This is a genomic window from Paenibacillus tepidiphilus, from assembly GCF_008635795.1.
In the GTDB taxonomy this organism is placed as follows: domain Bacteria; phylum Bacillota; class Bacilli; order Paenibacillales; family Paenibacillaceae; genus Paenibacillus_AQ; species Paenibacillus_AQ tepidiphilus.
Window position 1 is genome coordinate 115,344 of the sequence record NZ_VWRQ01000015.1, and the last position, 57,671, is coordinate 173,014.

The 57,671-nt window shown below is 55.3% G+C and carries 48 protein-coding genes and 1 riboswitch (2 of these 49 cut by a window edge); of the genes, 19 read left to right on the forward strand and 29 right to left on the reverse strand.

All coding sequences use genetic code 11. From position 1 onward, the window contains the following. Positions 1-1,173 carry the 5' portion of a DHA2 family efflux MFS transporter permease subunit gene (locus F1379_RS19175; RefSeq protein WP_150272776.1) on the reverse strand. It extends 309 nt beyond the left edge of the window, so 1,173 of the gene's 1,482 nt are visible here — the first part of the coding sequence; it begins with the start codon at positions 1,171-1,173; its stop codon lies off the left edge, out of view. Positions 1,174-1,339: 166 nt separating this feature from the next. Here F1379_RS19175 and F1379_RS19180 point away from each other — a divergent pair, with 166 nt between their 5' ends. Beyond that, positions 1,340-1,894 (forward strand): TetR/AcrR family transcriptional regulator, encoded by a 555-nt coding sequence (locus F1379_RS19180; protein ID WP_150272778.1) that lies wholly within the window; start codon positions 1,340-1,342, stop codon positions 1,892-1,894. Positions 1,895-1,959: 65 nt separating this feature from the next. On the opposite strand, the gene F1379_RS19185 is transcribed toward F1379_RS19180, so the two are convergent. Continuing rightward, positions 1,960-2,424, reverse strand: a complete 465-nt coding sequence (locus F1379_RS19185; protein ID WP_150272780.1) for a phage tail protein — start codon at positions 2,422-2,424, stop codon at positions 1,960-1,962. Positions 2,425-2,442: 18 nt separating this feature from the next. Continuing rightward, complete coding sequence (locus F1379_RS19190; RefSeq protein ID WP_150272782.1) at positions 2,443-2,922, reverse strand: GyrI-like domain-containing protein; 480 nt, start codon at positions 2,920-2,922, stop codon at positions 2,443-2,445. Positions 2,923-3,032: 110 nt separating this feature from the next. Between F1379_RS19190 and F1379_RS19195 the strand changes: the two genes are divergently transcribed. Next, positions 3,033-3,995 (forward strand): helix-turn-helix transcriptional regulator, encoded by a 963-nt coding sequence (locus tag F1379_RS19195; RefSeq protein ID WP_150272785.1) that lies wholly within the window; start codon positions 3,033-3,035, stop codon positions 3,993-3,995. Positions 3,996-4,518: 523 nt separating this feature from the next. Here the strand turns inward: F1379_RS19195 and F1379_RS19200 are convergent. The 6 genes from F1379_RS19200 to F1379_RS19225 form a co-directional block, all read right to left on the reverse strand. Then, on the reverse strand, positions 4,519-7,149 hold the full coding sequence (locus F1379_RS19200) for a family 16 glycosylhydrolase (RefSeq protein ID WP_150272787.1): 2,631 nt from the start codon (positions 7,147-7,149) through the stop codon (positions 4,519-4,521). 219 nt (positions 7,150-7,368) lie between these two features. Beyond that, positions 7,369-8,904, reverse strand: a complete 1,536-nt coding sequence (locus tag F1379_RS19205; protein ID WP_150272789.1) for a response regulator — start codon at positions 8,902-8,904, stop codon at positions 7,369-7,371. Positions 8,905-8,907: 3 nt separating this feature from the next. Next, a complete protein-coding gene (locus tag F1379_RS19210; protein WP_162551214.1) occupies positions 8,908-10,746 on the reverse strand; it encodes a sensor histidine kinase in 1,839 nt (612 codons plus the stop codon). Between the two features lie 151 nt (positions 10,747-10,897). Then, entirely contained in the window at positions 10,898-12,565 is a 1,668-nt protein-coding gene (locus F1379_RS19215; protein ID WP_150272793.1) for an extracellular solute-binding protein, read from the reverse strand. Between the two features lie 52 nt (positions 12,566-12,617). Further along, positions 12,618-13,442 (reverse strand): carbohydrate ABC transporter permease, encoded by an 825-nt coding sequence (locus F1379_RS19220; RefSeq protein ID WP_150272912.1) that lies wholly within the window; start codon positions 13,440-13,442, stop codon positions 12,618-12,620. A 75-nt stretch (positions 13,443-13,517) separates the two neighbouring features. Then, a complete protein-coding gene (locus F1379_RS19225; protein WP_150272795.1) occupies positions 13,518-14,438 on the reverse strand; it encodes an ABC transporter permease in 921 nt (306 codons plus the stop codon). Positions 14,439-14,588: 150 nt separating this feature from the next. Between F1379_RS19225 and F1379_RS19230 the strand changes: the two genes are divergently transcribed. The 3 genes from F1379_RS19230 to F1379_RS19240 all read left to right on the forward strand — a co-directional run bounded on the left by F1379_RS19230 (position 14,589) and on the right by F1379_RS19240 (position 16,606). Further along, positions 14,589-15,332: a glycoside hydrolase family 16 protein gene (locus F1379_RS19230; RefSeq protein WP_162551215.1), complete on the forward strand. Its 744-nt coding sequence runs from the start codon at positions 14,589-14,591 to the stop codon at positions 15,330-15,332. Positions 15,333-15,426: 94 nt separating this feature from the next. Continuing rightward, complete coding sequence (locus tag F1379_RS19235) at positions 15,427-16,134, forward strand: hypothetical protein (protein WP_150272799.1); 708 nt, start codon at positions 15,427-15,429, stop codon at positions 16,132-16,134. A 73-nt stretch (positions 16,135-16,207) separates the two neighbouring features. Then, positions 16,208-16,606: a DUF1398 family protein gene (locus F1379_RS19240; protein ID WP_150272801.1), complete on the forward strand. Its 399-nt coding sequence runs from the start codon at positions 16,208-16,210 to the stop codon at positions 16,604-16,606. 89 nt (positions 16,607-16,695) lie between these two features. Here the strand turns inward: F1379_RS19240 and F1379_RS19245 are convergent, their stop codons facing one another. Beyond that, a complete protein-coding gene (locus F1379_RS19245) occupies positions 16,696-17,205 on the reverse strand; it encodes a DUF2812 domain-containing protein (RefSeq protein WP_150272803.1) in 510 nt (169 codons plus the stop codon). Then, complete coding sequence (locus F1379_RS19250) at positions 17,198-17,536, reverse strand: PadR family transcriptional regulator (protein ID WP_150272805.1); 339 nt, start codon at positions 17,534-17,536, stop codon at positions 17,198-17,200. The genes F1379_RS19245 and F1379_RS19250 overlap by 8 nt, the downstream gene beginning before the upstream one ends. A gap of 189 nt (positions 17,537-17,725) precedes the next feature. On the opposite strand from F1379_RS19250, the gene F1379_RS19255 reads away from it, so the two are divergent. The 3 genes from F1379_RS19255 (at position 17,726) to F1379_RS19265 (ending at position 21,825) form a co-directional block, all read left to right on the forward strand. Continuing rightward, on the forward strand, positions 17,726-19,861 hold the full coding sequence (locus tag F1379_RS19255) for a winged helix-turn-helix domain-containing protein (RefSeq protein ID WP_150272807.1): 2,136 nt from the start codon (positions 17,726-17,728) through the stop codon (positions 19,859-19,861). Between the two features lie 64 nt (positions 19,862-19,925). Next, the gene (locus tag F1379_RS19260; RefSeq protein WP_150272809.1) at positions 19,926-20,576 is read left to right on the forward strand and encodes a DUF4386 domain-containing protein; all 651 of its coding nucleotides are present in this window, start codon (positions 19,926-19,928) and stop codon (positions 20,574-20,576) included. 109 nt (positions 20,577-20,685) lie between these two features. Then, entirely contained in the window at positions 20,686-21,825 is a 1,140-nt protein-coding gene (locus F1379_RS19265) for a 5-methyltetrahydropteroyltriglutamate--homocysteine S-methyltransferase (RefSeq protein WP_150272811.1), read from the forward strand. Positions 21,826-21,923: 98 nt separating this feature from the next. Here the strand turns inward: F1379_RS19265 and F1379_RS19270 are convergent, their stop codons facing one another. Together F1379_RS19270 and F1379_RS30550 are read right to left on the reverse strand one after the other, a co-directional pair. After that, entirely contained in the window at positions 21,924-22,610 is a 687-nt protein-coding gene (locus tag F1379_RS19270; protein ID WP_239004737.1) for a methyltransferase domain-containing protein, read from the reverse strand. Positions 22,611-22,628: 18 nt separating this feature from the next. Then, positions 22,629-22,757: a hypothetical protein gene (locus F1379_RS30550; RefSeq protein ID WP_275262584.1), complete on the reverse strand. Its 129-nt coding sequence runs from the start codon at positions 22,755-22,757 to the stop codon at positions 22,629-22,631. 267 nt (positions 22,758-23,024) lie between these two features. Between F1379_RS30550 and F1379_RS19275 the strand changes: the two genes are divergently transcribed. Both F1379_RS19275 and F1379_RS30355 read left to right on the forward strand, forming a co-directional pair. After that, positions 23,025-23,729 carry a hypothetical protein gene (locus F1379_RS19275; protein WP_150272813.1) on the forward strand — a complete coding sequence of 235 codons (705 nt, stop codon included), beginning with the start codon at positions 23,025-23,027 and terminating at the stop codon, positions 23,727-23,729. Between the two features lie 14 nt (positions 23,730-23,743). After that, positions 23,744-24,442 carry a CD3324 family protein gene (locus tag F1379_RS30355; RefSeq protein ID WP_239004738.1) on the forward strand — a complete coding sequence of 233 codons (699 nt, stop codon included), beginning with the start codon at positions 23,744-23,746 and terminating at the stop codon, positions 24,440-24,442. 81 nt (positions 24,443-24,523) lie between these two features. On the opposite strand, the gene F1379_RS19285 is transcribed toward F1379_RS30355, so the two are convergent. The 6 genes from F1379_RS19285 to F1379_RS19310 form a co-directional block, all read right to left on the reverse strand. Beyond that, positions 24,524-25,768, reverse strand: a complete 1,245-nt coding sequence (locus F1379_RS19285; RefSeq protein WP_150272815.1) for an ABC transporter permease — start codon at positions 25,766-25,768, stop codon at positions 24,524-24,526. Beyond that, positions 25,765-26,673 carry an ABC transporter ATP-binding protein gene (locus F1379_RS19290; protein WP_150272817.1) on the reverse strand — a complete coding sequence of 303 codons (909 nt, stop codon included), beginning with the start codon at positions 26,671-26,673 and terminating at the stop codon, positions 25,765-25,767. Before F1379_RS19290 ends, F1379_RS19285 begins: the two co-directional genes overlap by 4 nt. Positions 26,674-27,116: 443 nt before the next feature. Further along, the gene (locus tag F1379_RS19295) at positions 27,117-27,923 is read right to left on the reverse strand and encodes a hypothetical protein (protein WP_150272819.1); all 807 of its coding nucleotides are present in this window, start codon (positions 27,921-27,923) and stop codon (positions 27,117-27,119) included. Then, positions 27,862-28,455: an RNA polymerase sigma factor gene (locus tag F1379_RS19300; RefSeq protein WP_162551217.1), complete on the reverse strand. Its 594-nt coding sequence runs from the start codon at positions 28,453-28,455 to the stop codon at positions 27,862-27,864. The genes F1379_RS19295 and F1379_RS19300 overlap by 62 nt, the downstream gene beginning before the upstream one ends. Positions 28,456-28,964: 509 nt before the next feature. After that, positions 28,965-30,218 (reverse strand): mechanosensitive ion channel family protein, encoded by a 1,254-nt coding sequence (locus tag F1379_RS19305; RefSeq protein ID WP_150272823.1) that lies wholly within the window; start codon positions 30,216-30,218, stop codon positions 28,965-28,967. 201 nt (positions 30,219-30,419) lie between these two features. Continuing rightward, positions 30,420-31,505: a GntR family transcriptional regulator gene (locus tag F1379_RS19310; RefSeq protein ID WP_150272825.1), complete on the reverse strand. Its 1,086-nt coding sequence runs from the start codon at positions 31,503-31,505 to the stop codon at positions 30,420-30,422. Between the two features lie 300 nt (positions 31,506-31,805). Here F1379_RS19310 and F1379_RS19315 point away from each other — a divergent pair, with 300 nt between their 5' ends. The 5 genes from F1379_RS19315 (at position 31,806) to F1379_RS19335 (ending at position 39,765) form a co-directional block, all read left to right on the forward strand. After that, the gene (locus F1379_RS19315; protein WP_150272827.1) at positions 31,806-33,419 is read left to right on the forward strand and encodes a xylulokinase; all 1,614 of its coding nucleotides are present in this window, start codon (positions 31,806-31,808) and stop codon (positions 33,417-33,419) included. Between the two features lies 1 nt (position 33,420). Further along, positions 33,421-34,116 carry an L-ribulose-5-phosphate 4-epimerase gene (locus F1379_RS19320; RefSeq protein WP_150272829.1) on the forward strand — a complete coding sequence of 232 codons (696 nt, stop codon included), beginning with the start codon at positions 33,421-33,423 and terminating at the stop codon, positions 34,114-34,116. A gap of 965 nt (positions 34,117-35,081) precedes the next feature. Continuing rightward, the gene (gene araA, locus F1379_RS19325) at positions 35,082-36,506 is read left to right on the forward strand and encodes an L-arabinose isomerase (RefSeq protein WP_150272831.1); all 1,425 of its coding nucleotides are present in this window, start codon (positions 35,082-35,084) and stop codon (positions 36,504-36,506) included. Between the two features lie 543 nt (positions 36,507-37,049). Further along, positions 37,050-38,507 carry a ribosomal protection-like ABC-F family protein gene (abc-f, locus tag F1379_RS19330; protein WP_150272833.1) on the forward strand — a complete coding sequence of 486 codons (1,458 nt, stop codon included), beginning with the start codon at positions 37,050-37,052 and terminating at the stop codon, positions 38,505-38,507. 46 nt (positions 38,508-38,553) lie between these two features. Further along, a complete protein-coding gene (locus tag F1379_RS19335; protein WP_150272835.1) occupies positions 38,554-39,765 on the forward strand; it encodes an MFS transporter in 1,212 nt (403 codons plus the stop codon). Between the two features lie 116 nt (positions 39,766-39,881). On the opposite strand, the gene F1379_RS19340 is transcribed toward F1379_RS19335, so the two are convergent. After that, the gene (locus F1379_RS19340; protein WP_162551218.1) at positions 39,882-43,637 is read right to left on the reverse strand and encodes a glycoside hydrolase family 9 protein; all 3,756 of its coding nucleotides are present in this window, start codon (positions 43,635-43,637) and stop codon (positions 39,882-39,884) included. A gap of 323 nt (positions 43,638-43,960) precedes the next feature. Further along, positions 43,961-44,041: riboswitch (glycine riboswitch) on the forward strand. A gap of 137 nt (positions 44,042-44,178) precedes the next feature. On the opposite strand from F1379_RS19340, the gene F1379_RS19345 reads away from it, so the two are divergent. After that, positions 44,179-45,561: an amino acid permease gene (locus F1379_RS19345; protein WP_150272839.1), complete on the forward strand. Its 1,383-nt coding sequence runs from the start codon at positions 44,179-44,181 to the stop codon at positions 45,559-45,561. Positions 45,562-45,631: 70 nt separating this feature from the next. Here F1379_RS19345 and F1379_RS19350 read toward each other — a convergent pair whose 3' ends face one another. Genes F1379_RS19350 through F1379_RS19365 form a run of 4 tightly spaced genes read right to left on the reverse strand, consistent with a single transcriptional unit; the run spans position 45,632 to position 49,590 of the window. Further along, complete coding sequence (locus F1379_RS19350; RefSeq protein WP_150272841.1) at positions 45,632-46,435, reverse strand: ABC transporter ATP-binding protein; 804 nt, start codon at positions 46,433-46,435, stop codon at positions 45,632-45,634. Beyond that, positions 46,435-47,466: a FecCD family ABC transporter permease gene (locus F1379_RS19355; protein WP_150272843.1), complete on the reverse strand. Its 1,032-nt coding sequence runs from the start codon at positions 47,464-47,466 to the stop codon at positions 46,435-46,437. Before F1379_RS19355 ends, F1379_RS19350 begins: the two co-directional genes overlap by 1 nt. Then, positions 47,463-48,503: a FecCD family ABC transporter permease gene (locus F1379_RS19360; RefSeq protein ID WP_150272845.1), complete on the reverse strand. Its 1,041-nt coding sequence runs from the start codon at positions 48,501-48,503 to the stop codon at positions 47,463-47,465. Before F1379_RS19360 ends, F1379_RS19355 begins: the two co-directional genes overlap by 4 nt. Continuing rightward, positions 48,496-49,590: an iron-siderophore ABC transporter substrate-binding protein gene (locus F1379_RS19365; protein ID WP_150272847.1), complete on the reverse strand. Its 1,095-nt coding sequence runs from the start codon at positions 49,588-49,590 to the stop codon at positions 48,496-48,498. Before F1379_RS19365 ends, F1379_RS19360 begins: the two co-directional genes overlap by 8 nt. A 262-nt stretch (positions 49,591-49,852) precedes the next feature. Between F1379_RS19365 and F1379_RS19370 the strand changes: the two genes are divergently transcribed. The 3 genes from F1379_RS19370 to F1379_RS19380 all read left to right on the forward strand — a co-directional run bounded on the left by F1379_RS19370 (position 49,853) and on the right by F1379_RS19380 (position 53,129). Next, positions 49,853-50,578 (forward strand): 3-ketoacyl-ACP reductase, encoded by a 726-nt coding sequence (locus F1379_RS19370; protein ID WP_150272849.1) that lies wholly within the window; start codon positions 49,853-49,855, stop codon positions 50,576-50,578. 565 nt (positions 50,579-51,143) lie between these two features. Continuing rightward, the gene (locus F1379_RS19375) at positions 51,144-52,478 is read left to right on the forward strand and encodes an AAA family ATPase (RefSeq protein ID WP_150272851.1); all 1,335 of its coding nucleotides are present in this window, start codon (positions 51,144-51,146) and stop codon (positions 52,476-52,478) included. 180 nt (positions 52,479-52,658) lie between these two features. Then, positions 52,659-53,129: an RloB domain-containing protein gene (locus F1379_RS19380; protein ID WP_239004741.1), complete on the forward strand. Its 471-nt coding sequence runs from the start codon at positions 52,659-52,661 to the stop codon at positions 53,127-53,129. Positions 53,130-53,196: 67 nt separating this feature from the next. Here F1379_RS19380 and F1379_RS19385 read toward each other — a convergent pair whose 3' ends face one another. The 5 genes from F1379_RS19385 to F1379_RS19405 form a co-directional block, all read right to left on the reverse strand. Then, positions 53,197-54,582: a HAMP domain-containing sensor histidine kinase gene (locus F1379_RS19385; RefSeq protein WP_239004739.1), complete on the reverse strand. Its 1,386-nt coding sequence runs from the start codon at positions 54,580-54,582 to the stop codon at positions 53,197-53,199. Further along, complete coding sequence (locus F1379_RS19390; RefSeq protein WP_150272853.1) at positions 54,570-55,232, reverse strand: response regulator transcription factor; 663 nt, start codon at positions 55,230-55,232, stop codon at positions 54,570-54,572. The genes F1379_RS19385 and F1379_RS19390 overlap by 13 nt, the downstream gene beginning before the upstream one ends. A 54-nt stretch (positions 55,233-55,286) precedes the next feature. After that, complete coding sequence (locus F1379_RS19395; protein ID WP_150272855.1) at positions 55,287-56,195, reverse strand: copper amine oxidase N-terminal domain-containing protein; 909 nt, start codon at positions 56,193-56,195, stop codon at positions 55,287-55,289. Between the two features lie 108 nt (positions 56,196-56,303). Further along, positions 56,304-57,062, reverse strand: coding sequence for a lantibiotic immunity ABC transporter MutG family permease subunit (locus F1379_RS19400; protein WP_150272857.1), 759 nt, complete (start codon positions 57,060-57,062; stop codon positions 56,304-56,306). A gap of 1 nt (position 57,063) precedes the next feature. After that, on the reverse strand, positions 57,064-57,671 hold the 3' portion of the coding sequence (locus F1379_RS19405) for a lantibiotic immunity ABC transporter MutE/EpiE family permease subunit (RefSeq protein ID WP_150272859.1). The gene runs 121 nt beyond the window's last position; 608 of the gene's 729 nt are visible here — the last part of the coding sequence; its start codon lies off the right edge, out of view — the gene reads right to left on this strand; the stop codon is at positions 57,064-57,066.

The following is a 57,671-nucleotide window of genomic DNA, read 5'->3' on the forward strand; positions in this document are numbered from 1 at the left end:
TCCCAGCTCCCTGGGCAGCGCATTGAGTCCGGCCGTATTCAGCGGCATGGTAATGAAGCTAAGGCCGATGCGCAGAGCAATGGTCCGAATCATCAGATACGTATAGGTTGTCGTTTCCGTCAGGTCAGTTACCGCCCACATGGCCGGAATGATCAGCAGCAGGCCGATGAGGAACAGCGGCTTCGCCCCGAAGCGGTCATACATTTTGCCGGTGACAGGCGACATGAACGCATTGACCAGCGCGCCCGGCAGCAGCAGCAGGCCGGCATCGAAGGCGGTGAAGCCGCGCCCCGTCTGCAGATAAATCGGCAGCAGGATCATATCCGCGTACATCATCATGGTGACGAGTACATTGATCAGCGAGGTGACCGTAAAGATTTTGTTGCGGAAGACGGACAGGTTCAGCAGCGGGTCGGCGGACTTGATCTGCCGGACACAGAACAGGGCCGTGACCACAATCCCGAACCCCAGACAGAGGATGACTACTGCATCGTCCCAGCCCTTGCTGCCTGCACTGCTGAAGCCGTACAGAATCAGGCCGAAGCCTGCGGTTGATAACAGCACACTCCACACATCCAGCTTCGGCTTAGCCGTCTCCGACACATTGACCAGATATTTAAACGCAAGGCCGATGACAATGGCAACCAGCGGAATGAGTCCGATGAACAGCCAGCGCCAGGAGTGGTACTCGACGATAAATCCCGAGAGAGTCGGCCCGATGGCCGGGGCAAAGATCATCGCCAGTCCCAGCAGTCCCATCGCGCTGCCGCGTTTCTCTACAGGGAAGATGGCCAGCACCACGCTCATCATCAGCGGCATGACGATTCCCGCTCCGGCAGCCTGGATCATACGGCCGAGCAGGAGCACCATAAAGCTTGGCGCCGCCGCACAAATGGCCGAACCGGCCAGCAGGAATGCCATGGCGCTGATAAACAGCTGGCGGGTAGTAAAGCGTCTCATTAAATAGGCGGTGACTGGGATCAAAATCCCGTTCACCAGCATAAATCCTGTGGAAATCCACTGTACGGTGGCGGCCGTGACCTCAAATACATCCATCAGGTTGCTTAACGCGACATTCAGCAGCGTCTGATTCAGCGTGGACAGGAAACAGCCCAGAATCAGGATGGTCAGCAGAATTCCTTTGTTTATTTTCTCCGTATGCTCTTCGTGCATTATGCAGTCCTCTTTTCATTGCTTTCTCGACAGTGTGTCAATAAAATGTATGATATCAGTGTTGCGGCGTGATTCCTATTTGCAATTCTGGCGAAAATGTTGACTATGCGACAGAATAGGAGCAATCCGTTGCTGAAATACCAAATAAACGACACCGGAGGATGAAATGCCTGAGCATAAGAACGCAGATCCGCGGGCCATCCGCTCCAAAAAGATGCTGAAGCAGGCGGTGTTCTCCCTACTGGCCGACAATCCGGAGATTTCGCAGCTGACCGTCCGGAAAATTGCCAGCCGTGCAGAGCTGAACCGGGCCACATTCTATTTGCATTATGAGGATATTCACGATTTGTTGCGCCAGATCGTACATGAAATTTTTGCGGACTTATCCGTGAACATTGAACCTCTGTTACAGCTAAAGAGCGGCAACGAACAGGAGCAGCTGGTCACGTTACTGAATTATTTTTATGAGCACAGGAAGGTATTTGCGGTGCTGGTGGAGCACCCCGGCTTCAAGAAGCACTTGTCCAATCTGCTGAAGGATACGATAGAAAGACGCAGGGAAGCGAAGTACGGCAATTCCGCAAGGAAGGCCGCTTCGGTGGATATTGTGGCAGCGTCGCTGCTGGGGATTATGATGTGGTGGATTAAGGATGGCCGGGAGTACAGCGCTGAATATATTGCGGGTCAGATTACGTTAATGTACAAGAGGGAGTATGTATAACCGGCTTTAGCGGGGGCAGCGTGTGTACGGGGCAGAAGAGGACGGGGGCTCGCCGCCCCCGCCGCTTAATATTCTTTCTTGATGACAAAAAATGAGCCGCGGATGGTTCCGGCCAGCTTCGACTTTTGGCGGGCAAACTTAAACTTCCCCTCTAACTCCTGCGGGATTTCCATCCCCTCCGAGAGCTTGAAGCCGACGGCCCGTTTCTTCGGGTCATCCAGCGTGTACAAGACATTGACCTCCAGACCGTCCTCATAGAACACGTATGCCCAGCGGATATTCTCCACCTGAAAGCTCGACGTTTCCAAAGGCTTGGCCGCAAATTCGAGATTGCGTTCTTCCTTCAACACCCGGTTCACGTAATCCAGGGTCTCCTGGCTTTCACTTGCCGGCACCACCGTAAATTCATGCTTGTATTTATTCATGAAGTAACGGGCTTCATTGGCGCGCAGACCGGCCAGCGCTTCAGCGACAGGCGAGGACTCCAGGCCTGCTGTAGTCACATTCTTGAAATCAACGATACTGGACAATTCCGTCCCTCCCCAAGGTTATTTCCTCACAACAGGAATCCACATTTCTCCAAAAAATACGCCGTCCCGCTGTCCCATCTCAACCGCTGCATTCGGTCCTCCGACATAGGCGAAATCCGTAGCTCCCGCCAGGACTTGTCCAAAGGCGATGCCGGTAAGCGTATTGCTCAGCTCCTGAGAGGTCTTTCCTTCCCCTGGAACCACGAGGTAATCTCCCTTGGGAAAATGGATCACCCGGGTTGCTTCGGGAATTGTCTCTTCTGTCAGGACCCCTGCGTAATGCATCATCTTGTTGTTTACGGCTTCATTTACAGTGAACACATAGTCGTTAGCAGCAAGCGCCTTTAGGGTGCCCAGTCTTCCGTCTTCGCTGATGGCCCGCCAGAAGGCTTCCTTCTCCTGATTGATGCCGGCATAGTCCGTGTAATTGCTCTTCAGCTCAGTTCCAATGCCTAATACGGTGAATCCGTCTTTCTCTTCCAGAGTATAGTTGGCCATAGTCAGAACCTTCTTTCCTTGGTGGATGGATCAAATGAAAGGTGATTTCACTTGATGAGATTATAATAACCTTATAACGTGTCAAAAAATGAAACCATTTAGGAGACCCGATGAAAAAAACGGAACGGATCAACACCCTGATGCGGTATATCAATAACCGTGCCAGCTTTACCATATCGGAGCTCATGCGCGAATTTAACATTTCCCGTTCAACGGCGATCCGGGATATCCGGGAAATCGAAGCCATGGGGATGCCGCTTGTCGCTGAAGTCGGCAGGGATGGGGGCTATTTTGTCATGAGCAATTCCGTTCTGCCCTCGGTCCGGTTCACCGACAATGAGATTAAAGCTTTGTTTATCGCCTTTATGGCCACCCGGAACCAGCAGCTTCCCTATCTACAAAGCCGTCAGTCCTTAGCCGAGAAACTGCTCGGCCTGATTTCGGAGAATCAGCAGGAGGACCTTGTCCATCTGAATCAAATCCTGCTCTTTCAAGGGACCAATCCCCATAATCCCGACCTGCTTGAGCTGTCGGACCTGCCCCATCCGATGCTGGAGCAGCTTATCCGGCTCCTTCTGTCGGACAGCTATCTGCTCGCTACCATGAGCGAAGGGAAGGGGATGCAGTCTTATCCCATATACCTCCTGCACCTTTATCATGACAAGGGCCTCTGGCTGATTGAGGGCTTTGATCTGAAGGAGGAGAAGCGGCGGATTCTCCCGGTCGACAATCTCACCCTTGTGGAGCCGTATGCTCCGAAGAAGCGGCTGAGCCGCAAGAAGATCCTGGAGAAGCTAAGTAAAGAGGAAGAGGCCGTTAACCTTGTCCTTGAGCTTGGCCCGAAGGCGATTGCCCAATTTAAGAAATACCATCCCCTGAAGGTATCGCTATCTTATATGGACCCTTATCAGACCACCGCCCGTCTACAGGCATTTATCAACGTGAATTCTCCCGGGGAAGTAACCGAAATGGTCCATTGGCTGCTGTTCCTGGGCGGGGATATGAAGGTAAGGGAAGCACCGGATGAGGTGTGGGCAGGTATACGGGAGCGGTTAGATTTATTGTGTCCATAAGCGAAGGGGGCTAAAACCGCTATGAATATATGAGCCGGCGTACTGCTGCACTACCTTCCGGGAGACGGTCAACCAGCCCAATGTCCAAACTCTCGCCGTCAAACTCAATCGTTTATTGCAATTAATTGGATTTTCGCACACTAATTTCTCCTTTTTCACGGATTTCAGCCAATCTAGTTCGATTATCGCTACTTAATTTGGGCATTATTGGTGTAGTGGTTAATTCACGTCCATATTAAGTGGCGATTATCCATCTAGAGTTGCAATCTACCTGTATATACGCGAATTTAAGTGGCGATTTTCCAACTACAGTCTGCGGACAGGGAGTGCCTTTCGTAGATCATAACTATATAGAGCTGGCTGCCAGCGGATTTTACAGCAAGTAGCGGTATTCATCCGACAATCGGGGAACGGCCAGAAATTAATAAGGTACAACCAACTAATGTTCAATAAAAAAAACCAAGCGACGCTCAGCGCATCGCTTGGTTCTTCGCATTTCCGCCCGGATTCGCTTAAATAGCGGCTACTCCGGCACGCCCTGTGTTACCCCATGCAGATAGGTCTGCCATGGCGTATCGAGCGCCCCCTGGCCGGGGTTGTAGGTGAAGAAGTATTCCACCTTATCCCCTTGCTTCAGGTTCAGGACGGGATAGGTGAAGTTGCCATTGCCGGTATTGGTCATGGCGACATTGAGCTGCCCGCCGTTGTTGATCTTGTAGTGCAGGTCGGCGAAGGTGGCGCCGTTGACGTAGAAGAGCAGGTTGTCGCCGGTCTTCTTCAGACCGCGCACGCTGTCGCCGATGACGACGGTGACGGGCGGCGGCGTCACGACGGTGATGGTGCTGGCGGCGGTCTTGCCGCCGTCGGCCGTGGTGGCCGTTACAGTAACGGTGCCCGGCGCAATCCCGGTTACGCTGCCGCTGGCATTAACCGAGGCTACGCCCGGGTTCGAAACCGACCAGGTAACGGCCTTGTTAGTGGCGTTCGCCGGTGCTACGCTGGCGGTTAGCTGGACGCTCTTGCCGACTTCCACCTGCGAAGCGGAAGGGGCCACGGTAACGCCGGTCACGGCAATGCTGCCCGGGTTGCCGGGATTTCCGCCGGTGCCCTCCTTGTACACCCGCACATAATCGACTTGCATCGTGGCCGGGATATCCGACGCCGCCGGTGTGCGGCCGCCGTCGAAGTGGCCGCCGACGGCCAGGTTCATGATCAGATAAAACGGCTCATCGAACGGAGCGTTCGGATTGTTCGGCGCAGCTACGGAATACCACTGTCCGCGGCTGACCTTGAAGAAGAACTTGCCGTCCACATACCACTTGATGTTGTCGTCTTCCCATACCATGGAGTACACATGGTAGTCATTCGCGAACGTCTGCCCCTGCGGGAAGTGGTATTCCCCGGCGATATAGCGGTTCACCGGCCATTGGCCGCCGAAGTGGACGGCGCCGCTGGTCGTGCCGGGAAGCCGGCCCTTGGCTTCCATAATGTCGATCTCGCCGGAAGCGGCCCAGGCTCCGTATACGGCATCCTCCGGCAGCATCCAGAGCGCAGGCCAGATGCCGTCGCCGGTCGGCAGCTTGGCGCGGATGTCCACGCGGCCGTACTCAAGGGACATATGGCCCTTGGTGTTGATTTTGCCGGAGGAATACTCGGCGTAGCGGTTCGGGTCCTGCGGGAACGAGCGGTGATCGTTCAGCGCGCGGATGTTCAGCTGCCCGCCGCTTACGAACACATTCTGCGTGCTGTTCGTGTAATGCTGCAGCTCCGCATTGCCCCAGCCCCAGCTGTTGGGGTCCTGGCTGATATAGTACCCCGTCTCATAATTCCATTTGCTTGTATCCAGGGCCGTGCCGCTGAATTCATCCTGCCAGAGCAGATTCATGCCGGCAATGGCCGGATCGCCCGGCGTGCCGATGGCGATATCCTCCTGATCCGCTTCGTCCGGACGCGGCGCATTCGGATTGCCGATGAAATTGTAGTACACATAATTGCTGCCGACATTGCCGCCGGTCTGTCCGTTCAACGGATAGCCGATGCGGATTTCCATGTTCTCCTGAATCGGCTGGAACCACAGGCCGTAGATATAGTCGGCCCAATAGCCCCACTGGTTGGCGGAGGACATATTATTATAGCCGTTGCCGGAGTAGACGAATCCGCTCTGGCTGGAATTGCTGAGCTCGACCCATTGCCCGTTCTTCTTGATCTGGTACACGAAGCTGCCCAGCTCGCTGCCGATGGCCGCAACTCCGTCGATCTTGGGCAGCGGAATGCCGATGGCCCCGCTGTTGTCCGCCGTGTAGGTGGTGCCGTCGTAAGCGGAGAGCACGAACGAATTACGGACGGGCTTGTTGAAGTTAATCGTGTAGATCAGGCTGGCCGAAGAGGTCTTGGAGGCCAGCTTGACGTTGATGGATTCGGTTACCGTAAACCAGTAGCCGCCTCCGCCGTCCGTGAACTGGCCGAAGTTGCTGTCATAAATCCAGCCGCTGGCCGCATTGTTGTCGATGTCGATCCATTGGCTGCTGTTCACCGGCTTGACGTACACCTTCAGATCCTGGGCCACCGCATCATAGATGAGGGCCGGGTTATTGTTGAAGACGGGATACGTGAAGCCTGCACCGCCGGTGAAGCCTGCCGTAAGCACCGGACCTTGGGTCGGTGTCATCGACGTAATGGTTGCCGTATTGACGTTCTGGAACACCAGCGTGTAATTCAGCGTGACTCCGCTGTTGGCTTTGGAGTGCAGCTGAATTTCTGTGGTGGCCCCAAGTGTGAACCAGTAGCCGTTCGCGCCGCCGTCGCTCCAGTGCCCCCAGTTCTGGTTATAGACGAAGCCGCCTGCGCTGTCGATGTCCACCCAGCTGCCGTTCTTCTTCACCTTGACGCCCACATCGCCGGATACGTCGCTCCAGCTGGCTGCACCGCCGTTGAAGACCGGCATCACGAAGCCGTAGCTTGCCTGGCCCACCCCGGATTTGGTGATGACCGGCCCATCGGCTGCCGAGAAATAAGCCATCGAGGTCACGGTGGTACCCGCCGCCTGTGCCCGGGAAGCCGGCAACAAGAAGATGGAGACCACCAATGCCAGCGTGAGGAACAGGCTCCAGGCTCTGCGCGTTAAACTGCTGTCCGCCCTGTACACTTTAATCATACTTGCCCTCCTTAAATCGATTTGGCCTTACAGAAACCGCTTACATAACGAATGCATCTTTATTCTAGCAAATGGAATAATTGGGCAAAAGGTACAGAATTATAGTTAGAGACCCATTATTTTAGCTTTCGGTGCAAGGTCCTGCAGTGCGCAACAAAAAACACCTCACGCTCCGCCTCGCGGCAGTGCATAAGGTGTCTGCGGTTTGAATGCAGCAGCTTATTTCCGCTGCATCCTCTGTCTGTATTCCGTGGGCTGCATGCCCATCACTTCCCGGAAGGCCCGGGTGAAGCTTTTGTAGCTCTCATACCCGACCAGCGGCGCGATCTCCACGATCTTGTATTCCGTCTCGGCCAGCAGCCGCCGGGCCTTATCCAGCCGCACGTCACGCAAATATTCGGCGAAGCCTTTACCGACATTCTTCTTGAACAGATTGGAGAAATAAGCGTAGTTCAGCGACACATGGTTGGAGACCATGGCGAGATCCAGCGGCTTATGGTAGTTCTCATGGATGAAGCGGATCGCTTCGTTCAGGTCCTGCGAATTGCGGTAGCTGCATTTGAACTCGTAATAGAACTGGTTCAGCCGCAGCATCTGCTGCTGCAGCGCCTGGATATAGTCGCGGATACCCGGATAGTCGTACAGGCTGCGCAGCGAATCAATATCGAGCGCCTCCTCCCCCATATAAGGACGGATCACCCATTCGTACTCCTCCAGCATCTGCACCACGGCCCGGCATAACCGCTCGGTATATTGAATGTGGTAACGCTGCAGCACATCCTTATGAAAAAGCCGTGAAATTCCCTCGGCGATCTGTCCGCCGTTGTCAGACCCGACGAAGCGGAACAGGGCGTACAGCTCCTCGTGGGGCAGCTGCCACTGCTGCGTAAGCCCTGCCGTATGCTCCGGCAGCAGACAGCGCTGCTCGGGGAACAGGTAGCTGTGCCGGTACAGCTCCTGCACCTGGGCGTAGGCGGCGGGCAGCGCCCGCAGGCCTTGCTGCGGGCCCGTCATGACCGCAGCCGCGCCAAGCTGCGCAGCCTTGAGCGCGGCAGGCAGCCTGGCCGGGTCAGCGGAGGCATCGACGGCCAGAATCAGCTGCGGGCGGTGCTGCAGGCAGATGCAGCCCTCGCTGCCGTACACGCGGTAGGCGAGGGATTCGATGCTGTGGGCGCTGCTGGCGCCCGGCTGGTGAATCCGCCGCTCCTCGCGCAGCAGGCACAGCCGGTAGCTGCTCCACAGCTCCGCATGCTGCCGCTCGGTCCCGGCGATCCACGCCTCATCGCTGGCCGAGCCCTGCATGTACAGGCTCAGCTCCTTGCGGTCCGTCTCCTGCATGAGCCGGGACATCTGCTCCATGTCGCGGGAGAGCGCCTGCCGGGTGCTGATTTCCTGCCACACATGCTCCACCGAGGCTTGCAGATCGTCGCGGTTCACCGGCTTCAGCAGATAGCCCTTTGCCCCCAGCTCGATGGCCTTCTGGGCGTAGGCGAAATCACCGTAACCGCTGATGATGAGATAGTCGGCCGGAATACGCTCCTCCCGCGCCTGCGCGATGAGCGTCAGGCCGTCCATATCGGGCATGCGGATGTCGGTAATGACCAGCTGGATGCTGTTGCGGCGCAGCTGCTCCAGCGCCTCAACTCCGTTCGCGGCGCAGTAAATATGATCCGGCTGGAGCGGGAACTGGGACACCATGGCCTGCAGGCCGTCGCGGATATGCTTCTGGTCGTCCACTATCAGCATATTGATCATCGGTTACCATCCCCCCAGATTTACTTGTTCCCAAGGCAAACGTATCATAACGCAGGTATAAGCGCCCTGCACGCTGTCGATCGAGAGCCCGCAGCCCTTGCCGTAATGCAGCTGCAGCCGCTTATGTACATTCGCAAGGCCCAGGCCGTTGCGGCTGGCCACAATCGGGCGTTCCGTATCATCCGCCAGCGCCTGCTGCAGCCGGGCAAGCGTCTCTATATCCATGCCGGCTCCGTTATCGCGAATCTCAATCTGCAGCATCAGATGGTTCTCCACGGTGACGTTAATTTCAATGGCCACGCTGCCTCCCGGCGGCGCCGCGTGATGCACGGCGTTCTCAACAATCGGCTGCATGCACATCTTCGGAATGGGGTACCGCAGCACCTCGGGCGGCAGCTCCGCCCGCAGCTCGAAGCTGCTGCCCTCCATGAAGTTAATGAAGCGGATGTAGCTCTCTATATTGGCCAGCTCATCGCCGAGACTGACGGTGTCGCCGCGCCACTGCATGCTGTAGCGAAGCAGCGAGCCGAGCGAGACCAGCGCGCCGGCGATGGCCGGCTGGCGTTCCACTTCCGCCCGCATCCGGATCGACTCCAGGGCATTGTACAGGAAGTGGGAATTGATCTGCGAATGCAGGGAATGGAGCTGCGCATTCTTGGCGATCAGCTGCTTATCCACGACCTGCGTCATCAGACGCTGAATTTCATCCAGCATGCTGTTGTAGCTGACGGCGACATAGTCGATCTCGTCGCCGGGATCATTCTCGCCGAGACCGGTATGGATCTTGGCGTCCAGCTGGCCCCGGCGCACCTTGCGCATGGAGACCAGCACCATCTCCAGCCGGCGGAAGATGCGCCGGGTCATATACGAGACGAGCAGCAGCATCATCAGCAGGACGCAGGCCGCAATGGCCACCACCAGCAGGTACCAGCTCCGCGGACCCTTCATCAGATCCTGATGCGAGGCGATGTTGATGACATAGGCGTCGAGAGGTGCGATGTACCGGTAGAGGGCATAGTAGGTCTGATCACCGGCCCGGACCTTGACCGGGCTCCGCTGCTGCAGGACGTCGAGCTGTCCGTGAACGCGGCTAAGGATGTCCTCCAGCTCCTCCCCTGCGTCCACAGCGAAAGCGTGTGAGGCGTTATAGACATGGCGGGCAGAATCGCTCCCGTCCATCACTACGGAGAAGAAATGACGCTCCGTCTCTTCCAGAAGCGGGCTGAAGAAGGAGCTGTGTTCGGCCCGGAGCTCCATAAGGGTCGGTTGTTTCTGCTGCTGGCCTTGAAGGCGTACCAGCCTGTAATAAGATAACGTATGCTCCCCGTCCTGGAGCGAGAATAAGCGGTAGGCGGCGCCGCCCTCTTCCCGCAGCGTCATCCAGTAATCCTGCGGCCAGAAACGGTCGTAATGATAGATTTCCGGCCAAATCTCGTGCAGGCCGGGGTTATCGACATAGAAGCTGAGCTGGCTGACCAGGTCATAGCTTTGAATGATATTATGCATTTGCTCATACTGATTCTGCTTGAATTTGACGAGCCGCAGGCCATCGGCCTGCATATCGGAGTGGATGAAATCGACGAACGCCTTCTGGGTCAGCGCTGTCGAGGAAGCGTTCTCAAGAACGGCCAGACGGCTGCGCAGCTGCTCCTCCAGACGCGAGACGTGGCTGCTGCCGGTGGCCATGGCGTCCTTGTACAGCTGGGATTCCTGCGTGCGGATGAACAGGAAGGCTACCACAATGGCCGGAATGGCAATCAGCAGGCTGAAGGCCAGGAATAATTTTTGCGAGATGCGTGAATTACGGTATAGCTTGCTTATTCTCGTCCACACAGCACTCATTGCCATACCCCCCACCTTGTAATATACCATGTATTACATATGTGCAGGCAGGTAAACCGGGGCGCCGCATCCATTGGCTGCACACACCCCGTTAAGCAGGCAAGACCGGCCGCCCTCAGGCAGCCGGCACTTGTACTCAGGGCACCGCCCGTCAGTCCGCCATTTTCGCCTTCCGCGCATCCAGCTCGGCCTGGCGGTATTCCACCACCTGCTGGAAGCCGTAGCTGTCGCGGCGTTCGAGGAAGCTTGCGAAGATCTTGTCAAAGGCCGCCTCGTCCTTGGCCGTAATCAGCTCAGGCATGACTTCCTCCCAGTTCTGCGAGATCCGCGACCAGGCTACGGCGACCTCGGAATCGCCCAGCGGGTCCAGCCCCTTGTAAATGCCGCTGTCAATGTCGGCCTGGGCATTGGCGAAGTCCTCCATCTGCTTGATGACCGGCGCTTTCTCCGGCCGCCACTGGTTCACGATAACCGGATTGCGCATCATCCAGTAGGTGTCGAGCACCCCGTACTCCTTCTCCAGCTTCTCGATATCGCTGTCGATCAGGCTCACCATATCGGCCTTCAGCTGCGGCTTGCCGTCCACGGTCTCCCAGGTTTCGCCTTCCTTGCCGAGGAACAGGTCACGTTGTCCTTCTTCGCTGGCGAGATAGGTCAGGAAGCGGATCGCCCGCTCCGGATTCTTGGTCGATTTGCTGATCATAGTGACCATCCAGCCGTCCATATTGCCGGGGAACAGCTTGGCGCTGTCGCCGCTGCTGTTCTGCGGTCCGTCTACAGCGATGTAATAGGAATCCGGGTTGGCACTGGCTGCCAGCATCGGGTTGACGGCCGTCATGCCGCTCCATTCGCGGACCATCATGAAGTAACGGGCGTTATTCGTCTTCTCTTCGACCTGTGTATCGGAATCGACAAGGAAGTCGACGTTGATCAGCCCGCGCTCATAGGCGGTGCGGAAGGTCTTCAGCCAAGTCACATATTCAGGATCGGTCACGCGGTCATACACCTTGCCGTCCTTCTCATGCGGAACGGCCAGCAGATTCTGCAGGTATTCGGTCATGCCGTAAGGCACATTGCCTTGGGCGAAGAACGGGCTTATCGGCTGTCCTTTGTACTCGGAGTATTGATCCTTCAGCAGCTGCAGCGCACTCAGGAAGCCCTCCGGTGTGCTGAGATCGGGGCTGCCCATTTCCTCATAAAGGTCTTTACGCACCAGGAAGGTCTGGTTGGCGGCCGTCATGCCGGTCTCGTGCATCAGGTTCGGACTGTAGGAGTCGTTCGGAACGCCGTAGGTATTGCCGTTCTCCTGGCGGTACCATTTCAGGGTGCCGTCGCCCGCCACCTTGTAGAAGTAGGGATCATACTGGTCAGCCAGCTCGTTCAGGGCATAGACATGGTCGCCTTCCCACAGCTTTTTGACAGCGGTCTCCCAGGAACCCATCGAGATGAGGTCAGGCAGCTGGCCGGAGGTCATCATCAGGGTGATATGCTCGTTCGCTTCGCCGGAGGGCACCTCGAGCTTGACGTTGACGCCGGTCTTCTCCGTAATGTACTTGGAGGTCAGGCTGTCGCCCCAGGTATGGGCGTACCAGTTGGCGCCGACGAACCAGGTCAGATCGACCGGACTCGTATCCAGCTTCCAGGCGGCCTCCTCGGGATTCAGGGTGGCTTCGTTCTGCGGCTCTGTGGCAGAATCGGTCGGCTGCGCAGTGGGTGCGCTTTCATTATTGCCGGAGTTGCTGCTGCAGGCGGCCAGGGACAGGGAGAGCATAATGGCCAACACTGCGGTCAGACTTTTTTTCAAAGAATAACGCTTCATTTAAGGATCATCCTTTCGTTATAGATGCTGTGTGCGGACAGACAATTTCGGGCTACCCCTTGATGGCACCGATCATAACCCCTTTGACCAGGTAACGCTGAATGAAGGGGTAGAAGAGCAGAATCGGCAGCGTAGCCACCATCATGGAAGCAAATTTAATCGAGTTTCCGGGCAGTCTGGCCCCGAACTGGGCCATTGCCTGCTGCTGCATGAAGGACATGGAGTTCTCGGCGATGATTTTGTAGAGAATGGTCTGAAGCGGCAAAATCTCCTGCGAGCGGATATAAATGACGCCCTGGTAATAATCGTTCCAATGATAAACTGCCGAGAACAATGTAATCGTGGCGATAACCGCCATACTGTTGGGCAGCACAATCCGGAATAGCACCCCGTAATCCGACGCCCCGTCCACCTTGGCCGATTCCTCAAGACTGTCGGGAATGGTGCGGAAGAAGCTCATGAAGATGACCATATTAAAGAAGCTGTACATCCCCGGAATGACGAACACCCAGAAGTTGTCGTAAAGGCCAAGCTTCGTCATTAGAATAAACGTAGGAATGAGTCCGCCGGAGAACAGCATGGTAACCAGCGCGATCTTCATATACAGCTTGCGGCCGATCAGCGTCGTCTTGCTCATGCCGTAGGCCACGATGGCGGTGAATAATACATGTGCGGCCGACCCGATCACGGTACGCAGGATGGTAACCACGAACCCGTTCATCATCGTCTTGTCATTGAACACAACGCTATAGCTGTCCAGCGACAGCTGCTTCGGGAACCAGTTGACGGTGCCCAGCATCGCCTGCTCCGGCGCGTTCAGCGAGTTGATCAGCACGAACCACATCGGGTACAGCGTCAGAAAGCATACCGCCAGCATCAGGAGAGTATTGCAGACCTCAAATACGCCGATGCGCTTTAATGTTGAACGTCTTCCCACAGGTCTCCCTCCTTTCTAGTAGATACTGTCACCCGTTAATTTTTTGGAGGTGTGGTTCGCGATGAACAGCAGCCCCAGCGCCACAATCGAGCGGGCGAAGAGCACGGCCGTGGAGAAGGAATGGCGCCCCGACACAAGTCCCATGTTGTAGATGTAGAGATCCAGGCTCTCCGCCATCTTCATGTTCATATTGTTCTTCAGCATGAAGATCTGCTCGAAGTTACTGCCGAGAATGCCGCTGACGGCGAGAATGAACAGAATGGCGATGGTCGGACGGATGCTCTGCACGGTAATATGCCACATGCGCTGCCAGCGGCCCGCCCCGTCCAGCTCGGCGGCCTCATACAGGCCCGGGTCGATGCCGGAGATGGCTGCGATGTAGATGATGGCGCTCCAGCCCGTTTCCTTCAGCGTATCGGTGAAGAAGGTAATCCACCAGAAGTATTTAGGGTCGCTGTTAAAAAGAATCTCACGGTCCTGCACTCCCAGCGCCATCATCAGCTGGTTCACCACGCCGCCTTCCCCCAGCCAGTTGAGCGCGATTCCCCCGAAGATCGTCCAGGCGATAAAATGCGGCAGATACGAAATGGTCTGCACCGTCCGCTTGAAGCGCAGGCTGCGGATTTCGTTCAGCAGCAGGGCGAAGATAATCGGAATGGGAAAGCCCAGCACCAGCTTGATGCTGCTCATCCCCAGCGTATTGCGGATGGACCGCCAGAACCGGTCGTCGGTGACAAAGTCCTGGAAGTGCTTCAGCCCGACAAACGGCGATTCCAGCATGGGCTTCGCAATACTGTAATCCATAAAGGCAATAATGAGCCAGAACATCGGAAGATAACAGAAGATCAGCATCCAGACGATGCCGGGAATGACCATACTTTGCAGCTGCCACTGTTTAAAAAACGCTTTCATTTGTTGCGTTCGCAATTGAAACATGTCTCGTGTCCCCCCTTTCCTCTTCATCGTAAGAAAAAAGGACCCGGAAAAAAAGGCCACCGTTTTTGGCGCTATCCCAATTTTTTGGATTCCGTTAACGGGGGCCGGAAATGCATTATGCTGTGGTTACATGAGAGGAGTGTGTTACAGATGAGCAAGCTGGTGTGGGAGCAGGATTTCCTGCGGGAAGGGCGGAATTTGCGGCACTGGAACATCCGCCGGGGCAATGATCTGCTCGATCTGAACGACAACCCCGTCTATCCGGGCTGGGGCAACGGTGAGCGGCAGTACTATACGGATCGGGAGAGCAACCTGTATTTTGATGACAATGGCCTGAATCTGCGGGCATGCCGGGAAAAGGTGGAGCAGGAAGGGCGAAGCTTCGCCTACACTTCGGCCCGTCTGGATACGAGGAATCATTTCTCGTTCTGCTACGGCAGGCTGGTCGTGCGGGCGAAGCTCCCTGTAGGCCAGGGTCTGTGGCCGGCCGTCTGGCTGCTGCCGCAGGATATGGCCTACGGGCCCTGGCCTGCGTCCGGCGAGCTCGACATGCTGGAAGCAAAGGGCCGGCTGCCCCGGCAGATTGCCGGAACGCTGCACTATGGACCGGACATAGAGCACAAAGTGGTGGAAGAGTTCACTTATGAGCTGGAGAACGGAACCATTAACGAGTTCCGCGACTATACGCTGGAGTGGAGCGAGGCGTCGATCCGCTGGCTGGCCAGCGGCCACTGCTACGCCGAGCGCCGGCTGGAGCCGGGCGTGATGCCGTTCGACCAGAGATTTTATCTGCTGCTGAATCTGGCTGTGGGCGGGTGGTACGACAATGTGGAGGTCGATGATGCCGCACTGCCTGCGGTGATGACGGTGGCGGGGATTTGGCTGTATCAGTAGGGTGGCTGTGAAGCGATATCATTTCCCGATACCTCCATCTCACGTAGACTCTTGCGTGAAGCCAGGCCGTTATTCAGGGATGGAGGATGCAGAAATGGTAAAAGCAATGCTGACCTTTGATCAGAAGAAATCGAATGTGGATCTTTGGATCATTATTACAGCAACATTTGTCGCTCTCGGAATCTATTCAGGCTTTCAAGGTGAACTGAATACCTTTGCCAAAGATCAGGACGCTTCCGTTCTACTGCGGACCTTGGTAAGCGCTTTAACACAATTCGCAGTGGCAGGTCTCGGCATTACCCTTGTGGCGATCATCAGGAAAGAAAGCTTCATCAGCTTTGGCTTAAGGAGTAAAGGGATTGTGGCATCTGTTCTGCTCAGCCTGTTGTGCTTTGTTCCGTATATAGCGTTTACAGTAGCGACTGAGGAAGGCGTTACCTATCAACCGTTCCAGTCGGTCTGGATTACCGAGGATATACTGGCAGACGGGTTCCTGGTGAATGTACTAGGTATGGTGTTAGTTGCAGGAGCGTGGGGTTTCTTCGAAGGGTTCAACTATGTAGTCATCAGCGATAAAATCAACCGGAGATATCCGAGTCCTAACCGCTGGCTGAACTGGGGAGCCATCATCTGTGCGGTCATGTGCATCCTTATCCATGGAATGATTGGTGTTACAGCCAAAGGAGCCCTTGAAATGATCACCGTCTTGCTAGGTATTTATGGAATGCTCCTGGTGAAAGATTATACGAGGAATGCATGGGGAAGTGTGTTTCTCTTTGTGTTCGTGTGGAATGCACTATAATCTTCAGCGCGTCGGGAGTTGACGTTAAGTACGCTTCCGGTCGGATCATTATTTCAGGAAGGAGCGCTGGCTGATGAATATCGAAGAGGTCAAACGGATCAGTGAGGTGTCTAAACGGGAACGGTGGCCGTATCCAAGAACGTTTCAGGCACTGCTCGGAGCAGGTGTAACTTCCTACCGGACAAGCATAGCCGATAACGGCACCATATTCAGCGGAGAAGGCGGCGAGTACGAGGAACCCAATGATGAGACGGCTCCAAGCCTTGAGGTTGCAGAGAATTATGAAGCGGATGCCGTGAAGCGTGGGCTGGCGCATCATCAGCAGCACCGGACGCCGTTTGCCGATTTCCTGAAGGATATGGCCGCTGCGGGTGTGCAGTATTACGAGGTCGATATGCTGAAGCGCACCATTGACTACACCAGCGGGAGACCCGGAGAATCGGTTGTGGAGACGGTGCCTGCTGTGGACTAGATTTGCTTGAGAAGCCAAGGCGCACTCACCGGAGTGCTGCCCTTGGCTTCTTTTGCATAGATGGCAGTGATCAGCAGCAGTTAACCTTGCTAACTTCGCTTTTTGCGCAAAGAAAGGCTGAAGCCAATGAACGGGAAGAAGGTGAATACAAAGCACACCAGCATGAACAGCCCCAGGAAGAAAAATAGCTCTCCGGCTCCCTCCACTTGGTTCCTCAAAATGAAGCAGATGATCGCTAAACACAAGGGAACAAGAGACCATTTGCCATACTGTTGTCTGTTCTTGCTAAGCTGCTCCGCCTCTGACTCCGAATCACTGAATATGGGAGAGGTGCCTGCCTCCGCCCGGAAAATCTGCAGTCCGTCAAATGCAATAACAGGTGTCCAGCCGCTGGCTTCAAATAGAGAGAACATTTCTGGATTGACCTGCTCTTCCATGTTCAAGGCGTAATCATAATCATGGGGACCGCCTTGCTCGAAACGGTAGAGCATGCCCTTCATCCCGGTGACATGCCAGCCCCGTTGGCTCATTCTCTTCAGCAAATGCATATCCTTCTCAGGTGACATCGCCCATCCGTTGCTCATCCGGTATTTAGCCATACAGTTTCCCTCCTGAATGAAATGCTTTCTTGGCAATTTCCACGATATTGATTCTCCGCTCAAAATTCTCTTGAAGTATGATGCTTCCGTCAGCTGTAATCTGATACAGAATCTTCGAGTCTTCCTCGCCGGTTCCAGCGATCCATCCGGCCTGCTTCAGTTTCTTGAGTGTGGTATACATGGTCGCCGGACCGATCTCGACGCTGCCCGCAGTCATTTCCTGAATGACCTGCATGATTCGGTAGCCATGAATCGGCTCAAGCGTTGCCAGCAGAATCAGAAAGATGCTGTCTGTAAGCTCACCGGATTCGTAGGGGCTCGTTCTGGCCATAATGCCGCCTCCTATATCAATGATGGATATATGGTGATTATATCCATCATTGATATAGGTGTCAAGTGCAGATACACGGGTAATTGATCCGTTTAGTTACAGCTGTATTACACCGCGAGTATTTCCAATACTGCTCAATCCGTTTATGATGCAAGGTATAGATGCCATTAACCTTAGGGGGCTACAGCAATGTCTACGCCTGTCATGGCCACCAAGCTTTACATTCCCTCCCCCCGCCCGGATGCGGTGCTGCGCCGGCGGTTGACCGACAAGCTCAGCAAGGGGCTATACCGCCGGCTGACCCTGATATCCGCACCCGCAGGTTACGGGAAAACGGCCCTCGCCTGCGAATGGCTCGCCGGATGCGGGCGGCCTGCAGCCTGGCTGTCGCTTGAGGAAGGAGACGGCGAACTTGCCCGTTTTCTAACGGGACTCATCTCGTCGCTGCAGACGCTTGAAGAGAAGATCGGCCAAGGTCTGCTCGCCGTGCTCGGGGCACCTCAGCCGCCACCGGCCGAGGCGCTGCTGGCGGGGCTTGTGAATGAGCTTGCGGGCGCTGCGGAGCCGTTTATCCTTGTGCTCGACGATTATCATGCAGCCGGGTCAGGCCCGGTCAGCCATGCCCTGTCCTACCTGCTGGAGCATCTTCCCCCGCAAATGCATGTGGTGATCACGACCCGCGAGGACCCGGAGCTTCCGCTGGCCCGGCTGCGTGCCCGCGACCAGTTGACCGAGCTGCGGGCAGCCGATTTGCGATTTACCCCCGCGGAAGCGGAGGATTTCCTCAACCGCAGCAGGGGCCTAAGCCTGACCGCAGAGCAAGTCGCCTCGCTGGAGTCGCGCACCGAGGGCTGGATTGCCGGGCTGCAGCTGGCTGCAGTCTCTATGGAGGGGGACCCGGACGCGGAACGGGTGATCCGTTCCTTCACCGGCAGCCATCATTACGTGCTGGATTACCTGGTAGAAGAGCTTCTGCAGCGCCAGCCGGCTGCAGTTCAAAGGTTCTTGCTGCGCACCTCGGTCCTCGGCCGTTTATGCGGCGCGCTCTGCGATGAGCTTCTGCCCGGCGCGGAAGTCCCCGGCCAGGAAATCTTAAGCGAGCTGGACCGCAGGAATCTGTTTATCGTGCCGCTGGATAACGAACGGCAGTGGTACCGTTATCATCATTTGTTCGCCGATGTACTCCGTAAGAAGCTTCAGGACAGCCCGGAAGGGGGCACTATTCCCGAGCTGCATAGACGGGCCAGCGTCTGGTATGAACAGCAAGGCCTCGACATTGAAGCGTTTCATCATGCCGCCCGATCCCATGACATCGGACGCGCCGCATCCTTGCTTGAGGGCAGGGGGATGCCGCTGCATCTCCGCGGGGCGGCGGGAAGCGCCCTGGAATGGCTGGAGTCCCTGCCTGCTGCGGAGCTGGATGCCCGGCCCGCCTTGTGGGTAATGTATGGTTCAGCTTTGCTGATGGCGGGCAGGCCGACGGGCGCCGAACAGAAGCTGCGGTCAGCAGAAGCAGCCTTGGCCGGGGCAGAAGAGGATGCCGGTGGCAGGGAGCTGCACGGGCTGATTGCAGCCACCCGGGCCACACTGTCCTCACTGGCGTTGACCGGCAGCCTGGCCAGCGCCGAGCAACAATTACAGACCGCAGAGGCAACCCTGCAAAGTGCGGAGCAGGCTGACAGAACCGGCACCCTTGTTGAACTGATTGCCCCGGCAAACGCAGCAGCGGACAGCAGCATGACGGCAATTGACGAGGTGATTGTCCAGTCCCGCCGTGCGCTTGCATATCTGCGTCCGGACAATCTTCCTGTCCGGACGGCTGCCGCCTGGATGCTGGGCGTGGCCTGTCAGCGCCGTATGCTTTATTCTGCTGCCCGTGAGGCCTATAACGAAGTGATTGCGAACTGCAGGATGCTCGGCCATCAGCTGATGGCGGTCATGGCCATGACCGGCCTTGGCCAGATCGAGGAAGCGGAGAATCAGCGCAGCCTGGCAGCCGGGTACTACCGGGAGGCGCTGCGTCTGGGCGGCAGTCTGCCGCTTCCGTCTCTGGGTGAAGCGCAGCTGGGTCTGGAGCGTGTAAGCAGGCCGGAAGAGGAGAGCCGGCTGGTTGAGCCGCTTAGCCCTAGGGAGCTTGAAGTGCTCGCCCTGATTGCCCAGGGGCTGTCGAACCGGGAGATCGGCGAGCGGCTGTATTTGGCCCTGGACACGGTCAAGGGGCATAACCGCAGGATTTTTGAGAAATTGCAGGTGCAAAGACGGACGGAAGCGGTTGCCCGGGCTGCCGAGTGGAACCTGATTCCGGATACCCGCAAACCACACTAAAGTGTCTACAGCCCCCAATCCTCCCCAGGCTATACTGCTAGTAAATTAGCCGGGGGTGGTTCGCATGAAGAGAGTGTCCAGAGTGGTTGGCTTGCTGTTTCTTGCGTCAACAGGTGTGTATTTGCTGGGGAGCGGGCTTCTGGAGCCGGTGCTGGACCGGCCGGAGCTGCTCGGGAGTCTGTACCCGGAACGGGCCGCTGTCATTACGGGGTTCTTTCTGGAGCTCATTAACGCTGTAGCGGTGCTGGCGATTGGTATGCTGCTGTACCCGATCCTGAACAAGCATAACGAGGCGCTGGCACTGGGGTACTTCGGTTCAAGGTTGATAGAATCCGTACTGCTCATCTTAAGTGCAGCCGCACCTCTAATCCTTATCCAACTCAGTAAAGACTCTATCACAGGAGGGGCTGCCGGGGGAACGGACTATACGGCAGCTGCCAATATGTTGACGGAAGGATATTCGCTGCTCTTTCAGATCGCCATGATCGTACTGGGCTTGGGCAGCTTGCTGCTGTGCACGGTTCTCTATCGGTCACGGCTGGTTCCGCGGTTCTTGTCCATTCTGGGGTACGCCGGTTATGCGGCTCTTCTGGCGAGCGGCTGCCTGGCGCTGCTTGGGCTGGAGAGCGGCCCTGTTCTGTATGTTCCGGGAGCCATCTTCGAAATTGCCTTTCCCTTGTGGCTTATATTTAAAGGCTTCAAGCAGCGGGCGTAGTCCTGCTATAGCCCAGCCCTATAACTTGCCATAGGGCATTGATAGAACGGTCCTCCCTCCACGTTGTGCTATAGTAAATCTAACATTTAACCGACGAGGAGATTGCCCGATGACCACTCAAACCGAACCTAAACAGCGGACCGTTACACCATTCCGATACGATATTGTTGGCAGCTTCCTGCGCCCGGCGGCGCTCAAGGAAGCAAGACTGAAATTCAAGAGCGGTGAGCTCAGCGCCGGGCAGCTGGAGGAAGTGGAGAACGCCGAGATCGTGAAGCTTGTGCAGAAACAGAAGGAAGTGGGCCTTAAGGCCGTAACGGACGGCGAATTCCGCCGCTCCTGGTGGCATCTGGACTTCTTCTGGGGCTTCGACGGCGTGGAGCGGACGATCATTGACCAGGGCTACCAGTTCAATGGTGCCGAGTCGAGACCGGAAACGGCCCGCCTGAGCGGCAAAATCAGCTACACCGGCCATCCCTTCGTCGCGCATTATACCTTCCTGAAAAGCATCGCCGGCGACGATGTCGTTGCCCGCCAATCGGTTCCTGCAGCCGCGCAGCTCCTGTTCGAGCTGGACCGCGTGGAGAACCAGGAGAGCACCCGGACACTCTATCCGAACCGGGAAGAGCTGCTTGCGGATATTGCCAAAGCGTACAAAGCGGCGGCGCTTGATCTCTATGCAGCGGGCTGCCGCAGCCTCCAATTTGACGATTGCACGTGGGGAGCGCTGTGCGACGAGCAGTACATCGCCATCATGGAGCAGGTCGGAGTGAACGTAGCCGAGTATGCCAAAGAGCTGGCGGGGCTGAACGCCGCTGTAGTATCCGGCCTGCCGGAAGATCTCGTTGTTACGACACATGTGTGCCGGGGCAACTATGTATCGACGTTTGCAGGAGTGGGCGGAGGCTATGAGCCTATCGTGCAGACGCTGCTGGGCATCGACAACTACTCCGGCTTCTATCTGGAGTTCGATACCGACCGGGCCGGCGACTTCAAGCCGCTGCGTTATCTGAAGGACAACCAGCAGGTAGTGCTGGGTCTCTTCTCCTCCAAGTTCGGGGAGCTGGAGAACAAGGAGGACATCCTTAAGCGGATCGAGGAAGCGCAGCAATACGTCGATCTGGACCGGATCTGCCTGAGCCCGCAGTGCGGCTTCGCTTCCACGGAGGAAGGTAACCACCTGAGCGAGGAGCAGCAGTGGCGCAAGCTGGCGTTCATCAAGGAGATTGCCGAGGAAATCTGGAAGTAATGCAGTAGTAACCGGCAGTATAACAGCAGCAACAGCAGCCGTACGGAGGAATAATCCGTACGGCTGTTTTGTCTATTGGATGGATCGGGGCCGCAGGCTTAACTCGCAGGCTTGGTTCCGCACGCCATGAAGAACAGCATCATCGCATGGGCATCGGGCGAAGCGTTAAAATGCTCATAGGCCGTGTTGAGTGCGTCATACTCAGCCTGAGTTATAATGCCTTGCTTGTAAAACGCCGTGAACCGGTTAATATCGAGCTGCCGCTTGAAGCCCTCCAGGCCGTGCAGGTCGCTATGCTGGATAACGGCTTCCATATCGACCTCTGTGAACCCGGAATCGGAGAACAGCCGCGGCAGGCTTCTGCCGATATAGCGGTTGCCGCCGCACGCAGCCTGCTGGCGGGCGAGTTTGTTCAAGATCGACGGCAGGATGTCGAGATCGGGATATAACGCCCCGAACATGCCGTCATCAATATCAATGATCACCAGCTTGCCGCCCGGCTTCAGTACGCGTCTGATTTCCGCAGCCGCCTGCAGCGGGTGATGCAAATGCAGGAAGATCAGCCGGGCCACCACAAAGTCATATGTATTGTCCGGCAGACCCGTCTCATACACAGAGGCCTGTGTGAACTGCAGTCTTGCTCCAGGCACATCCCCCAGCCTGCGCTTGGCCGTTTCCAGCAGGCTTTCATCAATATCCAGCGCCGTGATTTTACTGTTCGGCAGGTGATTCAGCAGCTGCCCGGTAACGAACCCCGGTCCCGCTCCCACCTCCAGGATGTTCATTCCGTCTGATAATCCGAATCATTGCAGCGTGCGGTATTCTTTGTCCCAGCCCATCAGCGCCTGTTCCTGCAAGCGCAGCAGCTCTGCCTCGGCCCCGACACGATCACTGACGTTCTGAAAATTGTACGTGGAGTTGCGTGCACCCATAGATATTCCTCCCGGTTTGTGAATGAACAATGGAATGAATGCGCTCCTGGCGGTTGTACACGGATGAATTTGATAATTTTACCACACAGGCGGCAGGGATGGGGGTGATTTTAAAGTGATTTTAGAGTGACGTTATAGTGCTTTTTACAGTATGTATTGTCCTTTTAAACCGTTCATTGCCTATTCTCCGCATAAGGCATAATGATATCCTTGCTCTATAAACAGTACGTACTGCTAATCTTTCAATTCAGAATGGAGAGACCGGGAATGGGCAAGGACCATAGGATTAAGGCGATGCTGTCGGATAAAGTAAATATGACACCGGACGGCTTTGTCGCTGACGAATTAAGCGCGGAGCAGTTCGCGGCGTGTTATGAACTGTTTTTTGACAATGTTCTGGAGATTGCTTCATCCGAGATTGCGGATGTGGAGGGGTATGGCGAGTTCGATGAAAATTGCATGCCGCCGTATGCGACCTGCAGGGAGTATTTAATCGGTACTTTTGCCGACGATCAGGAAGGGTATTGGTACAATTGGCGGGAAATGTTCGATACGACGGTTCTGGACCGCGAATTCTTCGAGCAGTATTTTAAGGAGATGACGGACCGAATCCACTATTGTGAAGGGCTGCGTTACCTGGTCTACAACAATACGTTCTTCGTGAATATGATTACCGATGGCAAGACGGCGGTCGGGTTTCCGGACTGGAGCAGAGCGGGGATCGCCGATTTCCTGCTGGATTTTGTCTGTATGGACCTCAATAAGCCGTACCTGAGAATCCCGGAGCTGCTGTTCGGATACTGCAAGAAGAGGGGGATCGTCATCCCGGATTTCCAGGAAAGATTCCTGTGTATGGCGTATTATAAAGGCATTGATACCTTGCGCTGGCATGCCTCGATTGATGACAATTGTTCCTGTGAGTCCATTATGCAATCCATCCGTGAACTGAAGGACCGTCTGTATTCCTTATAAATGGTGATGAAGAGATGAAATATGAGAATGCTGGTGAGGTATTGCCGGAGGAGCTGCTGCGGGAGCTGCAGAAATTCGCGGCCGGAAAGCTGCTCTACATTCCTTTGGGGGAAGACAAGAAAGCGTGGGGCGAGACCTCCGGCTACCGGAATCAGCTGCATAAGCGCAATCATATGATCCGCAATAAGTATGCGCATGGAGTAACGGTGTCGGAGCTGGCCGATGAGTACTTTCTGTCTCTGGATTCCATCAAAAAAATCATCTACACGAAGAAGAACGGCGGACATCTGGCCTATGCTCCGACTGTGGAATCGGCTGTCCGCTATGCCAATGCCGGGATGATGGAAGAATGGATCGAAGCCTATCTGCTGTTTACCCGCAAAATGGCCCTGCCCCTGCAGAAATCGGCAGAAGAGGATTATTACTATGTCGGTGTGGTGAAGCTTCCGCTGCGGCTCATTCAGCGTGAGGGCACGGAGTCCGGGGAGCAGGAAGCGGACGTTGCTGGAGAAGGTGCGGGCGCTGACCTGCCGCTGCTTGTGCACTATGAGGAACGGAAATTCCACTGCACGGTGCACTCGGAGCTGTTGGCCGTCTTAAGGCAACGCAAGATTAACGCTTATCCCGCAATCCTCATGATGAAGGGCAAGGACGACTACCAGAGGTTCAAGAAATACTATGGCAGTGTGCTTTACTATGTGGGCAGTGAATGAATCCTTCCTGAGGAAAAGATGACAAACGGCCATCCCGACCGGGATGGCTTTAGCTTTGCCTGCTATTTAGCTGTTAGGCATTTAGCTGACCTCATGCCTATGGAAGCCCCGCCAGGCGAAGGGGAGAAGCAGGACAGTTATGCAGAGAGCGGTCCAGCCAATGGCAGCAGGCATCGTCAGTCTCAGGCCGAGGACATGCAGCAGATCATAGTCATTGAACGTGTCAAAAACCTGCGTCTGCCTGCCCGGCAGAAGGGCCAGCAGCTGATTGAACAGCGGACTCTTGCCCTGCGGAATGAAGAGAGGAGCAAAGAGCAGCACGACACTCCAGACAATGACGGAGAACGGCGTGCGCATCCGCGAAGAGAGCAGCAGGGTGAAGCTTACGATGGCCAGGCAGGCCAGCCAGCCGATCAGCGTGGTCAGGAGAAACGCGCCGAGCACGGTAATAGGATAGGGGGAATGAAGGTATCGCGTGTCCAGGGTCTGGAAGGACGAATTCCATCCTGAAGTCCCGTAGACGCTTAAAGATAAGCCCAGTGTTACAAGCCAGCCCAGCAGGAACATGCCGCTGGAGAACAGGAACGCGGCGCCGATCTTCGCCCGGATGAGCTTGCCCCGGCCATGCCGGGTGGAGAGGACGATGGCATCGGACCCGCTCTGGTATTCGCCGGAGAAGACCGGGGCGGTGCAGATGCTGAGCACGAAGCAGGCGATCAGAAAAAACATGCTGGAGTTCACCAGGGGATAGTACCAGCCTTTGGTATAATCAAATTTCAGCGGAACGGCGATCTTCTCGTTCATCTGCCGGAAGGTTGCTTTGTCGACATCGGAGTACGCGTTGCCTTCGGGGTTCTGTTCCAGATAGCTCTCAATATACGCTGTCCGCTGCTCGTAGAAGGTGGCCGCTTTCTCGGGAGTAAGGGTGTCGACTACGAAATAATCGTATTCAGTGGCTGGAGAGAAGCCGGTGCGGAGGAAACCTAGTACCGGCCATTCGGGGTAGGCTTTGTAAAAGTCCTCGTTTGACATATAGGAGATGCCCCCATCGGTAACCTTGGTTGAATGGCTCAGTATCTGCTGATAGCGCGAGACGACCTGGGAGAAAACCTCAGGGGTCAGCTCCCCCTTAAAGCTGGCGGCATAGCGCTTCTCGGCAGCAATCGAAGCTAATCCTTTAACCTCCCCGTTCGCATCGTATGATTTTTCCGAAAAGATGGGCACCACGGTACTGAGTACCGACACAATGAGGATGCCGAGCAGCCCGAAGAGGGTAGACTTGCGGCGGATGAGCTTGCGCAGCTCATAACCGGTCAATGTATTCAAGCTTCTTCCTCCTTTCGCATCGGGTCCAGCGGGTCCTGCTCCTCATGGAAGTGGTACAGATACAGATCCTCCAGGGTCGGCGCTGCGGGTACCGCGCCTGCGGCGGGCGGAGCAGCGGAGGCGGAGATGACGCGCAGCTCGACTTCGCTGCCTTCATGCTTCAGGCTGCTGATCAGAAAGGCATTGCTGAAGCGCTCGGCTTCCCGCTCGGGCAGGCGGCATAGCCAGACATGCCCCTCCATGCTGGCAGTAAGATGCTGGGCGGTTCCGCTCATAAGAATGCGCCCCTTCTTCATGATAAGAATCTGATGCGCGATATGCTCGACATCGGGCACGATGTGGGTGGACAGCAGCACGATCTTGTTCTTGGCTAGATCGGCGATCATATTGCGGAAGCGGATCCGCTCCTTCGGGTCGAGCCCGGCGGTCGGCTCGTCGAGGACGAGGATGCCGGGATCGTTCAGCAGCGCCTGCGCGATGCCGAGCCGCTGCTTCATCCCGCCGGAGAAGGTGCGGATCTTCTTGCGGGAGGCGTCAGCCAGCGAGACCCGTTCGAGCAGCTCTGTTGTGCGGCGCTTGGCGGCGCTTGGAGTGAGCCCCTTCAGCGTTGCGATGTAGTGCATAAATTCGCGGGCTGTGAAGTCCGGGTAATAGCCGAAGTCCTGCGGCAAATAGCCGAGCAGATCGCGGTACTTCTCGCCGAGGACAGCGATAGGCTGTCCGTCCAGCGCAATGTGGCCGGAGGTGGGCGAGAGAACGCCGCAGATCATGCGCATCAGTGTCGTCTTGCCGGCGCCGTTGGCGCCGAGCAGACCGTAGACGCCCGGATACAAATGCGCCGAAATATTGTCTACGGCCGATGCCTTGCCGTAACGCTTGCTTACGGCTTGGAGCGTCAGTTCCATAATGGGGCAGTCCCCTTTCTAGGGTAAGCTGAACAGAAAGTCAGCACATAAGAATGTGATATGTAGTACCTTTACCAATGATGAACGAATGGAAACCCCAGCTCGCAGACTCTAGTTGGAAAATCGCCACTTAATTTCACCAATAGGGTGGATGATCACTGATCTAGTTGGATATCCGCCACTTAATATGGGTGAAAATTAAGGATTCCCTCGACATTGTCCCAATTAAGTGGCGAAAGTCGAACTAGATGGCTGAACTCTGTAAAAACGGCAGAATTAGTGTGCGAAAATCAAATTAGTACATTGACCAAGTCAAATAAAAGGACAATATGTGCAGTCATCTCGAGCCGTTACTCGCAAGTTAGACGGGGTATAGCTACAATTTGATGCGGTCAAGGTACTTGTGCACTGGCCAAGTCCAATTTAAGGACGATATGCGCAGGCTACAAGGCTTCTGCGCCTTCCGCCCGGCGGAGGCTGCGGAGCATCCGGCGGAGCTGGGCTGCAGCCGAGAGACCGGACAGCAGGAGCACGCACAGCCAGACGGCCTGGGCCGGCTCGCCGTAGATAAGCTCATTCAGGCCGCCTCCGGCCGGTGTGCGGAAGGCGCCGGCAATCTGCAGGCCCAGCAGCAGTGCGGTGAAGATGGAGCAGGCGGAGCCTTTGTCCCGGACACGCGGCTGGTTGAACAGCCACAGGCAGCCTGCCGCCGAGACGGCCAGCGGGGTGAAGAGGTAGAGCAGCAGCTGGCCCAGCTGCTGGCCCCACGCCAGGCTGAGACAACCGGCCAAGCCGGCGACCCCGATGAAATCGGCGGCCGCGAAGAGGCAGAGCCGGGACAGAAAGAGCCGTTCGAGCGAGTAGAAGGTGCTCATCTCCAGCTCGACCATCCGGCAGGCGTATGAACGGGCAAGCATGCGCATACCCATCAAGGCGAGCAGAGGGGAGACCGTGGACAGGACAGCAAGCAGCTGCCAGCTGTCAGCGAACGCGCCCGGCGGAATCCGGACAGCTAGCAGTAGGGCACCAAGCAGCAATGCGGCATGGCCGAGCCATACCTTCCAGCCGATGTAGCGCAGCTGCCGGATGAGGAAGCTGCGGCTACTGATTCTCCCGGCCAGCTCTTCGCGCCGTGTCCGTTCCAGAATCAGAGCCGCAGTCTCGAAGGTCTGCTGCCTGCGTCTCCCGTCAGGCTTCGGAGCAGGCGGAGCCTGCAGCTGCTTGGCGAATTCTTTCCGGTTCATCTTCATCGGGGTCCCCCTCTCGCATTCTCTTCTTCATTGCGGCCAGTCCCCGCTCCACCCGTATCCGGGCCATATAGAGGGGGACGCCGGTGATCGCGGCGATCTCCCGGTAGCGGAGCCCGTAGCTGTAGCGGAGGATAACAGCCTCCTGCAGCTCCGGCGGCAGCTCGCTGAGCACCTGCTGCAGCTCTCTCGACTGAAAATGCGCCCCGGCCTCATCCTCGGCGGAGAGCGATAAGCCGAGCTTGGTCTCGGGCACCTGCTCCATGGAATCAGCCGGCTGCTCCCGCAGCGCGTCGCTGCACAGCCTGCGGGCGACCGTATACAGGTAAGCCCGGCATTTACCCTTATGGGTGTAGCCGGGAAGCGACCGGCAGAAACGGTAAAAGGTTTCCTGCGTGAGGTCTTCCGCCAGGTCGGCACGCCGGGTCTTCCAGTAGCAATAGCGTCTGATACTGTCATAGTGGCGTTCAATCAGCCGGTTCAGCGCATCAGTATCCCCGCAGCGTATGCGTTCGAACAGTTCGGCGTCGTCCATGGCTCCCTCTCCTTTCATATGGATTAACTGGCCGGGGGCCGCTTTTGTAAGCCAATAATATGGCGAATTCGTGAACATATAAATTGAACTAATGATTTTTATATTTTGGGCTTTGCCGTGACTCCAGAGAATGTTTGGACTTCCGGCCGCTGCCCGTCTGCAGATTTCTTGATTTATACCGTTCTTAACGGTTGAAATCCGCAGACAGCTTAGGCTTTCGATGCGAGCTTTCCTACGGAAAGCTTTCGGGCGGTCGCTACCGCTCCTCCAGTTCCAAAATTCCCCTCCGCCACTTTCCCTTTGTCTAGTCTTTAGTTCAATTTATATAGAGAATTTTTGAATAGAGAGCGGGCAGCAACTATAAAACAGCTCCAACTCATTGTACTAGGCCCGGCTGTTTTTTTCGGCGAGAAATGAGACAGGGAGGAAGGATGCCTTATGCCCACGCACAACAAACAGCCCCTTCCCCGCCGGGGAAAGGGCTGTCCTCACCACATGTACACCAAATGCTATAACGCTACTTGGGAAGGTGTCTTCAAGAGGCTCTGCATATCGCTGCCGCTCGGCTTCTGGAATACCCGCAGTCCAAATTCGGGGACGACCGAGAGAATATGATCGAAGATATCGGCTTGAACCCGCTCGTATTCGGACCACCGGACATCGCTGGTAAACGCATAAATTTCCAGAGGCAGTCCGGTTTCTCCGGGGGCCAGCTGTCTGACCATGATACTCATGTCCCGGTGGATATGCGGATGACTGCAGAGGTACTGCTGAATATAGATCCGGAAGACGCCGATGTTCGTCAGGGCTCTGCCGTTGATTTTATCCGAGCTGTCGAGTTGTTTATCTCTGTTGAAGCGTTCGATTTCAATCCGTTTGCTCTGAATATACTCCGACAAATAGTGGATGCTGCTGAACTTCTGGATCATTTCCTCCGTACAGAAGCCGATGCTGCCGGTATCGATACAGATCGAGCGCTTAATCCGCCGGCCGCCGGAATTCTGCATCCCCCGCCAATTTTTGAAGGAGTCTGAAATCAGGGCATAGCTGGGAATGGTTGTGATGGTCTTGTCCCAGTTCTGGACCTTCACGGTATTCAGCGAGATATCAATAATGTCCCCGTCCGCCCCGTATTTGGGCATCTCAATCCAGTCACCGACCCGCACCATATCATTGGATGCCAGTTGAATACCCGCTACAAGCCCCAGTAAGGAGTCCCTGAAGACAAGCATAATGACTGCCGACAGCGCTCCGATACCGCTCAGCAGCAGCAGGGGGCTCTTCTCGATCAGATTGGCAATGACCAGGATGGCGCCGATGGCAAAAGCGAAGATTTTGATAACCTGAATATAGCCCCTGATCGGCTTGGATTTGGAGACCTCGAAGGTCCGGTAAATGTCGTTCACCGCACTTAGGAGTGCGTCCACAACCAGGAGCGTTACGATAATGATATAGGTAATGACCGCCTTGATGATCAGCTCCCGGTAGTCGGGAAAGGCGGGGGCGAAGTAATAGATGATCATGGCCGGAACGAGATGGGACAGCTTGTGAAAAACCTTGCGCTCCAGCATAATGTTGTCCCACTTATACTTGTTGTTGCTGTAGATGGATTTGGCGATTAGCTTCAGGATGACTCTCCGGGTGATGTAATGGGCCAAAATGCAGAGGGCTGCGATGCCCAGAAGCATAATGAAACCGGTGAGAAACGACGCTGCTGTCTGACTGGCTCCCAAACTTAGAAGCTGCTGCTGAATAAATTCCATAATCTCCTCCGCTCTTCTTGAAATTCCGGGTGGGCATTAGCCCTTATTCTACCCTCCCGGGTATGCAGGTTTCAAATGTACGCTTACGGGAACAATTGGTAAAAACACTTCGTTGCTGTCCGGTTCCAAAGTGATGGCGGCCTGTAACGCAAGAAAGGCACCCGGCCGGGTGCCTTATCCTATTTATAAACGCAGCTTAATTTAGTTCCGCTCCTTCACCGTCTCGCCCTCAATCAGCACCGGCTGGTAATACACGTTGTCCTTCAAATCCTTCTTCCCCTGCAGCTTTCGGATGACCCAGTCGGCGGCGTCGCGGCCCATTTGCTCCTGCGGATGGGTTAACGTCGTCAGCTTGATGCTGGCATTCTTGGCGATGTAGGAATTATCCTGGCCGATAATCGACAGGTCCTCCGGGACGGACAGCTCTAATTGTCTGCACACATTCACCACTTCCAGCCCGACTTCATCGTTGTAGCAGACAATGGCCGTCAGCGTATCTCTGTTATCGGTCAGGTATTGCCGGAGGTTCACGGACAAGTCCTGCTTCGTCTCGGTATCGAAGGAGAGCACCTGCTCCGGGTGGAACCGCAGCTTGGCTTCGCCCAGCGCTTTGATATACCCCTTCATACGGTACTTGCCCTGCAAGTCATCCATCTTGGCGATGATCCCGATCTGGGTATGGCCTTTGGCGATCAGCTCCCGGGTCGCGAGATAGCTGGACTGCACGTCGTCGAGACAAAGGTAGGGCACCTCCAGCTCCTCATAATAGGCGTTGATCATGATGAACGGGACATTTCTCTCCTTGAACGACAGGTAGTAAGCGATGTTCGGGTTGTACAGGTTGCTCTTTGTTGGCTCGATGATCAGTCCGTCCACTCCGTAGGACAGCATCATCTCCAGCGCTTTCTTTTCCTGGGCGACATCATTATTGGTACTGGCGAGCAGCAGCGAATAGTTATCCTCGTTCAGCCGGCCTTCAATTCCCCGGATAATGGACGGAAAAATATAATCCGACAGGTACGTCGTAATCACGCCGATGGTCCGCCCCTTGGCATTGCCGCCGGATTTCGCGCGGTATTGGTTGCTGACATAGGTGCCTGAGCCTTTCTCGCTGCGCAGGAACCCGTCATTGGACAGCTCCAGGATGGCCTTGCGGACGGTCTGCCGGCTGACGCCGTACCGTTCCTGCAGCGCCGATTCCGTAGGAATTTGTTCCCCCACGCTGTACATGCCCGACAGGATATCGCTTTTAAGCTCTTCCAGGATGACCTGGTATTTGGGTTTCATCTATTTTCACTTCTTTCGCAGTTGTTCGTGTATGGATTTACATTTCGTTAATAGTTGTATGTACATATTTTAACACGGTTACTTGCTTATTATAAGGCATGCATCTAGATGGATAAACAGTATCTTTGAAAATAAAAGCGAAATCTGGACATTGATCATCATATTTGTATGTATATCTTTAGTTGTGTATTGACAAATGTACGAACAAAAAATATACTAGGGCTGTTAATAAGGGAAAGCGCCTTCTTCATCCGGAAACGGATGTAAAAACAGTTGTCACAGAGGGGAGTAACGTGGGCAATGGATCAGAACATTAAGCAAGCGATTGCCAAGGGAGAAACTGCACTCGGCATCGAATTTGGATCCACACGTATTAAGGCGGTGCTGATTGATTCTCGGTTTGAGACCATCGCATCGGGCAGCTATGAGTGGGAGAATCTTCTCGTAGACGGATATTGGACGTACAACCTGGCGGATATTCACAAGGGCCTGCAGACGGCTTACCGTGAGATGAAGCAGGAGGTTGCAGACAAATACGGAGTCACCCTGCAAACGGTCGGTTCGATCGGCTTCTCGGCGATGATGCATGGATATATGGCTTTTGACAGCCAGGGAGAACTGCTGGTTCCGTTCCGCACCTGGCGTAACGCCACAACCGGCGCGGCAGCGAAGGCACTGACAGAGCTGTTCCAGTTCAACATTCCGGAGCGCTGGAGCATTGCGCATCTGTATCAGGCTATTCTAAACGAAGAGCAGCATGTGCCGCAGCTTGAGTTCGTTACAACTCTGGCAGGCTATATTCACTGGCTGTTGACCGGCAACAAGGCGCTCGGCATCGGCGACGCCTCCGGGATGTTCCCGATTGATGAGGCTGCGCAGAATTACAATGCGGCCATGCTGCAGCAGTTCGATGAGCTTGTGGCAGGCAAGGGCTACCCGTGGAAGCTGGAGGACCTTCTGCCGAAGGTCTACAGTGCAGGCGAGCAGGCGGGTGCATTGACCGAAGCCGGAGCGCAGCTGCTTGACCCTTCCGGGGACCTGCAGGCAGGTATACCGCTCTGTCCTCCTGAGGGCGACGCCGGAACAGGCATGGTAGCGACGAACAGCGTGCGTAAACGGACCGGTAACATTTCCGTGGGCACCTCGGTGTTCGCGATGATCGTTCTGGAAAAAGACCTGTCCGCCGTCTATCCGGAGATCGACATGGTCACGACGCCGGACGGCAGCCCGGTCGGCATGGTGCATGCCAACAACTGCTCCAGCGATATCAACGCCTGGATGGGCCTGTTCCGCGAGTTCTATGAGGCTATGGGACAGAAGGCCGATTCGGCTGAGCTGTTCAGCGTCATGTTCAACAAGGCGCTGGAGGCAGACGCCGACGGCGGCGGCCTGCTCAGCTACGGCTACTTCTCGGGCGAGAACATCACCGGCATTGAGAAGGGCCGTCCGCTGTTCGTCCGTTCGCCGGAGAGCCGGTTCACGCTGGCCAACTTCATGCGGACCCATCTGTTCTCCGCTTTTGGCGCACTCAAGGTGGGTATGGACATCCTGACCCAGAAGGAAGACGTGGCAATCGACAGTATTCTGGCACACGGCGGCCTGTTCAAGACCCCTGTCGTCGGACAGAAGATGGTAGCCGCTGCGCTTAACGTACCGATCTCCGTCATGTCCACCGCCGGTGAAGGCGGGGCATGGGGCATGGCCATCCTGGCTGCCTACATGACGAACAAAGACGCCCAGGAACAGCTGGACAACTACCTGGAGAACAAGGTGTTCAAGGATACCGAAGGACAAGAGATTCGTCCGGACGCCGCCGATGTGGCCGGCTTTGGACTCTTTATGGAACGGTATATCAAGGGCCTGGCGATTGAGCAGGCTGCTGTAGATCATCTGGCAGAGAACTGGAGGGAATAGCATGTTAGAGAGACTGAAGGAAGAGGTCTATGAGGCCAATCTGGACCTGCCGAAGCATGGACTGGTGAAATACACCTGGGGCAATGTCAGCGCGGTGGACCGTGAGAGCGGACTGTTCGTCATCAAGCCGAGCGGCGTCAGCTATGACAAGATGAAGCCAAGCGACATGGTTGTTGTCGATTTCGACGGTAACGTGGTAGAAGGCGAAATGCGTCCTTCCTCCGACACGCCGACCCATGCTGTGCTTTACAAGCACTACAAGGAAATCGGCGGCATCGTGCACACCCACTCCACGTGGGCGACGATCTGGGCGCAAGCCGGACTGGACGTGCCGGTGATGGGTACGACCCATGCCGACACCTTCTACGGCTCCGTACCGTGCGCCCGCTTCCTGACCCAGGAAGAGATCGACCGCGGCTACGAACATGAGACCGGACGCGTTATCATCGAGACCTTCGAGCAGCGCGGCCTTGACGTCATGGCCGTTCCCGGTGTCCTGCTGAAGGGCCATGCACCGTTCACCTGGGGCAAGGATGCCCATTCCGCAGTGATGAACAGCGTCGTGCTGGAGGAAGTGTCCAAGATGAACCTGTTCGCCCGCGAGCTGAACCATTTCGCCGAGGAGCTCCCGCAGCGCATTCTGGATAAGCACTACCTGCGCAAGCACGGCAAGGATGCCTACTACGGGCAGAAGTAAGAATTGAACTTGAGTATTAATTGAGCGGCAAGGAGCGGCGGAGGGGAAGTTTGGAACTGGAGGAGCGTAGCGCCCGCCTGAAAGCTTTCCGCAGGAAAGCTCGCTTCGGAAGCATCGGCTGTCTGCGAATTTTTACCGCTAAGAGCGGTTCAAATAAAAAAATTTGCAGACAACAGCGGCCGGAAGTCCAAACATTCACCGCAGCTGCGGCTAATTTGCGCTCTCTTAGGAACTATATAAGTTGAACTTAAGATTAGCCTGAATAATTCCGGAAAGTGAATTAAAGTTATGGACTTCCGTACGCTGCCCATTCCCGTTCTCCAGATGAATACCGCTAGGTGCTGTTGAGTTCGCTGGCAGCAGGCTCTGTCCGGCTCTGTTTAGGTATGATGAACGAAAAGCAACCCCTAATCAACAAGGATAAATGTATTTCGTACAACTATTTGTTAGGTATGCACCCATTTTTGAAGGATAGATGTATTTTGTGCAACTAAAATCAGCATATGGGGATCAAACTGCCTTAAAGCAAGAAAATAGATGTACGAAATGCAACTATAGCCGGGAAACGGCCAGTTTAGATGGATATAGTTGTACAAACTGCAATTAGCAGCTTAGCAGCGGTTAGTGAGGTCATTAAGAGCAATAGCTGCTGTCGCCTTTAGTCATGGGTGCTCTTGGCCTTCCTCGTCTATCTTATTGATTTGACCTATGTGGAGGATAATCATGATCTACATTTCAGCAGCTTAAAACGATGACAGCCTGTGTTTCGCCTATCAGCTTTATTGCGGAAAGCCATCAGGCGGAGGCGGGAGCCGCGACAGGCGGTATAAATCAAGAAATCTACGGACGGGAAGCGACCGGAAGCCAAATGTTTTCTTGCGTCACGGCTAATCCCAACACAAAAATCTTTAGTTCAATCTATATAGTTGAATTATTATCAAATTAATGAAAAGAGGATGACCACCATGTCAACAGCAATCGCCAAAGAGTTCTGGTTCGTCGTAGGATCGCAGCATCTGTACGGGGAAGAAGCGCTCGCCGAAGTTAAAGCACACGCCCAGGAAATGACCGATGCCCTCAACAAGAGCGGCGTTCTGCCTTACCCGCTGGTCCTGCAAGACCTGGCTGTCAGCGCAGACAAAATCACTTCCATCATGAAGGAAGTCAACTACCGCGATGAGGTTGCCGGCGTGATCACCTGGATGCACACCTTCTCCCCGGCCAAAATGTGGATCCGCGGCACGAAGCTGCTGCAGAAGCCGCTCCTGCATCTGGCTACGCAGTACAATGAGAGCATTCCATGGGCGACCATCGACATGGACTTCATGAACCTGAATCAGGCCGCCCATGGCGACCGTGAATATGGCTTCATCAATGCCCGTCTGCAGAAGCAGAACAAAGTCGTTGTCGGCTACTGGGAACGCCCTGAAGTGCAGAAGCAAATTGCTGACTGGATGGACGTGGCGGTTGCCTTCAACGAAAGCTTCAACATCAAGGTTGCCCGCTTCGGCGACAACATGCGCAATGTCGGCGTAACCGAAGGCGACAAGGTTGAAGCCCAGATTCAGTTCGGCTGGACGGTAGACTACTTCGGCATCGGCGACCTTGTAGAAGTGGTTAATGCTGTATCGGCAGAAGAAATCGATGCCCTGTTCGCGGAATACGCAGAGCTGTATGACTTCGACTATGGCGACTACAGCAAGGAAGCCTGGGAAGCCAGCGTTAAGGTACAGGCCAGCTACGAAATCGCCCTCAAACGATTCCTCGACAAGGGCGGCTACAATGCCTTTACATCGAACTTCGAAGACCTGCACGGCATGAAGCAGCTTCCGGGTCTGGCTGTACAGCGCCTGATGGCCCAAGGCTACGGCTTCGCCGGCGAAGGCGACTGGAAGACCGCTGCCCTCGACCGTCTGCTGAAGGTGATGAGCCACAACCAGAACACCGGCTTTATGGAAGACTACACCTACGAAATGGCTGCCGGACAGGAAGCCATTCTGCAATCGCATATGCTTGAAGTAGATCCAAGCCTGGCCAGCAACAAGCCGAAGGTCCTTGTATCGCCGCTGGGTATTGGCGACCGCGAAGACCCGGCCCGCCTCGTATTCGACGGCAAAGCCGGCGAAGGCGTGGTGGTATCGATGGCCGACTTCGGCACGCACTACAAGCTGCTGATCAACGAAGTTGAAGCCTTCGAACCGAACGTTCCGGCGCCTAAGCTGCCGGTAGCCCGCGTGCTGTGGAAGGTGAAGCCGAACTTCCAGGACGGCGTGAAAGCCTGGATCGAGAACGGCGGCGGCCACCATACCGTGGTGTCCCTGAACCTGACAACAGACCAGATCGTGGCATATGCCAAGCTGGTGAACCTGGAGTACGTTGTAATCAAGTAATGTGATTTCACGGAGCGGATGGGCTGTTGCCTATTCGCTCTTTCTTTTGCATATAAGGCAAGCGGAAAACGGGAAGATCGGGGAATTGACAGTTCCCGGATGCGATGGTAAGCTACGGCTATCTAATGTGAAGGAGGGTGGCAGTCAATGGTGTATTTCATGCGTTTACGCTAAGCAGTCAGAGAAGCGGATGTTACCACTCGATTTTTCGATCGATTTTTCGATTGATTCTTCAAATATGGTGGGCTTTTTTGAGTTGCTTATGTTTACGTATGAGAGCATGGACTGCGATCCGGACGGCTGATCTAGCTACGCCCTGTTTCGCTGTGTTCGAGCACGTCAATATAAGCAGACCCTGGCCCCCTGTGGACGCGGTCTGCTTTTTTGTTGCTGCTGCAAATGTGCAAATGAACAGGAAAGGAGCCACGAAGATGACGATGCGAGGTATGCACTGGTACTTCTTCATATAATCCCCCTTCGCAAATCGCAGGTTAGCCTGCGATTCCCCAAGACGGAAACTGCGATTTCGGAGGAGGAATATGTATGTTATTGATAAAGGCAGAAGAGATTGTTGTGGAATATATGGGCCGGGATGTGCTCGATATCGACCGGCTGGAGCTGTACGCTTACGATCGGATCGGTCTGGTTGGCGCGAACGGGGCCGGCAAGAGCACCTTGCTCAAGACGCTGCTGGGCCGCATTCCGCTGCAGTATGGCAAGATCGAAAGGCAAGGGACGTTTGCGTATATCCCGCAACTGGAGGAAGCGGCTGTCCGGGAGGTGCAGGATTACGCCCTCATGGGCAAGCTGGGGATTAGCCGGGTCCAGGCGGAGATCATGAGCGGCGGAGAAGAGACACGGCTGAAGATCGCCCAGGCGCTGGAGGATAACGTGCACGGCATCATGGCGGATGAACCGACCAGCCATCTGGACCGTGCAGGCATTGATTTTCTGGTCAGCCGGCTGAAGCTTTACACGGGAGCGCTGCTGATCATCAGCCATGACCGCGATTTGCTGGACCGGGTCGCCGATAAAATCTGGGAGCTGAAGGACGGACGGATCACCGAATATTGGGGCGGGTATTCCGACTATCTGGCACAGAAGGAAGCCGAGCGGAACAGACAATTGGCCCAGTATCAACAGGCTGAGGCGGAGCGGGAGCGGCTAGAGCAGGCCATCTCAGAGAAGAAAGTGCAGGCCCGGAGGCTCGACCAGAAGTCCAGGGCAGCTGGGAAAAATAGCACCGAAAGCGGCGGGCGCCTTGCCCACCAGAAATCACAGGGCAGCAAGCAGAAGAAGCTGCATACGGCCGCCAGACAGATGCAGCGGCGGATCGAAGCGCTTGATGGGGTGAGCGCCCCTGAAGAGCTGTGGAGTGTTCAGTTCTATCATAGCGAAGTGCTGGAGCTGCACCATCCCCTCCCGGTTACGGGGCATGAGCTTTGCAAGCAGCTGGGAGACAAGGTGATTCTTGACCGGGTGTCCTTCCAGTTCCCGCTCGGAGGCAAGATTGCGATTACAGGCGGCAACGGTGCCGGAAAAACGACGTTATTGAACATGATCCGGGACCGCGAGGAAGGTGTCGTGATAGCGCCGAAGGCGGAGATTGGTTATTTTGACCAGACCGGCTACAAGTTCACGCGCAATCAGAATGTCATGGCCTATATGCAGGAGGGCAGTGATTATTCCGTACCCGACATTCGGGCGGTGCTGTCGTCGATGGGGTTCACCCCGGAGGATGTCCGCAAGGAGCTGTCCATGCTTAGCGGCGGGGAGATCATCAAGCTCCAGCTGGCCAGATTGCTGCTGGGCCGCTACAATATTCTGCTGCTGGATGAGCCGGGCAACTTTCTCGATATTCCGGCAATGGAGGCGCTGGAGACCATGATGCGGGAGTATCCGGGTACGATTGTGTTTATATCCCATGACACCCGGCTGGTGGAGAGGGTTGCCGACCAGGTGTATGTGCTTAAGAAGGGACAGCTGCAACGGCTGAAGTAAGGATGCAATAAGCCTAATGAAGAGCGAAATAAGGGAGGGCCCTATTATGCATTGGAAAAGGACATTCGCGCTGATCTTCAGCGGACAGATTTTCTCGATATTGACGTCTTCGATGGTGCAGTTCTCGATCATCTGGCATCTGACGGAGACGACGGGATCAGCCTCCGTGCTGATGATCGCCGGCCTGGTCGGCTTTCTGCCGCAGGCGCTGCTGGGTCCGTTCATCGGTGTCTGGCTGGACCGCTGGAACCGCAAGCTGACAATGATCATCTCGGACAGCCTGATTGCGGTCTCCAGTCTGGTCCTGGGCGCCTACTATTTATGGGGTGAACCCAGCCTATGGGTGGTGTATGTAATTCTGTTCATACGCTCGGCGGCTTCTTCCTTCCACGCGCCGTCGTTCCAGGCGGCGGTTCCACTGATTGCACCGGAGGAGCAGTTAACCCGTGTCGCCGGATGGCATCAGCTGGTATTCTCTGCTTCCAGTGTACTCGGCCCGGCGCTTGGCATCGCCGTCTACTCGGCGACTTCACTGGGAACGGTGCTGCTGCTTGATGTGGCCGGTGCTTTAATCGCGAATGTGATGCTACTGCTGGTCCGCATCGAGCAGCCGAAGCCGGAGATTGACGAGACGCCTTCCTTCCGTAAGGAATTTGCCCTGGGCTGGAGAACCTTCATCTCGGCGAAGGCGATAGTCACGATTACGATTGTCATGGCTGTCTTCAGCGTCGTGTTCATGCCGCTGGCCATGCTGTTCCCTCTGATGACACTGGAGCACTTCGGCCGCGGGGGATACAGCGCCAGCGTCATTGAGGCAGTCTTCGGTATCGGGATGATTCTGGGCGGGGGGCTGCTGTCGGTGCTGGCCTCCCGGTGGAAGGACTCCACCTATATGAGCATCAGCCTGGTGCTGATCGGCTTGACCTGTGTGCTTAGCGGGGTTGTCGGGAGCGGGATGTTCTGGGCGTTCGCCGTCTTATCCTTCTTTATGGGGGCGGCGGCTCCGCTGTTCAACGGTCCTTACATGGCGATGATCCAGAAGGCTTACGAGCCGGAAACCTTGGGCAGAGTGCTCTCGCTCGTCACGAGCATCGGCCTGCTGTCCTCGCCAATCGGTCTGGCGCTGGCGGGTCCGGTGGCGGACCGGTTCGGGGTGCAGGTGTGGTTCTTCTGGTCGGGAATTGTTGTGGCACTGCTTGGAGTCGCGTTGTTCATCAAGTTCCTGGGGACCGCTGAGGAGAAACAAACTCAAGAGTAACTAGGAAGATCCTTAAATCTAAAAAGCACCCGCGACAGGGCACTTGTGCGAACAAGTGCCCTGTTTGCGGATGCTATCAGAGGATGTACTAACTTACATAGGCTTGTAGATGCCTGTTACTTAGCATTTGCAAGCAGGAAGTTATAGATCAGAACAGCTGCTTCGGCGCGGTTCACCTGCATCTTCGGCGCGTAGTTGCCGTTTGCATCTGCACTCAGCACCTGCGCTTGCTGCAATGCTGCCACAGGCGCTTGCGCATAGGCGGCGATTGCTGCCTGATCAGCGAAGGCTGCGGCAACTGATTCGCTTCTCTCCAGCGTATATCCGCCGGACACAAGGGCACGGTGGAGCAGCACAGCCATCTCTTGTCTGCTCAGCACTTCGTTCGTGCCGAACGTGCCATCCGGTCTGCCCTGCACAATGCCCAGCTTCTCAGCCGAAGCGATGGCGCTGTAATACCAGGCGCCGGCTTTCACGTCGCTCAGCTTGCTGACAGCAGTAGAATCGCCAAGGTCAAAGAACTTCACCAGCATCTGCACGAATTCGGCCCGGGTCAGCTTGCCTTGCGGGTCGTATTGGCCTGCGCCTTTGCCGACAATAACGCCACGGGCAGCAACAGCGCGGATGGCATCGCTTGTAGCGGCAGTCAGTGTGCCAATATCATTGAAGCTCACGTTCGTATAAGCGGCAGCGTATTTGCTGAAATGCGCCGGCTGGAACACGATTTTGCCTGATTGTGCGTCATAGACGCCGTTCTTAGCGATGTTCAGACCGTTGTCTACATTATAGACCACTACCTGGCCCGCCTGTTCGCCGGCCTTAAGTGTGTACGGAAGCTTCACGGTTACCGGCTTGCCGGTCCATTGAACAGCAGTGTTATCTACCTTCAGCGTCAGATCATACACCGGATTGTCGCCCAGAAGGGTGCGCACTTCGGCAGCAAGCCCTTCAGAAGTGGCTACCGTAACTCCGATAGACAGCTTCTGCGCGTCTTTGCCGAACAGCCCCTTCAGATAGGCCTGATCCAGCTCCACGGTAGTGCCGAGCACTTCAAGGGAAACCGATTGGACCGAGGCTGCATCCAATGTACGGAGCCACTCCCCGGGAATTTCGACAGCAATGCTCTTCTGGCCGCTTGCCGCATCTACCGGGATAGTAATTTTGCCGTCCACAGCTTTGCTTGCTGCTGTCTTCAGTGCCTCTTGAGATACGGCGACCGTCTGCGTTGCGGTATTGCCGGTAGCTCCACCAGAGCTGCTACCCGTGCCCGGCTGCTGAGTTGGACCCGTTACATTTCCATAATGCACTTCAAGCTGATACTGGGTGCTTATTCTGCCGTCAATAGATTGAACGGTAATTACGGTCTTGCCAATCTTGACTGCAGTTACATCAAATGTGGTCACACCTGTGTCTTCAGCGTAAGTTACATTGCTTACTGTAGCGATGCTATTGTCAGCAGAGGCTACCTGCAGCTTCTTGAAGGCAGCGTCAGCCGGTGTCACCGTTGCGGTGATGCTGCGTGTCTCGCCGATGGTCTGGAGGCCGCTGGTGCCGCTAGACAGCTGAATGCTCTCGGAGAACGTCTGATTCTGCACATTGGTTAGCAGTGCCGTCAGATAAGTGAGCGGCGAGTTATAGTTCAGCGCCTGCTCATTGCTCTCCCAGTCCACAGTAGCCTGGTTGTAGGCCTTGGCCGGGAAATTGAACTTGCCGTTATTGTTAGGGCCGCCAGGCATATAGCCGTTCGGCATTTCCGTGATGAAGTCGCGCATGTAAATTTCATGATGGGTAATATGGACGCGGTTCTCACCATACCCCGTAATGTAGCTGAGCTGCAGCGGATTAATGCCCAGCAGGTAGTTGAGGTTGCCGCTGGCGACCTGAAGGTTCTGCTCATCATATTCACCGATAATCCGGCTGCCGATATCCAGGCTGATCGCTACGCCCGCCACATTGGAGTTGGCTCCCCAATAGAAGCCCTTGTCTGTGGAGTTGCGCCATACCGCCCCATTGGTGGCCGTATCGATCACTGTGTTTCTCCACTCCTGATATTTAGGCACGAACCATGCTGTAACCTCTTCACTTGGCGCAGCACCGCTCAGGTAGTGATAGAAGCCGATCAGCTCCATACTGCCGATGCCGTGCGAGAAGTCGGTCGTTTCGAACTTTGAGGCGAATTCTTCATAATTGGCCACCACAAAATCGCTATACTGGGCTTCGCCTGTCGCTCTGTACAGTGCAGCTGCCGCGTAGAACCGGTCATTCAAATCCTCGTTGTCATTATAAGGTCCGTCCGGCTGGGCAATGAATTCCGGATGGGCGGCCAGGTAGTCCCAGCCTCTTACTGCAGATGCCAGCAGGGAATCCGCATAGGCTTCCATTCCCGGCACATCCTTGAACACAATGTAGGCATGGGCCAGAGCCCCTACAGTTGTAGCCGTTTGTGCAGTCGGGATAATGCTCTCCTCGCCGGTACCGTCCATGAGGAAGCGCTTCGGCTGAGGCTCACGGATGACATAGGCGTAGAAGCCGCCGGAAGCGTCATCCTGCATTTTCAGGAAGAAATCGGTTTCCACCTTGATCTCGTCAATGAGATCCGGAATGCCGTTGCCGCTCTCCGGGATATTCAGCTGACCGTCCGAGAATTGCTGCGGAAAGTTCTCATAAGCCCAGAGCAGGTCGGATACGGCCGTCGCGGCAGCGGTTACATATTTGCCCGTGTCGCCCGCATCCCACCAGCCGCCGGATACATCCTTGGTCTGTGTTGGATCAGATTGCAGCGGCAGATTGGCGTCGATCTTATGCAGACCGGTACGGGCAAATTCCCCGGCGTTCTCCGGCAGCAAATCTTCGTTCGCTCTCTGGTAATAGAAGAATTTCTGCACATCCGTCAGCAGGCTGTCATAAACATCCGCTCCGATGGCAAACGGCAAGGATGGCTCGGCAACACCGTCTACGGTAATGTAATATTCGCCGCTCTCATTGACGGCGGAGAAATCGGCTTTTAACACTTTTTCGCCGGACAGTTCATCATAGGCAGCTACAAGCGACAGAGTGCCCTCATAAGCAACGCTGTTGTCTGAAGTCCGCTTCACCTGGAACGGGGTACCAACCACAGCAGACAGTTCGTTGTAATAACCGCTGACATTGGCATACTTCTCCCCATAGTTCAAATAACCGACCTGATTCACCTTGATCGGAGCGTAGCTAGGTTCCGGGTCAGGGGAAGTCACTTTAATATTGCTGATCCAGAAGGTGATTGGCGTGTTATCGCCGGTGATTTTTAAGAGCTGAATTTTGCCTTCATCGAAGAGAGGTTCACTATCAAAAATTGCGCTCAACGGAATCGATACATGCTGCCACTCGTTCGTCAGAGTAATGTAATCGCTAACATCAACCAGCGCGTCAAGATTGGTCTCCTCGGGATTGGCATCTGTGTCCTTGTAGAAGCCGCCGTTGCCGTCAGAGCGCTCGTGAACGACATCGCGGAAGCCGATCTTGAAGTTCTCGCCGCCTTCTGCGCCGACCACATCAAACTCCAGCCTGCCGTTTGCGGCATAAGCGCTGAAATCGAAGGACTGCCAGCCGTTGGTCGTTAATTGATCGGCCCAATAGTCATTGGTGACAACCTTGCGGGCATCCTTGTCCTGGTATACTTCTTTCGTAACTGTTGAGCCGTAGCCCCAGCCGGTATCCTTAATCTCAATATCCTTGAGCTTGTTCCAATTCTCTCCTCCCGGAGGAAGGTAATTGACCTCTGTTGCCGTGTCTGCGGAAACCAGCGAAGCCGGAACAATCATCGAAAAAGCGGTTGCAAAAGTCATCAGAAAAACAGCTGCTTTTTTGGTGCGATTACTTTTCTTAATCTGCAAAATTGTAACCCCTTTCATTCGTAGTGACAATATCGTAGCAGCAGTATCAGAGAAAATGTACCAAAATAATTAGCTATTTTTTCATATTAAATTTTACATTTGGCGTTAAATTACCGGATCAGAGGGCTTTCAGTAGGCAGCATCTGCCGAAATCCGGTACAAATTAGTGATCAGCAGGGAAGACGGCAAGCTGCCGGAGAGACTTTTTTCACAGAATGATTGCTCACACCGCGAGTAATATGTTAGCATAGCAAGAACGGAAACACCGCTTCACTAATTTCATATATTCACAGGCTATGATTGCTATGGATCACACTATAGCAGGAGCAGCTTCTGGAGAGACTGCGGGTTAACCGCGGCGCCGAAGGGTTCACAATCTCAGGCAAAAGGACAGAAGAGTACCGAGTAATATTCGTCAGGCGGTCCGCATTCCGCAGGGCGAGTCTTATTTGGATATTCTTTCGTACCCGGAGATTGGATGATATCCAATCTTCTTTTTTTTGTTCCAACAAGGCAGTGTACACATTAAGGGGGAAGCAGTATGGCACAGACAGAGTTAAAGAGAGAGCTCGCCAACCGGCATGTCCAGCTGATTGCTATCGGCGGCACCATCGGTACGGGATTGTTCCTGGGATCGGGAAAAGCGATTGAGAAAGCAGGCCCGTCCATCATGATTACGTATTTAATTGTAGGCATCGCGGTATTCTTTGTCATGAGGGCACTGGGGGAGCTGCTGCTCTCTAAGGCGGGCTACCAGTCGTTTACGGATATTGCGGAGGATTACCTGGGGCCGCGGGCGGCGTTCGTCACTGGCTGGACCTACTGGTTCTGCTGGATTATGACGGCGATGGCCGATGTCATTGCAGTCGGCGTCTATGTGCAGTATTGGTTCGACATTCCGCAGTGGGTCCCGGCAGTGATCTGTCTGGTGGTTCTGCTGGCGCTTAACCTGATGACCGTCAAGAATTTCGGGGAGCTGGAATTCTGGTTCGCGCTGATCAAGGTCGTGACGATTCTTGCATTGATTGGTCTGGGCGTGGTGCTTCTGATCATGGGCTTCAAGACGGACGCTGGCTCGGTAACAGTCCGCAATCTGTGGCAGCACGGCGGAGTATTCCCGAACGGGGTGACCGGCTTCCTGTTCTCGTTCCAGATGGTCGTCTTCGCGTATGTAGGCGTGGAGTTGGTGGGGGTGTCGGCAGCAGAAACTGCGGATCCTGAGAAAAATATCCCCTCCGCCATCAACAAAATCCCGCTGCGGATTCTCTTCTTCTATGTCGGCGCGCTCTTCGTCCTGCTGTGCATCAACCCTTGGACACAGCTCAGCCCCGCGGAAAGCCCGTTCGTGCGTACCTTTACACTGGTCGGCATTCCCGTGGCTGCAGGGATCATCAACTTCGTGGTTCTGACCTCAGCCGCATCGGCCTGCAACAGCGGCATGTTCTCGACCAGCCGGATTCTCTATAATCTGAGCCGGAAGGATCAGGCGGCCGCACAGTTCGGCAAGCTGAACAAGAATCATGTGCCGGCCAACTCGCTGTTCGTATCGACGCTGATTATCTCCGCAGGCGCGCTGCTGAGCAAGCTGATTCCGGGGCAGGCGTTCGAGATTGTCACCACCATCAGCGCCATTTGCTTCATCTGGGTGTGGGGCGTTGTCCTGATCAGCCATATCAAGTATAAAAAGACCCGTGCCGACCTGCACGCAGCCTCCAAATTCAAAGCACCACTCACACCGTTTATCAACTATGCGGTATTGGCCTTGTTCGCCGCAATTCTGATTATCATGCTGATCTCCGGCGAGACGCGTCCGGCTGTATTGTGCACGCCAATCTGGTTCATTCTGCTATACGTGCTGTATGCCATCAGAACCCGGAAGCCGAAGAACGTTCAGGAGGCTCCGGTGATTGAAACAAGAGCATAGACAGCGACGATAAAAAGGAGGCTATCCCATATGCCGCAATGGCTGCTTGGGAAGCCTCCTTTCTGCTATTTCAGACATTCACATGGTACCGGCCTCTTGGCACGACCATCGGTGAGCCGGCGATCGGGTCGGGAATGACCGAGCAGTCCAGTCCGAAGATGTCTTTGACGAGCGTGGCCGTAACCACCTCCGCCGGCGTACCTTCAGAGACCAGTCTGCCGTCATGGAGCGCAAAGATATGGTCGGCATACCGGGCCGACAGGTTGATATCATGCAGCACCATAACAATGGTGGTTCCGTGCTTGCGATTCAGGTCGGTGAGCAGATCGAGAATCTCCACCTGATAGGTGATATCGAGAAAGGTTGTCGGCTCATCGAGGAACAGAATATCCGTCTGCTGCGCCAGTGCCATGGCAATCCAGACACGCTGGCGCTGGCCGCCGGAGAGCTCGTCGATGTTGTGGTTGGCGAACTGGGTGATGTTCATGATCTCCATCGCCTCGGCCACGGCTTCATAGTCCTTCTTGGACCAGCCGCCGAGCAGCGACTGATGCGGGAAGCGGCCCCGGCCCACCAGATCGGCGACCGAGATGCCTTCCGGTACAATCGGCGATTGCGGCAGCAGTCCGACGACGCGGGCGAGCTGCTTCGGAGGAATCTTGCTAATCGGCTTGCCGTCGAGCGTAATGGCTCCGGAGACGGGCTTGATCAGCCGGGCCATCGTCTTCAGAAGCGTGGACTTCCCGCAGCCGTTGGAGCCGATGATGACGCTGATTTTGTTGCTGGGAATGACCAGGCTCACGTCTTGAATGACCGGCTTATTGTCATACCCCGCTACGAGTTGTTCCGCTTGAAAAAGATGTGTAGCCGTCATTATAATTCTCCCTTTCGATTCATCCGGATCAGCAGATAGATCAGATACGGCGCCCCGAGCAGTCCGGTAATGACCCCCACAGGGAATCTGTACTCAAAAGCGAACTGTCCGATCAGATCGGACGCCAGCACCAGGTTCACGCCGACCAGTCCGGCCGGAATGACATTCGAGAACCCGGCCCCGGCCAGTCTCTTGGCAATCGGCCCTGCCAGGAAGGATACGAAGGCGATAGGACCGGTAATAGCCGTGGCAATGGCAATCATGATGACGGAGCTGACAATCAGCGCAATCCGGGTCTTGTCGGCATGCACCCCGAGCGAGGTAGCCGCCTGTTCCCCCAGCTCCAGGATGCCGAGATGCTTGCCCATTACGACAACGACGGGGGTCAGAAGCAGCACCGCGATAACCAGCGGCGGAAGCTCCTTCAGATGGGAGCCGTTCAGGCTGCCCGACAGCCAGCGCATGGCGGCGGGAACATCCTGCTCCGCGCTGACCAGCAGCAGATAAGAGATGACGGCGTCAAGCATAGCCTGAATCCCGATGCCGACCAGGATCAGCCGTCCGATGGAGAAGGACCGTCCCCGCGACAGGAAATAAATCAGGGTGACGGTAGCCAGGCCTGCCACCACCGAAGCTACGGACACCATAGCGCCTGAGGCATGCAGCATGGTGATGCAGAAGACGGCAGCCGCACTGGAGCCCGAGGTGATGCCGATGACATTCGGATTCGCCAGCGGATTACGCAGCATCGTCTGGAAGATGTAACCGGCCACCCCGAAGGCGAACCCGGCGAACAGGCCGGCCAGCATTCGTGGCAGACGGATCGTATTTACCGCAAAGGAAACGCCCTTCAGCTGTTCTCCCGACAGCGCCCGGATGACATCCTTCAGCGGATAAATGGTGTTGCCCAGCAGCAGCATGGCGATGCACAGCGCGCAGGCCAGCACGGCAAGGGTTATGGTAACCAGGAGCCAGCGCCGGTGTCTTTGGCGCCGGCCCGTCATTATAATATCAATCGTTTGATTTGTCATAAGGACCGCACTTTCGATCTGATCGCTACGAAGATTAGGATGGGAGCTCCTATGAATGCTGTAACTACACCGACCTCCAGCTCGCCGGGACGGCCGATCAGCCTGCCGCCCACATCGGCCAGTGTCAGAATGACGGCGCCGGAGAGCGCCGACATCGGAATGACGAACCGCAGGTCCGGTCCGAGCAGCAGCCGGATCACATGCGTGGCCAGCAGCCCGATGAAGCCGATGGGACCGGCCAGGGCGGTGGTTGCGCCGCAGAGCAGGACACCGGCCAGTGCGGCAATCATCCGCAGCGTTCCGGTGCGTACGCCGAGACCGGTGGCGACGTCGTCGCCGAGCGCCAGCGCATTCAGCGCCGGAGCGCAGATGAAGCCGACCAGGAGTCCAAGGACCAGAAACGGCAGGAAGGTCGAAATGCTGCTCCAGCTTCCCGCGCCGACGCTGCCCACCTGCCAGAACCGGAACTGGTCCATGACATAGGCACGCGGAATCAGAATCGCGGTAACCAGAGAGGACAGGGCCGCACTGGTGGCCGCCCCCGCCAGGACAAGCTTAATGGGGGTGGCTCCGCCGCGCCCCATGGAGCCTATGCCGAACACGAATAATGCAGTTAAGGCCGCTCCGGCCAGAGCGAGCCAAATATACTGGCTGGCTGAGCTTACATTCAGGAAGGCAATGCCGCATACCACGAACAGAGAGGCGCCGGTATTGACGCCGAGTATGCTCGGATCAGCAATCGGGTTGCGGGTAACGGACTGCATCAGCGCTCCGGACACGCCCAGCGCCGCACCGCAGCATAAGCTGAATACCGTCCGGGAGATCCGCTTGCGGACGACATTCGCTCCGAAGGAGTCTACGTCCGGGTGAAAGAGTCCGTCCATCATCTCCTTCAAGCTGACTGTCCGTGCGCCGAAGATCAGAGAGGCAACAACGCATAAACCCAACAAAACCGCGCCAATCACCACTACTGTGGTGAAATGGCGCGGGAGATGCAGGGCCGGGCGTTTCGTCCCGGAGCCTGTAGTGCTACTCATTGATCTTGTCAGCAGCTCCGCCGATCAATGCCAGGTATTCATCGATGGTGTAAGCGATGGACAGCGGATTCGGCGTTCCGGCTGCAACCAGCGGCGTATCACTGTCGATGAAGGCTACGGAGCCTCTTTCGATGGCCGGGATTTTGCCCAGCAGGGAGTCGGCCTGGAGTGCTTTCAGCAGTTCGTCATTGCCATAGCCAGCGATGATATCGGCATCGTACAGTGCTTCAACGTTCTCGGCGCTCAGGTTCAGCGAGTAGCTGGTAGGATCGGTAATTTGGCTGGTGATGCTTTCCGGATATTCCATGCCCAGCTCGTACAGGAACGAGACACGGGAATCAATAGGTGTGTAAATATGCAGCTGGGACAGATCTTCAGCCGAGAAGTTTACCCACACGACCTTCTTGCCGGCGATTTGCGGGTATTTGCTCAGCTTCTCCTTAACCATGTCCTCAGTGTCTTTGATCAGCTGTTCGCCTTCAGCCTTTAGGCCCATGCCTTCGGCATTCAGCAGAACCTGTTCACGCCAGGTAGTTGTCCAAGGTGAAGTCGGATATGCTACAACCGGAGCGATCTGGCTCAGGGTGTCGTAGTCTTCCTGCGTGATCCCGGAGTATGCGGCCAGAATCACATCCGGATCGGCATCGGAGATGGCTTCGAAATCAAGGCCGTCCGTGTCCTGGAACACGTTCGGGTCGGTTACGCCGAGCTCATCGAGCTTCTCTTTGGTCCAAGGCAGCAATCCGCTGTCGTCCTGAACACCGAAGTTCGCAGCCGAGAAACCTACTGGCACAACGCCCAGAGCGAGTGCAACGTCATGGTTCGCCCATTGGATGGTTACGACACGTTCCGGCTTGCTCTCGATAACAGCTTCACCAAGCGCGCCCTTGATTGTGATCGGGTATTGTACAGCGTTAGCAGCTGGCGCTTCCGTAGCGGGTGCCGTGCTGGCCGCAGGGCTTGCGGTCGGTTCCGGAGATGCAGCATTGTTCGAAGCGGTGTTGTTGTTACCGCAGCCGACCAGCGCAAGTGTGAGTGCGAATGGAACAAGCAATGTCTTGAAAGTAAACCTTCTTGCCGTATTCATGTGTGTGACCCCATCCTTTATGTATTGTATTTGTTGGTATCTCGATTTCTCAGCAAGGTCTCGATAATGATTCTCATTATCGTAAAATATATAGGCTATTGGCCGGGGTGTCAATAAAAAAGTGGTAATTCAATTTGCAGAGATTGCAAAATGAGGCGATTTTCTGAATGTCAAGATCGCCTGCGGCATTTCGCTCCGCCTATCCGGACATAGTATAATGGAAGAGAATTTATAGAAGCTGAATTGGAGAGGAGCCTGCTTAATGGCACAATCATTGCAAGGCAAAGTAGCAATTGTCACCGGAGCGGCAAGAGGAATCGGCAAGGCAACGGCGGTTGCACTGGCCAAGGAAGGCGTACACGTCGGACTATTGGCGAGAACGGAATCCGCACTGAAGGAGCTCGCTGCCGAGCTTCAGGGCTACGGGGTGAAGACGGCCTATGCCACTGCCGATATCGCATCCAAAGAGCAAGTGGACGCTGCGGTTGAAGCGCTCAAGAACGAGCTGGGAGCTGCGGATATTCTCATTAATAACGCAGGCATTGCCACCTTCGGCACCGTGCTGGAGATGGACCCGGAAGAATGGAAGGTCATGATCGATGTCAACGTGATGGGTACATACTATGTCACCCGTGCCGTACTGCCGCAATTAATCGAAAAAAATGCCGGAGATATCATCAACATCTCCTCGACCAATGGCCTGAGCGGCGCAGCGACCTCTAGCGCCTACAGCGCCTCCAAGTTCGCGGTCATCGGCTTCACCGAATCGCTGGCCCAGGAAGTGCGCCGCAACAATATCCGCGTCTCTGCTCTGACGCCAAGCACCATCGCCACCGATCTGGCGCTCGACCTGAACCTGATCAAGGAGAACAACGACTCCAAGTTCGTGCAGCCGGAGGACCTGGCCGAGTTCATCATCGACCAGCTGAAGCTGAATCCGCGTGTCTATGTGAAGACCGCGAGCTTTATTGCGACGAATCCGTTCTAAGGGATGGACAAGCAGGATTGAGAGAAGGCCATCCCGGTAGGGGTGGCCTTGTTTGTTTTTGCGGGGGCCTATCTTTCCGTTACCCGTTACCTTAGGTCCATCACCAACTAATTGGATTTCCGCCACTTATTTTCGCTGAATAGTACGATTATTAAGATCTAGTTGGATTTCGACCACCTAATTCGGGCTATTATCCCTCCGGTGGGCAAAAAGAGGAGAATTAAGTTGCCAATTTCCACTTAGTTCCTCCAAATGTGCTGCATGTACCCTTTTTAAGTGGCGAAAATCCAATTAGTTCTAATACTCCAACCATTCAAGGACCAATCGACGCTTGTGTTAAGCAAGCCAGCTGCACTTTACTAGTACCAATGCGGGGCGAAGACGCCTGCCTACGAAGTATTTCTTGGAGGAGCAGGCTTATTAGCGGTATAGCATGTCCGTTAAGTGTAATACTCCATTATTCGAATTTTCTGCAAAACTGAATAATAAAATTGACTTATGGCTAGGCTTAAGCATATATTCTTATTGTATTTTGCAATAATAGTGCAAAATGGAGGTGGATAGAATGCTCCTTGAATTTAGAGCCAAAAACTTTAAATCCTTCAAAGATGAGTTGGTGTTCTCTATGATCCCTGCACCGAAGCAGAAGGGTCTGGATTACAGTGTATTTAAGAAGAGGATTGGTTCCAAGGAATACAAAGGCTTGAGCTCGGCGGTTATATATGGTCCCAATGCATCGGGAAAGACTAATATCATTGGCGCAATGGACGTTCTGCAGAATATTATCTTAAGAGGACATGTTAGGAATGGAGACAGCAGTTCTAAAGAAAATCCTGCTTCCAGCATTTTAGAGCTGATTCCGAACCGTTTTGCAACCCAGAAGACTCCTGTTGAATTTGGGATTAAATTTATTACAAATAAAATATTGTTCGAGTATAAGCTATCGCTCGACCTCGGGGGCTTTCTTGATGAGGATTATAAGCGAAAGATCATATCCGAGAGCTTGAGCATCAATGAAAAGGTCGTATTTATAAGAGGTACCTCGTTAGAGTTTGGGGATATGGATATTATAGGAGAGCATGCAATTATAGGGTTTGAGGAAAATGAAAAAAGCCTTTTTGCCTTAGCAAGTAACAATTTGAATTCGTCTGAGCTGTTCTTAATGAACGGATTTAAAGTCATGTTCAGTTCGAAAATATCAGAGATGATCAAACGCTGGTTTGAAGACAAATTTATGGTCTTCTGCCGGGCGGATTCCTTGCAATCGGTACCCTTAAGCTCTAAAAAATCCAGGATATATATCAGCGCCAACCTGAATAAAGCAGCCCGGTTATTTGGAGCGAATTCCAATGCTTTGGTGTATCTTGCAAATGACGATGATACAGAGCCCAAGCTGGTATCACTTGTTGGCGGCGATGAAGGGAATATGCCTATACCGGCAGAGATCTATGAGTCGTATGGAACCATCCGCTTTGTTAATATGTTTCCGGTTGTAATGAAAGCATTGGCCAGTGGCGGCACCTTGGTCATTGATGAATTTGACGCTTCCCTGCATCCCATGGCTATTATGAGTATCGTGAATATTTTTCATAATGATGAGATCAACAAGAAGCAGGCCCAGCTTATTTTTAACACTCACAACCCCATTTTCCTGAATTCCAACCTGTTTAGAAGAGATGAAATTAAATTTGTTGAGCGGGATGATAGTACCTTCTCTAGTACTCACTATTCCCTGGCCGACTTTGGCACTTCAGGAGAGAAGGGGGTCAGGAATGGCGGCGACTATATGAAGAATTACTTCATCAACCAATATGGTGCGATTAAAGATATAGACTTTACCTCTGTTTTTGAAAACTTGTTAGAAAGCAGAGGTGAGTCGGACGAAGATGCAGCCGAATAGGAAGGGAAACCGCCAATACTTTTTCACTGTAGAGGGTGAAACTGAGAAATGGTATTTGGATTGGCTTCAAGAGGCAATTAACGCAGATTCAGCCGCTAAGTACACCGTGTCGATAAGAAGCAAAGTGGAGAAAAATCCATTGAAATTCGCAAAGGGTATTTCGATTATAGCCAAACCGAGATTACGCACTGGTTTGACTACGAAAGCCATGAGCTTGTGCATGAAAGAGAATTCAATGAAACCTTAGATCGTCTCAGGCAGGCAAATAGCATCAAAGGCAAACAGATCAAATATCTCTTAGGGTACAGCAATTTAACCTTTGAGCTCTGGATGGTGCTTCATAAAGAAAATTGCAATGCACACACCGAGCACCGTGACCATTATCTGCGAAATGTGAATAGCGCTTTTGGGGAGCGTTTTTCAGAGCTGAGCACTTACAAGGAAGAGAGCAATTTTAAACGGATTCTTAGAAAAATCACACTGGATGATGTGAAGGCGGCAGTAAGACGAGCCAACAGTATCATGCAGCGCAATACGGGGAACGGTCTTCGTCTCCTCGAACACAGAGGGTTCAAATACTATCGGGACAATCCTTCGCTTACAGTACATGAATCCGTGGAAAAAATATTAAAAGAGTGCGGACTAATTTAATATTATAGGTGAATGGAAAAGGCGCCCTCACCGGGGGCGCCTTTTCCATATCATAATTTGATTAGGTTCAGTTGTTCAGGAGCCCGTCAATCCCCACTCCCACCGTCACCCGCCCCCCGCCGGCTGCCGCGTTCTCCAGCGTCAGCGTACCCCCGTGCTGCTGCGCGGCGGATTCGGCGATGTAGAGGCCCATGCCGTGGTGGCGGCCGGAGGTGCGGCTCTGGTCGCCCATGTAGAACTGGGTGGCCGCTTCCCGCAGGTCAGCCGCCGAGAAGCCCGGCCCCGTATCCGTGACCGTGAAATAGACGGAGGTCCCGTCACTCCGGACCTCTAAGGTCACGCTTCCCTGCGGAGGCGTGTGCTCCACGGCGTTGGCGATGACATTGACGATGCCCCGCAGGAGCAGCTCCTTATCCATCGCGATGGATTCGGGCAGCTGCTCCTGCGCGTGGACCTCGGCGGCAATGCTCTTGCCGGTGGACAAGGCCCGTAGCTGGTTCTCCAGCTCGGCGAGGAAATCGCGCAGGCGTACCGGCGCTTTCCGCTGCACGGCGGCGGACTGCAGGCTGGAGAGGCCAATGACCTCCTGCACGAAGGTCTCGATGTCCTCCGCGCTCTGCAGGATGTACCCGTTGTACTCCCGCTGCATCTCGTCCTGGGCCGTCTCCTGCAGCAGCTCGGCATTGCCCCGGATAATGGTCAGCGGGGTCTTAATGTCATGCGCTAGCGCCGAAATCTGCTCCCGGCGCGAGCGCTCCAGCTCCCACTGCCGCATCAGGGAAGCGTGCAGGGCATCCTTCATCTGCTCCAGCGAAGCCAGCACCTCGTCAATCTCGCGGATGCCGCTCGGCTGGACGGTGAACTCCAGGTTCTCGCGCCGGATATTCTCGGTCGCTTCCTGCAGGCCCGCCATCTTCTGCGTCAGCTTCCGGCCGAAGCGGGCGGCCAGCACGGCGGCCAGCAGCAGGATGCCCAGCACAAAAAGCAGGATGCCGAGCACCTCCAGATTGGGCAGGTGGCTGCGCATCCAGGGCGAAGCATACTGCGGCTTTAACGTATAGCGGAACGCCCAGATCTCCTCCCCGTGCCGGAGGGAGGTATAGAAGTACGAATCCGGGCTCTTGTCCTGCTGGAGGTGGCCCCAGGTGTGAGCAGCCTCCTGCGCGCTTAGGCTGCCGGAGAGCAGCCTGCCCTCTGCGGTGAACACGGCATAGTCCGCCAGCTTCGGCGCGAAGCCCGGCGCAAGGCTGCCGCCGGCGGCCAACTGATCCTTGGCCGCCGCGATTTCCTTCTCCGCATAGTTGGCGGGCAGCACCACCTTGAACGAGAACGCAGCCGTGAACAGCCCCAGCAGCAGGACCAGCAGCAGAATCGTCCCGATGCTGAGGAACAGCAGATATTGCAGAAAGAAGGTGCGTAGGCGCATCTTCCGTATTTTTGCTACAGCCTCCACTTGTAACCAATCCCCCAGACCGTTTCGATGGCTTCGATGCCCGCCTTGCTCAGCTTGGCGCGGATGTTCTTGATGTGCTCTGTAATGGCGCTGCTGTCGCTCTCCCCGTCGAACCCGAAGACCGCCTCATACATATGCTCCTTGGAGAAGACCTGTCCGCGGCTCCGCGCCAGGAACTCGCAGATCTCGTACTCGCTCTTGGTCAGCGGCACCTTGCGGCCGTGGGCGAGCAGCTCTTTGCCGGAGAGGTTGAAGTGGACATGCTCCAGATACAGCACATTCCGCCGCTCCCGCGTCTCCCGTCTGAGGTGGGCGTTAATCCGCGCCCGCAGCGCGCCGATCCCGAAGGGCTTCACGATATAATCGTCCGCGCCCAAGCCCAGGCCGTACATCAGATCGCTCTCCAGCGTCTTCGCCGTCAGGAACAGAATCGGGCAATCCACCGCCGCGCGGATCTCCCGGCAGAGCGTAAAGCCGTCGATGCCCGGCATCATCACATCGAGCAGAATCAGGTCATAGGCGCCCAGATCCATCTGGCGCACCTGGGTAGAATCGGAGAGCGTGGTGACCAGATGGCGGTCTGCGCTCAGAGCGCTCTTGATCAGCGCCAGAATGGCGGGTTCGTCGTCGACGGCGAGTATTTTGGCCATATGGATTGAATTCCCCCGGTTTCTAAGTTGTCTGTTTCATTACCGTACAATCACTTACTTGGCATTCTCCCCTGGAACCTCAAAAAACTCATACGAACTAGGCATGTCCTGCTGTCCTAATGTGGTGACTTTCCCGTTTTGGTCGATGAAGCCGTATTCGGCGGAACCGATTTTCCAGAACGTTCTGAAGAATACAACTCTGTCCGATGTGAGCTTCGGCTGTGTCCCTACCTCTTCAACTATTCGGCTGCTGAGGAAGTAAGGGCCTGCGGCGCCTTGATCCCCAAGCTTGGCGATCCATTTTTGTTCCAACCGGCCACCCACGGCTTCCAGATACTCGATCCCGCTGCCTGTGGTCATGAAGACCTGATCCGCCCGCCCTTCAGGAAAATAATACGTATGATCAGGAATAGTAAACTCCTCGATCTGGGTGATCGGCTTCAGGGTGCGAACCGTCGGCAGCTCCAGAGTTGCTTTGCGTGCTGCGGCCAGGTTGTCCGATTGGGTCTTGGCAATCATCTCCGGCGTAGCCTTGACTACGTATACCTCGCGCGTATAAGGGTTCCAGCCTACATAGGCCTCAGCCGCTTCCGCAATAAAACGTAAAGGGACCACCACACGCCCCTGTTTGAGCTGGGAAGCTACGGGTAAATCTACTTTCTTGTTCCCTATGAATGCCGACTTCTGGCCTGCTACGAGTGTGATCGTTTCCTTATCGCGTACTACGGTTACTGTTTTGGTGGAGTTGCTCCAGACCACCTGAATACCCGGAATCGCCTGAATGACCTTCAGAGGAACCATGGTGGTGCCCCGCTCGATAAAAGATAAAGCTGCAACCTCCGTATCCACCGCGTCCTTATTCACTGTGATAGTAATGTCCTGTGAGCTCTTCGCCATGGACGTGCCTGCCATGAACACAACGAACAGTATACTAAGTATAGAACAAGCTGCGAACTTCTTCATTTAAACACCCTCCGTATACAAGATGGTTTATTCTTACATATATTGGACGATGTTTTCTTGAAAAAGTTACGTTCTCCCCCTCACCAAGCCCCAGCTTACCGCCAGACATCAGGCGTCGGCCGAACGGCCCTCCCAGCGCCGGAACCAGAGGCAGGACAGGATGGCTGCCGCTAGCGTTGCTAGAATACACACCAGTATTCCGGTATCCGCCCGCGATACGGCAAGGGGTAGCGGGGTGCCCGCAGCGTGAACGGTCCAGATCGAAATCAGGCGGGCTCCCCAGGCAAAAGGCATATACACCCAGATCCCCTCACCGAGTCCGGTCAGCAGCAGGGCAGCAATCAGACTCCCCACAATGCCGATCCCGATGGACGGCCCCCGGCCAAACCGCAGACTGACGAAGCTGTGCAGCAGATAGAGAAACACGTTACTTCCGAACAGAATTCCTGCACCGCTCCAGTAAAAAGCCATCCCCAAGCCGTCCTCTCCCAGCACATCGCGGAACCCAATTCCGAACAGGACGACGGCCAGCAGGACGGCGCCGAGGCCATAGATCAGCAGGAGCAGCAGCTTGCTGGTGTAGACCTTGACCCGCTGCACGGGGAGCGCCAGCATCCCCTGAAAATGCCCGGCCAGCGCCTCCTGCTCCGCCGTCATCGAGCAGACGAGGGCAATTAAGGTGGGCAAAGCGCAGCCCAGCACCTGAAGATACGCCTGCACCTTGTCGGCGGCGCTCCATGGCGAGTACGAGTAGTACGCCAGGAACACCGCTGCCGCGAGGAGCGGGGCCAGCAGATGGAGGAGCAGGAAGGGCGTGCGCCGGGTTTTGAGCAGGTCGGCCCTTAAGAGACCCAGTAATGAAGCCATCTTACTTCGCCTCCTGCTTGCGGAAGCTCCGGCCCGTCAGGAAGAACAGCAGCCCGAACCAGACGAGCGAGACCAGGACATCCAGCAGGATGGTGTCCGTGCTTCGCCAGCGACTGCCCTCCGGAACCGGAAGCCCGTTCGGCAGAATATGGAGCACCGGGCACATCAGCCGGAACGTAATCGTATAAGGCATGTAATCCCATAGCCCCCCGATGGCAAAAGTGACCACCCCCACAACGTTGCCGACCATATTGATCAGCACCGCAGCGAACAGTCCGAAGCGTGCGGCCAGGAACAGGCACAGCGGAATCTGCCACAGGAACGTCAGGAAGATCAGCAGGCTTCCGGCTGCGCTGTTCATCAGCGGGATCTTGGAGCCGAACAGCCAACCCCCGGACGAGATGCCGAGGAAGAACAGCAGAATGGTGAGCAGGAGCAAGCCGCTAAGGGCGGCAATCTTGGCGGACCAGAGGGTCTGCGGATGGAGCGGCAGCGCCAGCAGGGCGCGGTACTTCAGCTTCTTATCCTTCTGCATCGCGAGCGAGCAGGCCAGTGTCAGTGCACCGGGCAGCAGCAGCGTGTACCACCAGTTATACGACCCGGTCTGAA

Bases quoted from the DNA above. Each gene is read 5' to 3' on its own strand.
- F1379_RS19180 (WP_150272778.1), top strand. From the start codon at position 1,340: ATGCCTGAGCATAAGAACGCAGATCCGCGGGCCATCCGCTCCAAAAAG.
- F1379_RS19190 (WP_150272782.1), bottom strand. From the start codon at position 2,922: ATGGCCAACTATACTCTGGAAGAGAAAGACGGATTCACCGTATTAGGC.
- F1379_RS19195 (WP_150272785.1), top strand. From the start codon at position 3,033: ATGAAAAAAACGGAACGGATCAACACCCTGATGCGGTATATCAATAAC.
- F1379_RS19200 (WP_150272787.1), bottom strand. From the start codon at position 7,149: ATGATTAAAGTGTACAGGGCGGACAGCAGTTTAACGCGCAGAGCCTGG.
- F1379_RS19205 (WP_150272789.1), bottom strand. From the start codon at position 8,904: ATGATCAATATGCTGATAGTGGACGACCAGAAGCATATCCGCGACGGC.
- F1379_RS19210 (WP_162551214.1), bottom strand. From the start codon at position 10,746: ATGAGTGCTGTGTGGACGAGAATAAGCAAGCTATACCGTAATTCACGC.
- F1379_RS19215 (WP_150272793.1), bottom strand. From the start codon at position 12,565: ATGAAGCGTTATTCTTTGAAAAAAAGTCTGACCGCAGTGTTGGCCATT.
- F1379_RS19220 (WP_150272912.1), bottom strand. From the start codon at position 13,442: ATGCTGGCGGTATGCTTTCTGACGCTGTACCCGATGTGGTTCGTGCTG.
- F1379_RS19225 (WP_150272795.1), bottom strand. From the start codon at position 14,438: ATGTTTCAATTGCGAACGCAACAAATGAAAGCGTTTTTTAAACAGTGG.
- F1379_RS19230 (WP_162551215.1), top strand. From the start codon at position 14,589: ATGAGCAAGCTGGTGTGGGAGCAGGATTTCCTGCGGGAAGGGCGGAAT.
- F1379_RS19235 (WP_150272799.1), top strand. From the start codon at position 15,427: ATGGTAAAAGCAATGCTGACCTTTGATCAGAAGAAATCGAATGTGGAT.
- F1379_RS19240 (WP_150272801.1), top strand. From the start codon at position 16,208: ATGAATATCGAAGAGGTCAAACGGATCAGTGAGGTGTCTAAACGGGAA.
- F1379_RS19245 (WP_150272803.1), bottom strand. From the start codon at position 17,205: ATGGCTAAATACCGGATGAGCAACGGATGGGCGATGTCACCTGAGAAG.
- F1379_RS19250 (WP_150272805.1), bottom strand. From the start codon at position 17,536: ATGGCCAGAACGAGCCCCTACGAATCCGGTGAGCTTACAGACAGCATC.
- F1379_RS19255 (WP_150272807.1), top strand. From the start codon at position 17,726: ATGTCTACGCCTGTCATGGCCACCAAGCTTTACATTCCCTCCCCCCGC.
- F1379_RS19260 (WP_150272809.1), top strand. From the start codon at position 19,926: ATGAAGAGAGTGTCCAGAGTGGTTGGCTTGCTGTTTCTTGCGTCAACA.
- F1379_RS19265 (WP_150272811.1), top strand. From the start codon at position 20,686: ATGACCACTCAAACCGAACCTAAACAGCGGACCGTTACACCATTCCGA.
- F1379_RS19270 (WP_239004737.1), bottom strand. From the start codon at position 22,610: ATGAACATCCTGGAGGTGGGAGCGGGACCGGGGTTCGTTACCGGGCAG.
- F1379_RS30550 (WP_275262584.1), bottom strand. From the start codon at position 22,757: ATGGGTGCACGCAACTCCACGTACAATTTTCAGAACGTCAGTGATCGT.
- F1379_RS19275 (WP_150272813.1), top strand. From the start codon at position 23,025: ATGGGCAAGGACCATAGGATTAAGGCGATGCTGTCGGATAAAGTAAAT.
- F1379_RS30355 (WP_239004738.1), top strand. From the start codon at position 23,744: ATGAAATATGAGAATGCTGGTGAGGTATTGCCGGAGGAGCTGCTGCGG.
- F1379_RS19290 (WP_150272817.1), bottom strand. From the start codon at position 26,673: ATGGAACTGACGCTCCAAGCCGTAAGCAAGCGTTACGGCAAGGCATCG.
- F1379_RS19295 (WP_150272819.1), bottom strand. From the start codon at position 27,923: ATGAAGATGAACCGGAAAGAATTCGCCAAGCAGCTGCAGGCTCCGCCT.
- F1379_RS19300 (WP_162551217.1), bottom strand. From the start codon at position 28,455: ATGGACGACGCCGAACTGTTCGAACGCATACGCTGCGGGGATACTGAT.
- F1379_RS19305 (WP_150272823.1), bottom strand. From the start codon at position 30,218: ATGGAATTTATTCAGCAGCAGCTTCTAAGTTTGGGAGCCAGTCAGACA.
- F1379_RS19310 (WP_150272825.1), bottom strand. From the start codon at position 31,505: ATGAAACCCAAATACCAGGTCATCCTGGAAGAGCTTAAAAGCGATATC.
- F1379_RS19315 (WP_150272827.1), top strand. From the start codon at position 31,806: ATGGATCAGAACATTAAGCAAGCGATTGCCAAGGGAGAAACTGCACTC.
- F1379_RS19320 (WP_150272829.1), top strand. From the start codon at position 33,421: ATGTTAGAGAGACTGAAGGAAGAGGTCTATGAGGCCAATCTGGACCTG.
- araA (WP_150272831.1), top strand. From the start codon at position 35,082: ATGTCAACAGCAATCGCCAAAGAGTTCTGGTTCGTCGTAGGATCGCAG.
- abc-f (WP_150272833.1), top strand. From the start codon at position 37,050: ATGTTATTGATAAAGGCAGAAGAGATTGTTGTGGAATATATGGGCCGG.
- F1379_RS19335 (WP_150272835.1), top strand. From the start codon at position 38,554: ATGCATTGGAAAAGGACATTCGCGCTGATCTTCAGCGGACAGATTTTC.
- F1379_RS19345 (WP_150272839.1), top strand. From the start codon at position 44,179: ATGGCACAGACAGAGTTAAAGAGAGAGCTCGCCAACCGGCATGTCCAG.
- F1379_RS19350 (WP_150272841.1), bottom strand. From the start codon at position 46,435: ATGACGGCTACACATCTTTTTCAAGCGGAACAACTCGTAGCGGGGTAT.
- F1379_RS19355 (WP_150272843.1), bottom strand. From the start codon at position 47,466: ATGACAAATCAAACGATTGATATTATAATGACGGGCCGGCGCCAAAGA.
- F1379_RS19360 (WP_150272845.1), bottom strand. From the start codon at position 48,503: ATGAGTAGCACTACAGGCTCCGGGACGAAACGCCCGGCCCTGCATCTC.
- F1379_RS19365 (WP_150272847.1), bottom strand. From the start codon at position 49,590: ATGAATACGGCAAGAAGGTTTACTTTCAAGACATTGCTTGTTCCATTC.
- F1379_RS19370 (WP_150272849.1), top strand. From the start codon at position 49,853: ATGGCACAATCATTGCAAGGCAAAGTAGCAATTGTCACCGGAGCGGCA.
- F1379_RS19375 (WP_150272851.1), top strand. From the start codon at position 51,144: ATGCTCCTTGAATTTAGAGCCAAAAACTTTAAATCCTTCAAAGATGAG.
- F1379_RS19390 (WP_150272853.1), bottom strand. From the start codon at position 55,232: ATGGCCAAAATACTCGCCGTCGACGACGAACCCGCCATTCTGGCGCTG.
- F1379_RS19395 (WP_150272855.1), bottom strand. From the start codon at position 56,195: ATGAAGAAGTTCGCAGCTTGTTCTATACTTAGTATACTGTTCGTTGTG.
- F1379_RS19400 (WP_150272857.1), bottom strand. From the start codon at position 57,062: ATGGCTTCATTACTGGGTCTCTTAAGGGCCGACCTGCTCAAAACCCGG.